At 61.7% G+C, this 50,767-nt stretch carries 40 protein-coding genes and 2 pseudogenes (1 of these 42 only partly in view); 25 read left to right on the top strand and 17 right to left on the bottom strand.

Annotated elements, in window-relative coordinates; translation table 11 throughout:
- Positions 1-104: 104 nt before the first annotated feature.
- Together AB0N24_RS07245 and AB0N24_RS07240 are read right to left on the bottom strand one after the other, a co-directional pair.
- Positions 105-1,118 carry a nucleoside hydrolase gene (locus tag AB0N24_RS07245; protein WP_364122372.1) on the bottom strand — a complete coding sequence of 338 codons (1,014 nt, stop codon included), beginning with the start codon at positions 1,116-1,118 and terminating at the stop codon, positions 105-107.
- A gap of 42 nt (positions 1,119-1,160) precedes the next feature.
- Positions 1,161-2,582, bottom strand: coding sequence for an MFS transporter (locus AB0N24_RS07240; protein WP_364122370.1), 1,422 nt, complete (start codon positions 2,580-2,582; stop codon positions 1,161-1,163).
- Between the two features lie 139 nt (positions 2,583-2,721).
- Here AB0N24_RS07240 and AB0N24_RS07235 point away from each other — a divergent pair, with 139 nt between their 5' ends.
- The 9 genes and pseudogenes from AB0N24_RS07235 to AB0N24_RS07195 all read left to right on the top strand — a co-directional run bounded on the left by AB0N24_RS07235 (position 2,722) and on the right by AB0N24_RS07195 (position 12,269).
- Positions 2,722-3,594: a ribokinase gene (locus AB0N24_RS07235; protein WP_364122368.1), complete on the top strand. Its 873-nt coding sequence runs from the start codon at positions 2,722-2,724 to the stop codon at positions 3,592-3,594.
- 20 nt (positions 3,595-3,614) lie between these two features.
- Entirely contained in the window at positions 3,615-4,085 is a 471-nt protein-coding gene (locus AB0N24_RS07230) for a GNAT family N-acetyltransferase (protein WP_364122366.1), read from the top strand.
- Positions 4,086-4,151: 66 nt separating this feature from the next.
- Positions 4,152-4,791: pseudogene (locus AB0N24_RS07225) on the top strand (DeoR/GlpR family DNA-binding transcription regulator); the annotation flags it as partial.
- A gap of 144 nt (positions 4,792-4,935) precedes the next feature.
- Positions 4,936-5,328, top strand: coding sequence for a transposase (locus AB0N24_RS07220; RefSeq protein ID WP_364122399.1), 393 nt, complete (start codon positions 4,936-4,938; stop codon positions 5,326-5,328).
- A gap of 901 nt (positions 5,329-6,229) precedes the next feature.
- Entirely contained in the window at positions 6,230-7,201 is a 972-nt protein-coding gene (locus AB0N24_RS07215; RefSeq protein ID WP_364122364.1) for a hypothetical protein, read from the top strand.
- Complete coding sequence (locus AB0N24_RS07210) at positions 7,194-9,128, top strand: hypothetical protein (protein ID WP_364122362.1); 1,935 nt, start codon at positions 7,194-7,196, stop codon at positions 9,126-9,128. Before AB0N24_RS07215 ends, AB0N24_RS07210 begins: the two co-directional genes overlap by 8 nt.
- Positions 9,128-9,895 carry a hypothetical protein gene (locus tag AB0N24_RS07205; protein WP_364122360.1) on the top strand — a complete coding sequence of 256 codons (768 nt, stop codon included), beginning with the start codon at positions 9,128-9,130 and terminating at the stop codon, positions 9,893-9,895. The genes AB0N24_RS07210 and AB0N24_RS07205 overlap by 1 nt, the downstream gene beginning before the upstream one ends.
- Positions 9,895-10,623, top strand: a complete 729-nt coding sequence (locus AB0N24_RS07200; RefSeq protein WP_364122358.1) for a hypothetical protein — start codon at positions 9,895-9,897, stop codon at positions 10,621-10,623. Before AB0N24_RS07205 ends, AB0N24_RS07200 begins: the two co-directional genes overlap by 1 nt.
- A 191-nt stretch (positions 10,624-10,814) precedes the next feature.
- Entirely contained in the window at positions 10,815-12,269 is a 1,455-nt protein-coding gene (locus tag AB0N24_RS07195) for a DNA cytosine methyltransferase (protein WP_364122356.1), read from the top strand.
- Here the strand turns inward: AB0N24_RS07195 and AB0N24_RS07190 are convergent.
- Genes AB0N24_RS07190 through AB0N24_RS07175 form a run of 4 tightly spaced genes read right to left on the bottom strand, consistent with a single transcriptional unit; the run spans position 12,259 to position 19,662 of the window.
- Positions 12,259-14,289 (bottom strand): AIPR family protein, encoded by a 2,031-nt coding sequence (locus AB0N24_RS07190; protein WP_364122354.1) that lies wholly within the window; start codon positions 14,287-14,289, stop codon positions 12,259-12,261. The two genes, AB0N24_RS07195 and AB0N24_RS07190, sit on opposite strands and share 11 nt — an antisense overlap.
- 44 nt (positions 14,290-14,333) lie before the next feature.
- Positions 14,334-15,320 (bottom strand): PD-(D/E)XK motif protein, encoded by a 987-nt coding sequence (locus AB0N24_RS07185; protein WP_364122352.1) that lies wholly within the window; start codon positions 15,318-15,320, stop codon positions 14,334-14,336.
- Positions 15,317-18,205: a Z1 domain-containing protein gene (locus AB0N24_RS07180; RefSeq protein ID WP_364122350.1), complete on the bottom strand. Its 2,889-nt coding sequence runs from the start codon at positions 18,203-18,205 to the stop codon at positions 15,317-15,319. Before AB0N24_RS07180 ends, AB0N24_RS07185 begins: the two co-directional genes overlap by 4 nt.
- A complete protein-coding gene (locus tag AB0N24_RS07175) occupies positions 18,202-19,662 on the bottom strand; it encodes an ATP-binding protein (RefSeq protein ID WP_364122348.1) in 1,461 nt (486 codons plus the stop codon). Before AB0N24_RS07175 ends, AB0N24_RS07180 begins: the two co-directional genes overlap by 4 nt.
- Positions 19,663-20,097: 435 nt before the next feature.
- Here AB0N24_RS07175 and AB0N24_RS07170 point away from each other — a divergent pair, with 435 nt between their 5' ends.
- Positions 20,098-20,733 (top strand): hypothetical protein, encoded by a 636-nt coding sequence (locus AB0N24_RS07170; RefSeq protein ID WP_364122346.1) that lies wholly within the window; start codon positions 20,098-20,100, stop codon positions 20,731-20,733.
- Positions 20,734-20,958: 225 nt separating this feature from the next.
- Here AB0N24_RS07170 and AB0N24_RS07165 read toward each other — a convergent pair.
- The 4 genes and pseudogenes from AB0N24_RS07165 to AB0N24_RS07150 form a co-directional block, all read right to left on the bottom strand.
- Positions 20,959-21,078 (bottom strand): annotated as a pseudogene (locus tag AB0N24_RS07165) (IS5/IS1182 family transposase); the annotation flags it as partial.
- Positions 21,079-21,160: 82 nt separating this feature from the next.
- Entirely contained in the window at positions 21,161-22,717 is a 1,557-nt protein-coding gene (locus AB0N24_RS07160) for a PD-(D/E)XK nuclease family protein (protein ID WP_364122344.1), read from the bottom strand.
- 36 nt (positions 22,718-22,753) lie between these two features.
- A complete protein-coding gene (locus AB0N24_RS07155; RefSeq protein WP_364122342.1) occupies positions 22,754-23,407 on the bottom strand; it encodes a hypothetical protein in 654 nt (217 codons plus the stop codon).
- 100 nt (positions 23,408-23,507) lie between these two features.
- Positions 23,508-24,179 carry an NUDIX domain-containing protein gene (locus tag AB0N24_RS07150; RefSeq protein ID WP_364122340.1) on the bottom strand — a complete coding sequence of 224 codons (672 nt, stop codon included), beginning with the start codon at positions 24,177-24,179 and terminating at the stop codon, positions 23,508-23,510.
- Between the two features lie 92 nt (positions 24,180-24,271).
- On the opposite strand from AB0N24_RS07150, the gene AB0N24_RS07145 reads away from it, so the two are divergent.
- From AB0N24_RS07145 to AB0N24_RS07105, 9 genes are all read left to right on the top strand, one after another.
- Entirely contained in the window at positions 24,272-25,237 is a 966-nt protein-coding gene (locus AB0N24_RS07145; protein ID WP_364122338.1) for a DUF6569 family protein, read from the top strand.
- 11 nt (positions 25,238-25,248) lie between these two features.
- Positions 25,249-26,739 (top strand): ADP-ribosylglycohydrolase family protein, encoded by a 1,491-nt coding sequence (locus tag AB0N24_RS07140; protein WP_364122336.1) that lies wholly within the window; start codon positions 25,249-25,251, stop codon positions 26,737-26,739.
- A 173-nt stretch (positions 26,740-26,912) separates the two neighbouring features.
- The gene (locus AB0N24_RS07135; RefSeq protein WP_364122334.1) at positions 26,913-28,340 is read left to right on the top strand and encodes a hypothetical protein; all 1,428 of its coding nucleotides are present in this window, start codon (positions 26,913-26,915) and stop codon (positions 28,338-28,340) included.
- Between the two features lie 119 nt (positions 28,341-28,459).
- Positions 28,460-30,145 (top strand): NERD domain-containing protein, encoded by a 1,686-nt coding sequence (locus AB0N24_RS07130; protein WP_364122332.1) that lies wholly within the window; start codon positions 28,460-28,462, stop codon positions 30,143-30,145.
- 80 nt (positions 30,146-30,225) lie between these two features.
- Positions 30,226-32,832 (top strand): sigma-70 family RNA polymerase sigma factor, encoded by a 2,607-nt coding sequence (locus tag AB0N24_RS07125; RefSeq protein ID WP_364122330.1) that lies wholly within the window; start codon positions 30,226-30,228, stop codon positions 32,830-32,832.
- Complete coding sequence (locus AB0N24_RS07120) at positions 32,829-35,462, top strand: PD-(D/E)XK nuclease family protein (RefSeq protein WP_364122328.1); 2,634 nt, start codon at positions 32,829-32,831, stop codon at positions 35,460-35,462. Before AB0N24_RS07125 ends, AB0N24_RS07120 begins: the two co-directional genes overlap by 4 nt.
- A gap of 2 nt (positions 35,463-35,464) precedes the next feature.
- A complete protein-coding gene (locus AB0N24_RS07115) occupies positions 35,465-38,635 on the top strand; it encodes a UvrD-helicase domain-containing protein (RefSeq protein WP_364122397.1) in 3,171 nt (1,056 codons plus the stop codon).
- A 238-nt stretch (positions 38,636-38,873) separates the two neighbouring features.
- On the top strand, positions 38,874-39,440 hold the full coding sequence (locus tag AB0N24_RS07110) for a hypothetical protein (protein ID WP_364122326.1): 567 nt from the start codon (positions 38,874-38,876) through the stop codon (positions 39,438-39,440).
- 2 nt (positions 39,441-39,442) lie between these two features.
- Entirely contained in the window at positions 39,443-40,015 is a 573-nt protein-coding gene (locus AB0N24_RS07105) for a hypothetical protein (RefSeq protein ID WP_364122324.1), read from the top strand.
- A gap of 333 nt (positions 40,016-40,348) precedes the next feature.
- Here AB0N24_RS07105 and AB0N24_RS07100 read toward each other — a convergent pair whose 3' ends face one another.
- The 4 genes from AB0N24_RS07100 to AB0N24_RS07085 form a co-directional block, all read right to left on the bottom strand.
- Complete coding sequence (locus AB0N24_RS07100) at positions 40,349-40,597, bottom strand: hypothetical protein (protein WP_364122322.1); 249 nt, start codon at positions 40,595-40,597, stop codon at positions 40,349-40,351.
- A gap of 179 nt (positions 40,598-40,776) precedes the next feature.
- A complete protein-coding gene (locus tag AB0N24_RS07095; protein ID WP_364122320.1) occupies positions 40,777-41,556 on the bottom strand; it encodes a carbon-nitrogen hydrolase family protein in 780 nt (259 codons plus the stop codon).
- A 59-nt stretch (positions 41,557-41,615) separates the two neighbouring features.
- Positions 41,616-42,971: an APC family permease gene (locus AB0N24_RS07090; protein ID WP_364122318.1), complete on the bottom strand. Its 1,356-nt coding sequence runs from the start codon at positions 42,969-42,971 to the stop codon at positions 41,616-41,618.
- Between the two features lie 10 nt (positions 42,972-42,981).
- Positions 42,982-43,860: a carbon-nitrogen hydrolase family protein gene (locus AB0N24_RS07085; protein WP_364122316.1), complete on the bottom strand. Its 879-nt coding sequence runs from the start codon at positions 43,858-43,860 to the stop codon at positions 42,982-42,984.
- A 94-nt stretch (positions 43,861-43,954) separates the two neighbouring features.
- Here AB0N24_RS07085 and AB0N24_RS07080 point away from each other — a divergent pair, with 94 nt between their 5' ends.
- The 4 genes from AB0N24_RS07080 to AB0N24_RS07065 all read left to right on the top strand — a co-directional run bounded on the left by AB0N24_RS07080 (position 43,955) and on the right by AB0N24_RS07065 (position 46,698).
- Positions 43,955-44,695 (top strand): FCD domain-containing protein, encoded by a 741-nt coding sequence (locus AB0N24_RS07080; protein ID WP_364122314.1) that lies wholly within the window; start codon positions 43,955-43,957, stop codon positions 44,693-44,695.
- A 140-nt stretch (positions 44,696-44,835) separates the two neighbouring features.
- Entirely contained in the window at positions 44,836-45,174 is a 339-nt protein-coding gene (locus AB0N24_RS07075; RefSeq protein WP_364122312.1) for a hypothetical protein, read from the top strand.
- 17 nt (positions 45,175-45,191) lie between these two features.
- Positions 45,192-45,695, top strand: coding sequence for a hypothetical protein (locus AB0N24_RS07070; protein WP_364122310.1), 504 nt, complete (start codon positions 45,192-45,194; stop codon positions 45,693-45,695).
- Between the two features lie 331 nt (positions 45,696-46,026).
- Positions 46,027-46,698: a hypothetical protein gene (locus AB0N24_RS07065; protein WP_364122308.1), complete on the top strand. Its 672-nt coding sequence runs from the start codon at positions 46,027-46,029 to the stop codon at positions 46,696-46,698.
- Between the two features lie 130 nt (positions 46,699-46,828).
- Here AB0N24_RS07065 and AB0N24_RS07060 read toward each other — a convergent pair whose 3' ends face one another.
- Complete coding sequence (locus tag AB0N24_RS07060; RefSeq protein ID WP_137321459.1) at positions 46,829-47,038, bottom strand: DUF4177 domain-containing protein; 210 nt, start codon at positions 47,036-47,038, stop codon at positions 46,829-46,831.
- Between the two features lie 555 nt (positions 47,039-47,593).
- Here AB0N24_RS07060 and AB0N24_RS07055 point away from each other — a divergent pair.
- Together AB0N24_RS07055 and AB0N24_RS07050 are read left to right on the top strand one after the other, a co-directional pair.
- Positions 47,594-48,541, top strand: a complete 948-nt coding sequence (locus AB0N24_RS07055) for an Ltp family lipoprotein (RefSeq protein WP_364122306.1) — start codon at positions 47,594-47,596, stop codon at positions 48,539-48,541.
- A gap of 504 nt (positions 48,542-49,045) precedes the next feature.
- Positions 49,046-49,222, top strand: coding sequence for a hypothetical protein (locus AB0N24_RS07050; RefSeq protein ID WP_364122304.1), 177 nt, complete (start codon positions 49,046-49,048; stop codon positions 49,220-49,222).
- An 86-nt stretch (positions 49,223-49,308) separates the two neighbouring features.
- Here the strand turns inward: AB0N24_RS07050 and AB0N24_RS07045 are convergent, their stop codons facing one another.
- On the bottom strand, positions 49,309-50,721 hold the full coding sequence (locus AB0N24_RS07045; RefSeq protein WP_364122302.1) for an amino acid permease: 1,413 nt from the start codon (positions 50,719-50,721) through the stop codon (positions 49,309-49,311).
- A gap of 43 nt (positions 50,722-50,764) precedes the next feature.
- Positions 50,765-50,767 carry the final stretch of a histidinol-phosphate transaminase gene (gene hisC / locus AB0N24_RS07040; protein ID WP_364122300.1) on the bottom strand. Its footprint extends 1,107 nt past the window's final position, so only the last 3 of its 1,110 coding nucleotides appear in the window; its start codon lies off the right edge, out of view — the gene reads right to left on this strand; its stop codon occupies positions 50,765-50,767.

Here is a 50,767-nt window from a genome sequence, read left to right as displayed (position 1 = left end):
GGCTGCACCACTACAATCACCACAGGCCCCACACCGCAATCGGAGGCCACCCGCCCATCAGCCGATTAACCAACCTGCCTGGGCAGTACAGCTAGTACGCCCGCTTAGGCGACGGCCGGCACCCGGGCCGCTGCCGCCGTCGTACTTTCCGCGCCGACAAACGAAAGCAACACCTCCACCAGGTGCGGCGCGAAGTCGCCGTCGAGCTCCAGCACCACCCGGCAGCGGGCGCCGGGCTGCTGCGGGTAGTCCATGTACCGTCCGCGGAGGTCGCAGATGGTCTGGCCGCGGCCGGGACCGTCGGTGGTGTCGACGTCGACCGTCACCACCGGGGCCACCGCAGCACTGACGCCGCCCACCGCGAGGGCCGCGGCGAGGGGGTCGTGCATCGCCGAGCAGGCCCGGCCGAACTGGCTCTCGTAGAAGCGGAAGTAATAGCCCAGCATGTCGCCGAGGGCCTGCGGGACCGGATGGCCGGCGGCGAGCAGTTCCTGCCGGTGGCTTTCCTCGAGCACATTGGACATCGTGACGTCCAGCGGCACCAGGGTCACGTCCCAATCGGCGGCGAGGACGTCCGCCGCGGCTTCGGGGTCGTTGGCGATGTTGGCCTCGGCCACGGCGGTGATGTTCCCGGGGGCGAACGCGGCGCCGCCCATGATGGTGATGTCCTGCACCAGGCGCGGCAGCTCGGGGTCCAGACGCAGCGCTTCGGCGATGTTGGTGAGCGGTCCGACGGCCAGGATCCGCAGCTGGCCGGGGTGCTCGTGGGCGAGCCGGACCAGCATTTCGGCGGCGGTTCCGGGCATCAGCTCGGCGTCGGCCGGCTCCAGCGAGACTTCGCCGATCCCGTTGGCGCCGTGGACGTGCGGGGCACCACCGTGGAAGGTGCCGGCCTGCGGGTCGTGGGCTCCGAGCGCGACGGGAATGTGGGCGTGCCCGGCGAGCTGGAGCAGGTCCAGGGTGTTCCGGGCGCCGACGGCGGCACTGACGTTGCCGCTCACGGTCCCGATCCCCCGCACATCCGCCTGCGGCGAGGCGAGCAGATAGGCCAGGGCGAGGGCGTCATCGATCCCGGTGTCGCAGTCGAGGTAGAACGGGTGGCTGATGGGCGTGGTCATTGGGTGGTTCTCGTTTCGTTGATGCTGGGTTTGGGTGGGTGGTCAGAGGGATTCGCCCTTGGGGGCGGCGACGAAGAGGCTGACGATGAACGCGGCCGCGGTGATGGCCACGGAGATCCAGAGCGCGGTGGTGTAGCCGGCGGACGTCGCCTGGGCGGCGAACGGTGCCACGAGTACGACGCCGAGGCTCGCGCCGATGCCGAAGGAGGCGCCGTTGATGCCGGGCAGGGCCGCGGGTGCTTCCTTGGGTGAGAGCAGGACGGAGAGCCCGTTGATGGCGGTGAGGAAGAGTCCGTTGTAGAAGATGCCGAGGGCGGCGACGGCGATCAGGACGGCCACTTGGTTGTCGGAGAACGTGGCCGCGGTGATGGCGCAGACGAGGCTCAGCCCGGTTCCGGCCCGGAGGGTTTTGATCCAGCCGCGGCGATCGGCCAGCCAGCCGGCGAGGGGTGCGGCGAAGACGCCGATCAGCGCTGCGGGGGTCAGGAACAGCAGTGCCGAAAGGGAGGCGCTGAGTCCGAAGCCGTGGTGGGTGTCCTGGCCGAGCAGCACCACTGTGAAGTTGATGATGGCGAAGATGCCGGCGAGGGTCAGGACGGTGGTGGCGATGACGGGCCAGACCTGGCGGGAGCGCAGGTGGGGGACGGCGATGAGCGGGTGGCTGCGTTTCTTCTCGATCATCCAGAAGGCGGCGAAGGACGCGACGGTGCCGGCCAGGAGGGCCAGGGTGTTCGGCGCGGTCCAGCCGGCGGCCGAGCCTCCGGAGACGAAGTAGGTGATGAAGACCAGGAACACGGACAGGGATCCTGCGCCCCACCAGTCCATGGCGCCGCGTACTCCCTGGGGACGTCCGCTCGGGACGGTTTTGATGATGCAGGCGGCGGCTATGGCCGTCAGGACGAGGACGACGACGAAGATGGACCGGAAGCCGAGGGTTTCTGCCATGAGGCCGCCGACGTAGCCGTCCACGCCGCCGACGCCTCCGTTGATGGCCGCGATAATGCCCACGGAGGTGCCGAAGAGGCGGGCGTGCAGGTTCTCGCTGAGGACAATGTAAGCGAGGGCGAAGACGGCGCTGGAAACGCCCTGGAGGAACCTGCCGGTGACGAGCAGGGGCAGCGTCGGGGCCGCGATGCAGAGGAGGGTTCCGGCGCCCATAATGCCGAGGACCAGCAGCAGCGCGGCGCGGCGGCCGATGAAGTCGCTCCAGCGTCCGATGACGGGTCCGGCGATGGCGCCGGCGAGGAAGAACATGGACTGGACGGGAGCTGCACTCTCCGCGCCCAGGCCGAAGGAGGCGGCGATCTGCGGCAGTGCTGGGGTGACCATGCTGGCGTTGAGCTGGAAGGACAGCACGCCGAGCAGCAGGGTGGAGATCAGCAGGGCGGCGCGGCGCCCGGCAATCTTTGGCTCCCCCTCGGCGATCTGTGGCGGCGACGTGGTGACTGAAGTTGGGGTATTCACATCAAACTCCTTTGTTCTAAAGGGCTGTCCTGCCCTTGGCATGTGAGTTGTTATACAACCATGTATGACGCACAAGTACAACCATGACGTACACTATTTTCTAATCCACCCGCCTTGGCTTCACCCGATAGGACTTCCCATGAGCATTCGACTTCCTGCCGTCACCGTCGTCGGCAGCATCAACATCGACATCATCGCCACCACGGACAGGCTCCCCACCGCCGGGGAGACCATCGGCGATGGTGTCCTGCACCAGCAGCCGGGCGGCAAGGGAGCCAACCAGGCCGTGGCCGCAGCGCGCCTGGGCGGGAGCGCGAGGATGATCGGAGCCGTGGGCGATGACGCCTCCGGCCGCCTGATGCTGGCGTCCCTTTCTGGCGCGGGAGTGGACGCCACTGATGTGGCAGTGCTCCACGGCGACGCGACGGGTACCGCGCTGATCGTGGTGGACCGCGACGGCGAAAACCAGATCGTGGTCTGCCCCGGGGCAAACTCCAGGTTCTCTTTGGAGGGCGTGGAGTTCGGGCCGGAAGAGACGGTGCTGTGCCAGCTCGAAGTCGGCCTGCCGGTGGTACTGGAAGCGGCAAGGCGCTCCTCCGGTTTCTTCGTCCTGAACGCGGCCCCGGCCATGGACCTACCGGCGGACCTGCTGGAGCGCTGCGACCTGGTGATTGTCAACGAGACCGAGTACGAGCTGATCCCGGCGTTGGCAGAAGCGAAGCTCGTCGCGGTGACGTACGGGAAGGACGGGTCGGCGATGTTCGAGCACGGGCACCGGGTGGCAGAGGCTCCCGCTTCGGCAGTGACAGTGGCGAACACCATCGGCGCGGGCGACGCATTTTGCGCGGCTCTGGTGCTGGCGCTGCGGGTGGGGCTTTCCTATGCCCGGGCGCTGGCCGTGGCTAACGCCGTCGGGGCGGATGCGGTGGGCGACCCCTCTTCCCAGCCCGCGCTTGCTCTGCTGGAGGAGTACGTTGCTCGGACAGCCGGAGCCGGAGTTGCTGGACGGTGAACCTGGTTTTTAGGCCGGCAATGCCCGCCGACTATTCAGCACTCCGGAGAATCACCCGGGAGGCGTACCTCCACGCCGGGCATTTCACCGCCGACCACCCGTACATGCGCGTGCTGGAGAACGTAGAACACCGGGCGGAGCATGCTGAGGTGTGGGTGGCCGAGGCCTCCGGCGCGGTGGTCGCGGCGGTGACATTTACCTTTGCAGGGCAGCTGTACAGCGAGATCGCGATTGAGAATGAGCTCGAGTTCCGGATGCTCGCGGTTGATCCGGCCGTTCAAGGCGGCGGGGTTGGGCGCGCCGTTGTCCGTCGGGTGATCGAGCACGCCCAGTCGCTGCCCGCGATCAGTGCGATCAGCATTACGAGTGCGACGTTTATGGAACGGGCACATTTTCTCTATGAATCCCTGGGCTTCCAGCGGGTTCCGGCCCGTGACTGGTACGTTCCCGGCGAAGATGTGCTTCTTTGGGTATTTCGGCTGGAACTGTAGATCGGTGGTTGAGCTTGTCGAAACCGCGCCCGTCTAGGCCGGTGGTTGAGCCTGCCGAAACCCAAAGGGCAGGGCCGGCCGGCCCGCACCCATGGAGGGGCCATGGCGCTGGGTGCGCACCCGGAGGCGTCCCCGCGGCAGCGCACCGGCGAGGCGTTTGAGCAGAAGCATGCCATCGCCCGCTGGGCGGCGTCCGTGATCCGGTCTGGGGAGGACATCCTGCTCATGCCGGCTCCACGGTAGGTGCGCTGGCCCATGAGCTGCGCGGCTTCGAAAAGCTGTCCGTGACGACGCCGGGCATCCACACCATGCAGGAGCTGTCCGATTCCGAGAGCATCGAGGCGGACTGCCTGGGCGGCCGGCTGCGAAGCCTGAGTCAGAGCTTCGTGGGGCCGCTGGCCGAGGCGGCCCTGGATCGGATGAGCTTTGACCGCGTGTTCCTCGGTGCCGACGCCGTCACGGCCAAGGACGGCATCTGCGAGGCCGGCCACGCCCAGACCCGGCTCAAGGAACTCATGGCCCGGCGCGTCAACAATGTCTACACCCTGGCGGACTCCTCCAAGCTAGGCCTATGCCTTTCCACGCCTGGGCGCGCCTCGCGCTCGCCTGGACTCTGGTAACGGACGACGGCGCCGACTTGGCCCAAGTGCAGAAGTTCCGGAATGCGGGGGTAGAGGTTTGGCGGAGGTCGGCTGATATGAGTTGAGTTAGTCCTTCACAAACGCCTCCGGAGCTGTCAGGACGGGATGTATCAGATTCTTTTGGGGATCAGGCATTATTCCGCGGGATCCCCCGATCCTTTCGACGGGGTTATGTCTTTTGAGTCAGCCACGGTTATGAATTGCCTGTTGTGGTGGCTGTCGATGTCGGCAAGACAGTGGTCGCGTTGTCGGTTACTGATGCCGGCCGGCACCGTCTGTTGGGTCCGGTGGACTTCGAGATGACAAGGCGCGGCCTGGAGGGGATTCTCGGTCTGATCAGGAGCAGGCTTGCCGGGGTCGATGTCCCTGTGAAAGTCGGCATCGAGTCCGCCGGGCACTTCCACCGCCCGCTGCTGATGCCGCCGTCCGCATGGCCTGCAGGCTGGCAGGTGCTAGGGGTGAATCCGGCGCACGTGGCCGAGCAGTGCAGGGTCCAGGGACGCCGGCGCGTCAAAACCACGCCTTGGATCTGGAGGCGATCACCGGCTGGTGTTGAGCGGCCGTGGCATCCCGGTCACAGCACCAGAGGCCGTGATCGGTGAGCTTGGCGCGTGAGCGGCGCACCGGACCCGCAGGGTCTCCTGGCGCGAAACCGCGACGAAGAATCAGCTGCTGGGCCAGCTCGACCGGGCCTTCCCCGGGCTGACGCTGGTCCTGCCGGATGTGCTGGGCACTAAGGTCGGCCGGCTGGTGGTGGCCGAATTTGCCGACCCGAAACGGCTGGCTGCGCTGGGCGCTGGCCGGTTCATCCGGTTGGCGGCCGCGCGTGGGTTGGCGGCGCAACGGACCCTGGTCGAGCGGCTTGTCGACGATACCCGCGACGCGCTGACCTCTACGACGCCATGCTCAGAGATGGATCCTTCTACGAACCACGAACACCCTCAGCAGTTTGACCAAAACCATAGAGGCACCCCCGTCGACAAAGTCTTGCAGCTGACTACAACCAAGGACTCGTCTGCGGGCCCTCGGTGGTCCTGATGGATTTGGGGGCACGTGGAGTCAGACTCCCCGAGACATCGCCGGAAGGCAGCAGCCGAGGTGGTTTCCTAGGAATCCTGCGTTTCAGCCAGCGCAGTATTCGGCACTCCTCTGGCTGACCGGACTCTTCTGGATTTCGGACCCGACGCACGACCGGCAGCTGCACCTCGAACTTTCCGCCGCCCATTCAACCCCTTTCTATGCTGCCGCGACTTCGGCGAATTGCGGCACATAGCAAAATGCCCCGTCCCTTCACGTGTCCACGTCGACAACCGAACATTTTTCTCGCATACAGCCCGCTTGTTATGTGTTACATAGGATGTAACACAACAAGATCACGATTACACTTGACCTTTCACAAGATAGGGCCGATATTGGATGTGGGAGTACCGTTTGAAGAGGAGTGTCGTGGACCGCAGCTATAGACCTGTCCGACTCCTCTTGAGCGCTCAGATGATCCGGACCATGGACAGCGTCATCGCTTCAGGCATTGGCGATTTCCAGTCCAGGGACGAGTTGGCAGAAGAAGCTTTGGCTTCCTACATCCTGGAGCTGAAGGACTTGGAATCAATCGCCCTTCCGGCACGCACGCCGGAGCCCGGTCCGAAGATTTCCTCATTTCGGGAAGAAGCACGCAGAGGCTCGTCGCGGGGACTGGCTCCGGCATTGTCTTCAATTGAGACTCCGACAGAGGGTTATGTAGGGCACAGCGAGCCGGTCCATCTTGACGACAGTCCCCTGCTGGGCTTGCATAATCGTGATTGGCCGTCCTTTTGGGCTCTCGGACGACTCGCTTTGCGGGCCCATGAAGGGTCCGTGGACTTCCGAACCTTTTTACAAGAAACCACAGAAGACGCTCGGCGCCTGGCAGAAGAACTTAGGCTGGCTTTGGGTGACGCGAGCAAGGCAGCCACCCAGATGCTGCCGACCAACTCTGAGAAGAAGCAATCCTCTGACGCCGGCTTCCAGAACTTCGCAATCGGTTCCGTGTCTAATAAGCCGACCCCGCACGGGCTCCACAAAGTTGGCGGCCCCCTCCCCCTTTGGAAAGCAGTGTCGTTTTCCAAAATAGGGGTCAACACACATATTGCGGTTACAGCAGCCGGGTGGGAGCTTCTAAGAATCGTGCAGAAGCTCCCACCAGAGCCACCGCACCACCCCGAGGTCGCTAGGAGCTTCTTGAAGTATCTCCAAGCCAATGCCCCCGTCGACTGGTGGGGATTCAGCATGACGGTCCAAGAGGTCTCCAAGACACCCACCCGCGACGCGCTGCTCGCGCGCATGGAATCAGCCAGGGACTGGAGTCAGTCAATAGCCGCTTCAGCGACCCAGGGTTACATTGCGCGGTGCCGTGAATGGGGGCTCGTGGAGCGGAAACTCATCGACGGAACTTACAAATTGACCACATTCGGAGAGGAACTACTCAACAATGTCTAAGAATGCCGCCTTCCCGAAATGGAAATTTGTCGAGCACCATCCCGAGGCAAAATCCCGGAATCCGCTTCAATCTGAACTACTCAACCAGGAATCTTTCCAGCCAGCGGACGCGCTAGTCCGGGAGAGCATTCAAAACTCGCTCGATGCAAAGCGACCCGACTCCGATAAAGTGACGGTGCGAATCTACGTCTCCGGAGATTTCGGTGCGCTTTCTAGCGACGACGTCGGTACATATTTCCAAGACTTTTGGACACATATAGAACAGTGTGAGAACGGTGGACAAGTGGCCTCTTCGCTGGTGTCAGGCCCATGCCGCTTCGTCGTCATCGAGGATTTTGGCACCGTCGGGCTCACGGGAGATGTCGGGGTCGCTCGTGTTCCGGACGGAGTACCCAACAACTATTACTACTTTCTGCGAGCGGAGGGAATGTCGCAAAAAGGGTCATCAAACTTGGGCCGCTGGGGCGTCGGGAAGTATGTTTTCCCGAAGTCCAGCGGAGTGAACGCGTTCTTCGCTTACACGAAGCGCTTCGACGACAGCGGTCCTGCCTTGCTGGTGGGCCAATCGGTCCTCATGAATCACAGTCTGGACGGCAAGGATTTTGACCCGGATGGATGGTGGGCAAAGCCTGGGAACGGCATCCAGATGCCGTTCACCGATCCCGGATTCATTCAGGAAGTCTCTACAACGTGGAATGTCTCTAGGATCGACGAAACCGGTCTCAGTATTGTCATCCCCTACGTCGATGAATACCTTACTGGAAGAGACTTCGTTAAGGCAGTCATCCGTGCATACTTCGGGGCGATCCTAACCGGCCACTTGGACGTCAACGTAGAAGACCCAAGTGATTCCAGCGTCATCAACCTCACGAACAGCAACGTACTTGAGCTTGCAGAGGAATATTTTGAAGGCGAAGAACGCGAAAGGATCGTAAGCGACATCCAGCTCGTCGCAACCAAGGATTCCATTCCAGAGGATTGCAGGTTCACTACCAATCTCGTCGCCGCGCGCCCGGACAGGGGCTGGTCTTCCAGCACGATCGACGGCGAAATGGCCGCTCAGATCAAACAGAAACTGGAATCCGGGCGGGCTATTAGGGTCACTGTGCCTGTCGAGCTAAGGCTCAAGCCTTCTAGTACGGGGACCGAAGACGTCTCTATAGAGTCAGCTTTTGATGTTCTCCTACAAGAGAATGAGGCGCTACGCCAGAAGCCCCTTTACATGCGAGCCGGAATCATAATCCCCGAAGCGTCACGCTCCGCAATTTCCGGGATCCGTGCTATTTGCACTGTCGAGGAAGCTGCGTTGGTAAAGATGCTTGGCGATGCCGAGAACCCTGCCCACACTACTTGGACCGCGAACGACCGGATCAGGGCGCGATACGTTCGTGGAGGCGACGTTCTCACAATAGTAAAGACAGCGCCACACGAGATTTACCGTCTCGTCTTGGATGCCGCAATGGAGGAACAGCGTGTCATCTTCGCCGACATCTTCTCGGTCCCCCTCGCCGAGGAGGAGAACCCGAGGACGGTGCCATTGCCATCCGGCCGCAAAAAACCGGGCGGAAAACCCACTCCGGGCGGCGAGGGATCACCGTCCGGGATCGTCGCATTGACAAGAATCGAGCGTGAGGACGGTGGCGGTTTCTCCGTCCTTCCGAATGAACGGGGGCGCACGGCGGATCTGAAGCGCGTGGACGTTTCCGTAGGCTACGAGACTCGCCGCGGCGATGCGCTCGCCAAGTGGCGAAAAGAAGACTTTGATCTCGCAAATCTCAATCTCACGATCTTGGGCGGAAAAGTTGAGAAACAAAGCGGCAATTTCCTGACCGCCAGCGTTAACGACGTAGCGACGTTCAGACTCACTATTCTAGGTTTTGACGTCAACCGAGATCTGCACATCCGCGCTAGGGGGCACTCAAAGTAATGGTCACGCTCAACTACACTGGCAGGCGCGAAATAGATCGATCGAAGGTTCAGATTCGTGTCCGCCAGGACAATGACAAGGTTCTCCTCGACGTTCTTTCGCTCGGCTTGGAAGATCTCGATGTCCCCGCCACGGCGGAAGTAACCGTAGAAGCCTACCGTCAAACATCAAAGGAACGGGTCAGCTGCGGGACAGTTGGAGAGCCCCAACGTCCACAGGACGTCCATCTTGCGGCCTTCGACGTGACCGACAACCTGCAACTGCGCGTCCGGGTCGTCGGCATGGAAGGCAACTCACACGGCAAGGTATTAGCCGTCGCGGATCGTCTGAGAAGCACTACTGAACAAGACAGTAGTTCCGAACCTCTACTCCGGCTACAACGTACGGAGCTGGGGGACCTGATATGGAAATTCGACCTAGATACAGGACCTATTCTTTGCGTAAACAAGAGGCTGCAAAAGCATGACGAAATCGTCCATTCGCCATTGTTCAAGACACTCGTTCTCCCGGAATTTTTTCGACGAGTGGCGATCTGGGTCGCGAATAACATTGATGATTCGGCAGATCCCAACTCAACGCTCAGCCATTGGCTCATCTACTTCACCAGAATTGGTGTGGACCTGGATCTTCTCCACGAGATGGACAGAGACGATAGCTTCGACGACACGGTAGGTACGTGGGCGGCAGACGCGGCGTCGATATTTGCCTCCAAGATCGACGCTCTCGACTTACTAAACAGCTCCAAACCGTTCGGAAGTGATGATTAATGAGCGAAATCCGACGATTCAATGCTGCCGGCTTGAGTGCTGCACGCGACCTGCTGCAGCAAATGCAGGGAGGAGCGACAACGGACATCGACGCACTTCTTTCAAGCCCCCACTACACCCACCTCATCTCGAAGAATATCGACTATGAAGTGCGCCCGTTTTCCGATCGCCAGGAAGCTGCGGAGTTTTTCCATCTGCTCCTGGAACCGCTGACGGAGGATCACCCAGCTCTGGAATACGACGACGGGTTGTGGACTTGGCTCTCCCTAAAATGGATCGACATCTTGGCACCGGTCGACCCAAAGAGCGGTGTGCGAATGATCCGTCGTGCCGACCGTTACATACTCAGGCCCAACGACTATCAAACCTACTACAGGCACTACCTCTCCGGACCATACCGAATTTACAAAGCGCACCTTGACGATATCGCGAGCGTGCGTGCAGTCTTAGCAAACCCTGTCAACCAACCGGGCGAGGTCGTAGAGCAACTCGCATCAAAACAGGACATCATTAGCAACCGAACGCTGATGGGAGTTGCCACGCGCCTCTATGTGGACCCGAATACGAACAACTTGAAAACAGGTTCAAGAAGTAAAGGTGGTGGGTCGCCGCGTCGACTAGCAGACGTCTTGTACCAGCTCGATCAAACTTGGGACACAGGGGCCATGTCAGCTGACGAGGTTATCAGTCTCCTCCCGAAGGAGTTTGACCGCTTCAAAGCGAGCTGAAAGCCCTCCCGTTCCGTGCATGAATCTCGCCACCATTCGATGTACTTTGTGAAACGGCAAGTATTCGTTGTACGAGTTGAAATGGCGACCTGTGGGCGCCACTCGAGTACTTACGCGCGTCCCTCGCGGCGAGAGATCTATTTTGTCTGCCCAACCTGGTATCCTGGAGTGTCGGATATCAAGGGGTGCATGTGTTTCCAGTTATTGATCTCTTCGCCGGGCCCGGAGGTCTGAATGAAGGATTCTCAAGTGTCAGGGACGAGCGGGGCGACTTCGTCTTCAAAACGTTGGCGTCGTTTGAGATGGATAGCCTTGCCTGCCAGACGCTGAGGTTGCGAGCAACGTACCGGGAGCTCGTTCGGTCCGGGGGCGATCTGCAACCCTACTTCGACTACATCCAAGGCAAGAAGACGTGGCAGTCCGTTCTCACAGGTGACTTCAAAGAGGCCTACCTGGCGGCGAAAGCCCACGTCTATCAAGTGGAACTCGGAGAGAACAACCGCCCCGACGTGGACAGCTTTATTGAACAACAGCTCGGGCCGGAGAGTGAGCGTGGACATTGGGCGCTCATCGGCGGCCCACCGTGCCAGGCGTATTCCCTTGCGGGGCGGTCGCGCAGGACTGGAGATGAATCCTTCGCGTCAGACCACAAGCATTTCCTTTACCGTGAGTATCTCCACATCTTGGGCAAGTTCAAGCCCACGATTTTTGTCATGGAGAATGTCAAAGGGCTTCTCTCGTCGAAAAACGGCGACAGCAGCATGTTCCAAACGATATTGGGTGACCTCAAACGTCTCCCCGGTGGTGCGAGCTATGAAATCCGTTCTTTAGTAGTGGACGCCGATCCGCAGGACTTGGACCCGTCTGACTTCATCATCCGCTCCGAAGAATACGGTGTGCCGCAGAAGCGGCACCGCGTCATTCTGCTCGGAGTTCGAAGTGATGTCGCAGCCGGTATTCCTCGACGGATTATCGACAAGGCTGACGGGGCAGTCACGGTCCGAGCAGCCGTCCAGACGATGCCCAGCGTTCGAGCACAGACCTCCGGCCGGAAGCCGAAGATCGATCAAGACTGGCTCGCGGTCCAGGCTGAGGGGCTAAGCCATATACGTGGAATAGACGTAACCTCGAAGCTGGAGCCCGTAAAGGCAGGAGTGCTAGCCGTCGACGCCTACGAATCATGGGTCCTAGATGACAGGCTAACGGTACCGGTGCAACACGAACCCCGCGCACACATGGTTTCGGATCTGGCGCGGTATCGCGTGATGGCAGAGCTAGCAGAGCGCCTAGGAAAGAGCCCGAAGTACACCGACCTGCCGGCAACGCTCCATCCTGAGCACCGAAACGTCGGCAAAGTGGGAACGCCCTTTACAGACCGCTTTAGGGTGCAGGTTTGGGACGCACCCGCCACGACGGTGGTTTCACACATTTCCAAAGACGGGCACTACTACATTCACCCGGATCCAGAGCAGACGCGCAGCTTCACGGTACGCGAAGCCGCGCGGCTCCAATCCTTTCCCGACAACTACTTCTTCGAAGGGCCCAGGACGCAGCAATTTCACCAAGTGGGGAATGCCGTGCCCCCGCTGCTTTCTAAGCAGATAGGTGATGTCGTTGCCGACATGCTGGAGTCTCTTAAGGAGTAAAGGTCCGGAATCCCTTCGCATTCGCGGATGCGGCAAGACTAAGCAGTCTGGCGGACTGACGCTCGGTCGGGAACCCTGACTTCCGGCCCGTCACCAGGTCGAGAATGCTCAGGTCGGTTGGGCTGCCGACGCCGTTTCCCAAAGAGAACTCGCGCAGCTCCAGCCAGTGCTCCTTAGGTATCTCAAAGACGCGCTTCTGTTGGTTAATTCCGTTGTCGATCTTCTGCGTTTCCTTGCCAGTTCGTCCCCTTTGCGCCACAGCCGCGGGATCAGCGAGCCCCGCGAGGAAAGCCTCAGGAAGCCGCATTGGTATCGCGCGGACCAAGTCCCAACAGGCTACTTTCTTGGCCCACTCGGTAACGTTTTGTGTTGGCCGATGTTCACTCGTCAGCGCTGCCTGCACGGACTGACCAATTTCTATCGCCAGGTCCAAGACGTTCTGGGGCGCGGCTTGAGAGCGCCAAATCAAGTCGAAGTCCATCAAACGGCCACGACCCTGCGTCTCAACAAGACTAGCCATTTTCGCCACTGTGTAAGTGACGATATTGGCAAGGTAGGCCCGGTCCCGCTGATACCAGTCAGTATTCCTCACTGCCGAATGGATAGCCGAAAACAGAATTGCCTTGGCAATCGCGTCTTTGAAATAGATCTCATTGATGGAGGATTCGTCTTTGTCCCATGCCTTCGCGACCAATTCCGCAAAAGCGATGAAGTTCTTCTGGGCACCTGCGCTGACTATGTGAGGACGCTGCTCCCACGACATTACGAATTTGGCCAAAGCTGGCTTGTCGAACTTCTGGTGCTTTGGATAAAGCTTGTCGAAGCGTGGAGCCTCGGCCCTAGGCAGCTTATTCTTCTCATTTTCGTACTGACCGCGTGTTCGCTCGTAGTACCACTTAGTGTTGTAGGTGGCGCCCGCCATGGTCGGGGCCAGCACCCGTCGTGACAGCTCTTCGATGCGGACATGGTATGGGCTGTTCGAAAAGAAGTCGGCTGCGCTAACAGCGTTTTGGCTGTTGGCAAACCTTGAGATGCTGGGCACGAGTTCGCTGGCCACGGCGGGCGCAACCACAACCAGCTTCATGGGGACGAAGACATTCTGCAGAACAGCCTTGTCCTTGGCTTCCTTGTCAACGAAGAACAACGACGCCGTCGTCTGTCCGCCGTTGACGATCTGGAGGTCCTCGATAGTTAGAATTGTCGACTTATCACCGTCCGTTTGTACCGAGGTGGCAGTCGCCGTGACGCCATTGTTGAACGCCATGAAATTTTGAGGTGCAGAGTAGATAGTCTCGCGAATGCCCTTATTGACCTTCCCCCTGTTGGTCAAGTAGGAGCGCACGTTGCTCTCCAGCAGCCTGCTGCCGTACCGGCCGTAGAGTCCTGCAAGGACGCTTCCAGGCACCGACGCAAGGTAGGTCGCAAACTCCGGAGTTGACTCAACCTTCAGCGCGGGGAGGCCTGCCTCCTGCCACTCTCGTAGGTCAATCTGCAGCGGTTCCCGGCCGCTCTGTGATTCATGCAGTTGATGTAGTCGGTCAACGTCCCAGAGCTGGTAGTCGACGGGGATGCCGTTCAATGTTTCGCTTGGAAGCTCACGCAGCCTGTTGCTCAGCTGCCCGTCCGTCAGCAGATAGAGGCGGTACCGGGAGACATTGCCACCCCGATTGCGTAGGTCGTAAGCGAGCTGATAAGCCGGCGAGCTCTCCTCTCGGCCTTCCAAGAAACTTCCGTCGAGTGACTCGGTCAGAAAGTACTGAAGCGCCTTCAGAGCACCTTTCGCATCCGTGGAGGAAATCACTTGAATTTCAGGCGAGCCGACGTAGATCGTCGCGACTAGCGCAACGCTGTTGTCGGCGTTGTCGAGGTCGTAACCGTTTACCTTCAACCTGCGCCGGCGTGTCCCCGTTCCGTCGAAGTCTAACGTGACGACATCGTCAAACTCGCCGGCTTCTGTGAGCAACTCCGCGCAATGTCGCGCGAACGCCGTCGCGGTGAACTCGCCGTCAGCATCGGCCAAGGACCCGACGGAAGCGAGCAGGTTCTCGTGGTAACTATGAACGTTCAATTTAGATCCCTGTAGTTTTGCATCCGGCTAAGCGCCGTTTCTGCATCGATTGCGAATTCGTCGAGTGCTGTTAGCTCCAGTCGATATTTCACGCCCGTCACTCCTGGAGCCAAGTCTCGCGGCGTGATCCGGGGGAACCCGTCGGACACGACGTAATAGTCCAGGCTGCGGCTACTAAAGTACGTCCCGGCATAGAACTCTTCGCTCGGGTCAAACCCCAGTTCATCGAGTGCGCTGTCAAACGCATCAAGATCTCCGTCGTCAAGAGCTACGGAGTCCCTCGCGAGGACGACCTTATCGGCAAGCGACGTGAACCCAGGAAGGGACTTCGCGCTATCGGCAACTTCAACGGAGACCAGGACGATATTGTCGCCGTCGAGCTGATATTCGGAAGCAATCCTCAACGCGTGAGTGCTTGCATGCCGGCTCTTTACTTCGTAATGAACCTCGACGAACTGGAAGTCCTGGTCAGATCCATAGGGTCCCTGCCAGCCTTCAATGATCAATGAGGATCCAACTCGCTGTCCAAGGACGTTGAACCCGAAGTCCAATTCCGCAAACAGGCCCCTGCACTCCTCCATACTGAGCACTCTTCTCTTCGAGGCTTGAAAGAGTTGGCGCCACTCGGCAAAGCACTCCATTGCGGTGAAGAGCCCTCCACTCTCGGTCATGGATTCGGAAACCTTTTCGTGCACATGACCGCACAGCTGCATGAAGACCTCGCTGAACTTGGCGTCCTCCAACGTGAGCAGAAGAATCCAGGTCCCGTCATGCTCCCGCTCCGCCCGAACGATGGTCACTGCGTCTGAAAGTTGTGGGAGGCCAGGCGGTTGGCGAGTGATCAAGCCGAAGCTCAATCGTCCGACTTCGTCCGCGCCGTAGACCATGCGAGTGGCCAGCATTGGGTCCAGCTCCCGCAGAGTCGCAAGTCCCCCGCGGACTTCGGTCTGCCAGCGCTCGGGAGTCCAAGATTCAACCGTCATGACAGCTCCTCGTAGTCAGCCATCCAGTACCTCTGAGCCACCTTGTTCAGAACGTACTTAACCCGGCCGTTCTTACTGTTGTAGTCGGAATCAGACGTCGGCAGGGCAATCTTAAGGGCGGTAAAGGCAGCTTTGGGATCCCTCGCAGCCACCGTGAGTTCACTCATTAGTTCGGAGATCTCCCGTGTGACGGTCAAGTTCTCATCCGGTTGGACACCATCATCATGGCTGGGTTCGACCGCATAAACCATGAGCTGGGGACAGCGTAGATATCTGTAAAGTGCGCGCTCGGGAAGAAACCCACCCTGTGCAGAAGCAGTCGGTTCGGAAGTTTCGACGGTTGGTTGGTCTAGATAGGCGGCAATTGCTTCCGCTTCCACTTCCGGGTCCAAGACTTTACGCAAATCGTCGCTTCCGGCGAGCCGCGTCTTCTTTCCGCTCACCCAGAGCGATGACCCCGTGAGCGTGCCGTCCTTGGCCGTCAGATGTCGAAGCATCAAAGCGCGGCCAACCTTGAACACCGACTTTCCAGGAACAAGCTCAGCCAAACTTGGCAGCTCCGAGTCCCCCTTCTTCTTGGGCCCATTCATGAAGGTCACGTCCCATGTTTGGAACTGCTCCCCCGGGCTGGCCCTGACCATCCTTTCCAGCCCACTTCCCGTGAAGAAGATGTCATCGTCAGCTGCCTTGTAGCTGTGCAACAGGTCTGCGACGAGCCCCTTCGGGACGTTTCTAAACCGCGTATATCCTCGGGCGGATTCGTCGGTTGTGCAGCCCGAAGCGAGTGCAGCTGCTGCCAACTCCTGTGCGGCAGCAAAATTGTCGGCTTGGACGGCCGGGTTCGCTGACAGCTTCCGGGTCTCCAAGTTTCGGCCAAGGAGGTTGACTTCCTTCTCGTACTGCACAGTGTGCTTCATTTTGTTCCGCGCCGTGATGAGCAATGATTCCGGATGCTGCTGAACCGCCAAGCCAAAATCGCGCGGGGTCATGTTGTTCCGGTGCATGTGGGCGAGATCGTCCCGTAGTTCCTGGATGGCCGCACCCACGAACCGATAATCCGCTGCGGTCTTTTCGCTGATCCACAACCGGCAAACATCTTGGAAACCGTCACGGTAGCCAAACCATCGCGCCATCTGCATCATTGTGTCGGCAGCGCCGACGCTACGGTGGAAGTAGCTGACCACCAGGCCATCCAGCGTAAGTCCTCGACTGAGCAGGTCACCGCCGACGGCGATCTGCCTTGTCGGAACCTCCTCGCGATAGTCCTCGTCCTCCGCCTTGTCCACACTTGAGTTGTAGACCTTGACTCGGACATCTGCTACAGACTTGTGAAGCTCGGCAAGAATCGAGGCCCAAGACGGACCCGTTGAACCGAACTGCTTTTCGAACGTCGACTTCAGCTCGTCGAGAACGGCGTTACTTTTCCCTGCCGAGTAGGTGAGGGCGTGGAGCTCGATGGCCGATTTGTAACGGTACAGTTCTTCAGTCAAGAGGTCGCCGACAGTATCCTGAACGTTCGTAAAGCGAGATACATTGACCAACATTGAACGCTTGGTTGGCGACTTGACCCGACCATCCAAGATTGCATTGGCGAGGAGAAAGCTCCTGGCCGCCTCCTTGAGGCTCTCCGGGAGGGGACCAACAACTTGCGATTTCCGGTGCTTCACCGGGATCCATTGCTGAGCATCGGTCAGGTACTGCACCGAATGCGGACGGTCCTCTTCGTCAGTACCAAAAGTTGCCCGAATTCCAACATAGTTACTGGGGGCCTCGAGCGGGTAGATGTAGTCCTCGGGGAAGAGATCGTCCACGGCTTCACCATCGTCTTGGACGATTCCGGACGCTTCGTAATCAATGAAGATGTTGGCGAAAGGCGTCGCCGTAATTGCCACGTAGGATGACCGCGTAAAGCTAGACAAAATCTTTCGGATTGAACCGTTGATAGCGGTTGGGTCCTCCGCCTCGTTCGTGTTAACCGACGCGTAGTCCGATTCATCGTCAAGAAGCAGCACAGGAAGGTCTATACTTCCGTGGCTGTCGGCCTTGCCTCGAGCCCAACCATTGACAGCGTCCAAGACAAACTTGTTCTTCTTCAGGACAAAGACGAGGGGTCCTGAAGAGCTAGAGGGAAGTGGAACATCAATCCCGTTCTTTGTGGCTTGCAAATAGTCCATGAGGACGGTGGTCAGGCTGGTGGCGTTCGCGACCTCTTGGTCTATCTTGCCAACACCGATGTGTAGGTCTTTGAGAACTGCCCCCTTCGGCATACCGACTCGGCGGGTATCCCGGCCAATAAAGCCCTCGTCCACCCTCTCGTGCGTTTGACGCCTGAGGTATTCGGTATTGCCTGAGAGAATGATGATCAAGCGGTACCCAGCGTCGGCCGCTTTATTGATCAGTGCCAGGTAATTCTGCGTCTTGCCGGATTGCACGTCACCAATGATCAGTCCGCGCCGGTTCCAACGGCCTGGCTTCTGCGGGTTGCCGGCGAGGTCCAAAACGTCGTCGGTGAACTTGTCGAGCCGATCGAGGACGCGTCCGGACCGCCCCTGTTTGGACAGCATCTTCCGGTAGGCACGCCACCTGCGCCAGTTAATCTCGGATTTGAGGTCTTTGAGCCAAGGCTCGTGGTCCTTTTTTGTGACGGGGCCAGGCCCGGGTCCCGGGATATCTGCACTCACCGCCGCCAGCACGTGCCGGATGAGCTGCTCAAGTTCGTCATCGCTGGCATCGGTTCGCATAATTGGTGTGAATGCGGTGAAAGCGGCCCTTACGTCCTGTTCTTTGAGCCCCGTACGCGTTTCGCCCGTGGCAGGGTCCGTAAGGTACCCAAAAACGGCGCCCTCGAGCGCGGACAATGGAAACACCATGGTGGGAATAGTCATCGGTTCTTTACCGCATTCTCAAGAATTCCGCGCGCGCGGGGATGGACATTAAAGGGTTCGGAATTGAGCATTGAGTCTATGAACAGCTCCGGGCCAAGTGTCCCGTTTAGCGATTCCCAAAGGGATACGGCCAACATGTTCAGCTCGGCATCGTCCGCCGTATGTGGCGAATGAACTGCATCCTGTCCGAGTCTGTTGTAAACGTCTTCCACTGGAAACGATTGCTCCAACATCGTGATTAGCGCCCCCAACAGCCCTGAGTCATCGGATGCCATGCTCCCCGCCAACGCAACGACTGCCGGGTGATTTCGATTTATTTCATAGCGGAATGATGTTCGGTCATCGACGACGTCCCACAAGTGGCTGACAGGTCCGATGTCCGCTCGCCGTCCCCTGTATTCGTGAACGCGGCGACTAGGTCCGACAATGTTGTCCGCAACTTGGCGCAGCCGGTTTCTTATGGCTGGCGGAGGAACAGCTTGGGCCTTCTTGATGTCCAAAGCCCACAAATGATCCAGGGTGTTGGGGATGTCCACCTTCACGCGCGCCAGTTTTCCGAGCTCCTGTTTGGGAGCTATCCGGAACCACGTGCCCCAGATGACGAGTCGCTTTTCCCGGTAAATGTAAAACCCTTGGCTGTCCCTAAGCGATCCATCGACTTGAGCCTTCTGCCTGTCCGCGCTGCTGAGTTTGTTTAGATGCGGAAGGGTGAAGGGACGAAGCTCGATGACTTCTCCCTCGACATTTATTTTTTCGACTGGACCAGGTTGAGTTGCTTTGTGACTTTGAAGCAGTGGGTCGGCGCCTTCGATCTTTCGATAGTTGATTGCGATGTCAAACTTGCCCCCGTGCTCGCCCGCCAAGTACCGGTGGAACACAAGGCCCAGGTGCTTACGCACTCGCACCATGCTCTCGTCGAGCCCACTCCCCAGGTTTCCGGTCATGGCTTCAAGCTGGTCAAGCTTCCGCCACAGCACCAAAGTCCCCGTCGGATGCTTTTCAAGTTCCGAGAACTCTGGAAGATCACGGCATTCGTCTTCGGACAGCTGGAGCAGGCTCCAGGTACCAGTTTGTATCAGGTAGTCCAGATCCCACTGGTAACCGTGGAGCTCGCCGTCCTTTTTTGAGACGACGGTCAAATCGCGGCATTGCGATATGGAAGCTGTCTTCAAGCCAAGCCCAAATCGTCCCAGGTCATTTGCCGCTCTGCCTGACAGCGAGCTCTTCCCAGCCAGCCGCATGGCATTCTGCGCCTCGGAGGAGGACATGCCCGCACCATCGTCAATGACGGCAACGTATTGCTGACCTTCCCCGGAGAACAGAAGGTCGACACGGGAAGCCCCCGCTGTAATCGAGTTATCAATCAAATCCGCGATAGCCGTTTCGAGGGTGTAACCCACGGCGCGCATCGATTCCATGAGGTGCGGATCGGGCACCATGGTTATCGCTTCAGTCAAACTTTCCCCCACACATATCATCCACCGGCCAAGAACGCTCGATGGTGAGACAACAATAACCGCAGGGACTGACATATCTCGATGACACGATGTCTGGTGTCGCCAAGGCGCTGCCCTTGCTGATGGAACGGGCGATTCGGTGGCACGTCACCCCTCCGTACACTTTCTCCTCCTCTGGTGAGCGTCTGAGGAAGAGGTGGATCTGATAAACGCCCTCACCTCAAAGAATTAGGAGACACGCCCTAGTCGGCATCTATAGATCATGTTCACAACGGAGATCACCGAATGGAAGGGGCACGGCTGAATCCTTGGCTAACCCTGTACAAGAAGGGCAAAAGTCGCACAATCCTGCGTAAATGCTGTACGTCTGCAGGAAGTTTTTCCTGGCCCCGGGAAGTAGCATCACGATGTGCGCACCGTTCGATGGGGGAAACAATGACCGAGCCAACCGTCACGCCCTTCGAATTGCTCTCAGAAAGGCTGCGCCGCAACGTAGCTGACCGGGATGAGGCCCTGAAAGCCATCGCCAATCATATGGGCGCCTCAACGTCGGCGCTCGAAGCGGCGAAGCTCGTACGCTCCGTGGCGATAGTGTGGATGGCCCGGACCGGTTACCTGACGGCCACCCACGTGACGATTGCAAGCAAGCGCCATCCCATGAACATCACCGCGGCCGCGAAAAAGTTGGGGATGGCGTACGGCACGCTTAGCCCCTACGTGCTCGCCGGTCAGGCCTTGGCGAATAAGGGGCGGGTCAAGCTGATGGACGATCCGGAGCAGGTCGACATCGACATCGTCGAGAAGTCTTTCGACGACGGGGCACGCGCCGACCGGAAAGCGATCCGGGCGAAGGCTAAAGCCGAGAAAGCTGCGAAGGAACTCGCTGGAAGTGCGGGCGCCACGGCGGAAGTCATTGCGGAAGCTACGCTGACCGGAGCGTCCGTGCTCGAAGCCTCGGTTCGGTTGTTGAACACGTTGGGTGTTTTCCTTCAGAGGGGCGGCAAGCTGTCGGACGCGGAGCGGGCGAAGCTCGAAGGGAAGCTCGGGGAAGCCGCGGCGCTGATCGCCTAGTGGTGAGCAGGCCCCCGGGGCTTCGGTCCCTGGGTTCCTTCCCATGTCCGCTTTTTCTCTCTCGTCCCTTTGTCCCCTTGCCCGTGATGAGCGTGCGCCGCTGTTTCGCCGGTCCCGGGTTTTGCCAAAGGCCCCGTTTGGCCAGTTTTCGACGCTGACTCCGTCGCAAACTCCGATCGCAGCGGAGACACTGCCGTCGCATCATTTCCAGCGGCTGAACCAGTGTGCACTCTGGCCGGGACCGAGAAGAATGACCAGCGGGCGCATCCTGGCATCGCAGAGGTGGTGGATCTTCGTCGTCAGCCCGCCGCGGGACCTTCCGATCGCATGGTCACCAGGCTCGTCCAGCAGTTTCATACATTACTGGCGTACCGCTCTTCCATCTGACCCTCCCGAAACGATCCGCCCGCCACTCGACGAGCCAACCTCAGGTCACCACACTGAGGTTGGCCACATTGGAAAGACGGTCGAGGTACTTGGCATGGGCAACTGTTAGGTCGATCAGTTGCTGTACCGACAAACCGTGAGCCTTCTTGTACCGGTAGACAAAGTTGGGGTCGAAGTGCCCGAATGGGCCCTCCAGCTCGGAACTTGGCGAAACAGCCGCGCTCATGGTTCCCAGGATCTCGTCCAGATGATCAAACAAGAAGAGTTCAGGGTATTGTCGAGCAAACTCTGCTCTCTTCATCTTCGCCAATTTTCCTTTGCCACGGAGATGGTCGAGTATCATCGCTAGGCGCAGAACTCCCTCTTGATACTGCCATCCAGTGAGGATTTCCTCTTCACCGGCCGTCGTCCGCATGAACCACGAAACCCAGGGTTGCGAGTGACTCATCCCGCTTTCAGCGCCGCCTGCATGGACTCCCGCTTCCGCCACCTCGTCGATGAGCAAGGCAGCAACGTGGGCTGCCCGCGCTTTCACCAACCCCGTCACGGCCTGCTTGGGCAGCGTCTGGGCGAGGGACAGGGCATCGAGGAAAGCCTCCTCCTCGATGCTGCCAATCAGTGCCCTGGCCATGAGCGCTGACAATGCGCGAAGCACCGTGCAGTAACGGCGCACCGTCTCAACCTCGTACGAATCTCGGATTCCGTCGAATGCCAGTTCCAGGGACTCAGCCAGCGTCTCGAAGCTCAGGTGATGCCAGGTGATCGGGGAGCCGTTCTTGAGTTGGAACGCTGAGGAGTATCCACGCTCCAAGAAGGAGTGCCTTGTCGGGCTCAGCAGAAAGGCACCGCCCACTGGCAACTTCCACTTGGACATCTTGCCGGCGTACTTATCAAGTTGATCGGGGTTGGGGACTGAAAACACCTTGTTCTCGATCACCAGCGATCCCCGGTCTGGCCAATGCATGACTAGGTCGAGGTTCTCCCGCTCACGTTCCACCCTTCTGGTGCCAGCCCCCGTCGCTAGGCCAGGTACTAGCGAGCCGAAAACTTCATCCGCTTGGTCGGGAAACGTCTCGAATATCCACGCGAGCATGTTGCTGTGAAATAGCTCGCTGTTGCCGAACATGATTCTGCCAAGCGCCTCGGTTTGCAGCATTCCGGAGATGTCTTCAGCGCTTTCATCAGCCGGACCGGGAACTCCCTCCAAAAAAAGGCGGACAGGGTTCGCAGCCCCCTTCGCCGGTGCCAGATGACGAACGGATGAGTCAAGCCAGGATCGCGTCTCGTCGGTCTCGTGTCCTTCGAAGTACGAACGGTTCGGCGCGCCTCCCGCCTCCTTCGGCGCCGTTTCTTCGTCGGCTGTTCCCCACCTGTCAATCGCATAGGCGGTTCGAACTACACCGTCAGCAATACCAAGGGCGATTTCAGCTTGGTTCCTGCTTCCCTCGCCGATTCGCCAATTGCCACGAGTAGCGTTGTAGAGTGCCTGTTGCGAAACATCCTCGTTGTAGGTCCTACTGATCACGAACATCACGACCGGACGATCGATTGCCGGCAACGGCTCGTGTTCAACGCTGTCTTCTATTGATGGCTTCATTGGTCCCTCAAATGGATGTCACTTATTCAATCCGCATCACGGCAGGACGTGTCCAAAAGTCTCCGTCACAAGCGGATATAGCCGACCGTCAAGTCCCCTGTACCTTGAATGAAGATCGACCAGCCGTCCACCAATTTCTAGCCATCCAAAGTTATCAATCGTCGCCAGCGGTTCATTGTCACGCGCCAAGACCCAGCTGGTATCTTCCCAAGGCTGCAGACGGTCGCGGGTGACCAGCGACTCTGAGTCCAGCGGACCGCCGCGGGCCGCTCCGGTGAGCCACTGCCGTCGATCCCCCAACGTCATTTCCAGGACTGATGCCATGACGCGATAGCCGAGAGCTCTGGGGGACGTCTGCGGGGATTTGGACGGGCGATGGACCCCCAGAGACTCTTCCAGCGAGACGGCAATGGCGTTGGCGGAGGGCATGCCAAATGCCTTGTCCCATGGCAGCTCGAACACGATATTGTCTGCAGAACCGGCCGTGAAACCCAGTCCGGAACGACGGGCGGAGTAACGCAGACCACTTGCACTCGTCGCCACGAGGGCGTCTGCATGTGCATCCGAACCGCCGTCGTACGTAATTCCGATGTAGAGACCCGGGTCCCGCCGACTCAGTTCACTCGCCACCCTCCACGACAGCGCATTGAGTTGGCGATATCGAACTGTCCCGTGTTCTGCAAAGATCATTGCGTTCCTCCCGGACACTGCGTGCCCTAGATCAGTCGCTGTTGACACCATTCTTCATGCCGAGCGCCGCCCTTTGAGCGAGCGCCGCGCGGGGCCGTCGCTAAGACTTGCCCCGCACCCACAACCGCGACGGCCTCCCCCTCGTCCCGTCCGATATCTGCCCCGTCCCAGCCAGCTTCGGCTCCATGAACCGCCGGAACGTGTCCCGCATCAGCGTCTGCCCAGCGACAGCCTCATGCAGCTCCCGCAGGTCCTTCAACGTGAACGGCTCATCCAGCAGCGCCCCAGGATCCGGCGCCTCGACATAAACGGCCCGCAGCCACTCCGCTGCCTTCGCCACGATGTCCGAATGCCCGTAGGGCAGACCGGCGATCAGCTCCGGTTCCCCGGTCACGGAAGCCAGCCTGACGCCGTCGGACTTCAACGCCTCCTCCAGAGCCGCCAAAGGCACCACGTCCACGTGCGCCACTGACAAAACCCAGCCGCGGTCATCGCGCCCCGGCTCATCAAACACCTGCAGCTGGCGCGGCACTCGCCCGGAAATCCCAACCTTCTCCCGCAAGCACCGCAGCACCGCATCCGCCAGGGTCTCGCGCTCGCGCAGGAACGTCCCCGCCAGGGCCCACCTTCCGTGCTGATGCTCCTCCGCACGGCGCACCAGCAGCACGCACACGCTCCCCTCCGCGACGGTCAGCACCGCCGTGTCCACCGCCACCGACGGCCGCGGGTAGTCAAGCAGGGACGGGGCATCACTGTTCTTGGAATCCTTCACATCACCATTTATCGCAGTATTGCGCTAAAGACGCAAGCCGTGCATACTTAGATGAATTAGCGCAGAAGTGCATTAATCAACCGGAGGTCACCATGAAAGTCCCACAGCTTCACGTCGGCGCCGGCAGCAGGCTCGGCCCCCTGAGCATCTTCCCCGTCTGGACCTCCGGCTCCGGCAGCCTCGGCATCAGCACCGGCACGCGCGCCGACGTCGCCGTCACCGAACTCGCCAGCGGCGCCCAGGTGGCCCGCCTCACCGTCACCAACAACGGACCGCACTCCGCGCTGCTCCTGGAAGGCGAGCTCCTCGAAGGCGGACAGCAGCACCGGACCTGCGCCCGCGACGTCGTCCTCGGCCCGGGCGAAACCCGCGACATCGACACCTTCTGCGTCGAAGCAGGCCGCTGGGAAGCCGGCGAAACCAGCCACCGCCGGCAGGCTCGGCGCGCCCCGCTCAACGTCTGGTCCGAGCTGGCCAACGGCCCCGGCGGGCAGCGCGGCGGCAACCGCCAGGGCCGCATCTGGGAACGGGTCAGCCGCTTCGACAACGCCCGAGGCGTCTCCGCGACCAGCTCCCTGCTCGACCACATGGACCTGTTCAAGGACGACAAGGAGGAACGGAACCGCTTCAGCGCCGCGGACGCACCGAAGCCGCTGGAAGGCCAGCGCGGCATCGTTATCGGGCTCGGCCAGCAGCCGCTGCTCCTGGAGGTCTTCGGCACCAACACGCTCTTCCTCCGCCACTACCGCCAGCTGATCGAGGCGGCGCTGCTGGACCTCGAGCTCCTGCCACCCCAGGCACTGGCATCCGGACCGATGCCCGGCCAGCGCGCCCGCGACTTCGCCGCCCACGTCCAGGCGATGGACTTCGGGGCGTTCGACGACGGCACTGCGGCCGTGGAGATCCGCGACCACGGCGCACTCCGCAGCCGCAACGTCTCCCGCGCCGCCGGAGCGGTCACCGCCGCAGGCATCGCCGTCGCGCTCCCCCAGCGCCGCCCCCAGCTGGCCCACCTGACCGGCTGGAACACCAAACACCCCCTGATGGAGATGGCATGAAACTGAACCCCTTGCAAAATGACCGCGCGGCCGGCGTCCTCGTCGCCCTGGCCGCGGGCGACGCCCTCGGAGCCGGCTACGAGTTCGGCGCGCCGCTGCCGGACGGCGCCGAAGTAACCATGAAGGGCGGCGGCCCGTTCGGGTTCGCGCCGGCCGAGTGGACCGACGACACGTCCATGGCCATCCCGATCGCCCAGGCGCTGCTGGAATCCGCCTCCGGCGCCGGCTCCTCCTCCCCCGCAGCGCTGACCATGGTGGTCCGGGCCTGGACTTCCTGGGCGGCGGAGGCGAAGGACGTGGGCGCCCAGACGAGCGCCGTCATCGCGGCGGCCCGCCGGCTCGCTTCCGCTGCCGGGCGGAGCAAAGTCCACGCGGCCGACTTCACCGGCGCCGCCGCCGCGGACTTCCACGCCCGCACCGGCCGCAGCGCCGGCAACGGCTCGCTGATGCGGACGGCACCGCTTGCCCTCGCCTCTCTGGACCGGGAGCCGGGCGAACTCATGGCTGCCGCCGGCGTGATGAGCGCGCTGACCCACGCCGACCCCGACGCGCAGGAGGCCTGCGGCCTCTGGTGCGTTGCGATCCGCAACGCGGTGCTCACCGGGCGGCTCGACGTCCGATCGGGTCTGACGCTGCTGCCCGCCGAGCGTGCTTCGGTGTGGCTGGAGCGGATCGAGACGGCTGAGCGTTCCCGTCCCCGCGACTTCACCCGCAACGGCTGGGTGGTCGAGGCGTTCCAGGGCGCGTGGAGCGCCATCCACTATGCGGGCCTGTCGGCGTCCGGCCCCGCCCGACTGCGGGCGGCCTTGGAGGAGGCCGTGCGCGGCGGCCGGGACACCGACACGGTGGCCGCGATCGCCGGCGGACTGGTTGGCGCCGCCTACGGCTACACCGCGGTGCCGTTCGAATGGCGGCGGCGCCTGCACGGCTGGCCGGGTCTGCGTGCCCGCGATCTGATGATTCTGGGCATGGAACTGGGCCGCGGCGAAGGCCGCCGACCTGTGTCCTGGCCACGCGCCGAGCGCCACGACTACAGCATGTGGAGCCGCACCGACGCGCTGGTCCAGCACCCGCACGACGACGGCGTGTGGCTGGGCGGCGTCGGTTCACTCGGGCGGGTGGCGGAGTTGGGCATCGACGCCGTGGTGTCGCTGTGCCGGCTGGGGACGTTGGATGTTCCTGCTGTGGCGGCGGAGAACCACGCCACGTTCTGGGTTGTTGATTCTCCTTTTGAGGAGGAGAACGCGCATGCCGGTTTCGTGCTGCGGGAGGCGGCGGCCGCTGTCGAACGTTTCCGGTCGGAAGGCAAGACCGTGCTGCTGCACTGCGTGCGGGCGGAGTCGCGGACGCCGACCGTGGCCGCGCTGTATGGGGCTTCGGTTGCCGGGGTGTCTCCGATGGAGGCGATGGAGGATGTGCGGCGGGTGCTGCCTGGGGCTCGGCCGAATCCGCTGTTTATGGGGGTGCTAGGAGGCGACAAGGCCCCCGCCGTCGAGTCATAAGGACGACCGCGCGGAGCAGTTGCCGAACAAAGTCCGCGGGTGCTGATAAGAATGACTTGGCATCAGAGGGGATGCTTGTTTGGCACTCAGAATGGGGAGAGTTGCACTTGGGGGAACAAGAGTCCACGTCGCCGGGACGTCAGCGTGATCGGCACCAGATTGCCAGTCGGGCAGTGAAGGCCTACCAGGCAGGTGACCCGCTGCAGCGCATTGCGGCGGATGCCGGTATGAGAGCTTACGACATGCTGCGTCTGCTCAGTACCCGGGTAGCTGATCAGAGCGAGCACCAGCGGTCCGAAGCTCTTCGCGGGCGGTGCTCTGAGACTGCCAAGGTTCTGCGTGAAAATGCCCACCGGATTATTCAGCTTTTGGACGCTGGAATTGACAGCCCTGACATTCCTAGAATTCTGGCCGCTCTCGGCGCCATGATCGACATCGACATTGCTGCAGAGCTGTTGAAGGGCCCTGAAATCTCGAAGCACCTAGAACGTACAGCACCCCGCGCTTTTGTCACTGACAAAATGGGCCTGCTATTCGTGACGGGGTATCAGCGCGGCGTGGAACCCGACTACCGACTGGTACTGGGCAAGGACCCGCTGCCAAGTATGCAGGAGTATCGGGTCCTCTTGGCCCAGCATCTGTCGCGACCGCAGATCGGCCGAGTCATCGCTGTTATAGAAACAACTGCTGAAGCAATTAGTAGGGGCGACAATGCTGGTATTTCTTACTCCGAGTACGGAGTAGCCCGGGACGCTGTTGCCCTTCAAATGGGTATCAACCCGAGTTCATCGTTCCCACCTTCTGGCGAACTGATTCGCGATCGAACGGAGGGAAGGTCTTGGCACTTGGCGCTCGAATCCGTGGGCTTGAAATTTCCCGCTGTGCGGGGCGGATTTTCCGCGGCCGACTTTGAAGATGCCTCCCATTCATACCGCGCCACAGGAGGTCTCTTCGGATCCCCGAAAGATGTCTCCAGTTACGACAGTTGGATGATCGCTGAAGTAGCCGCGGGTCGGGATCGTCCCTCAGTAGTGGCAATCAGACGGCACTTCGGTACATGGGAATCCGTGATCGGCGCGGTGATGCCACCGGAAGTCGAGGATGAGTTCGACGGGATCGTCAATCACTACAGGATTCAGAACAGCCTGGAAGAACGTTGGGCACGTGCGGGCGAACTAGTCGGTGATGTTCTGGCGACCATGCCATGGAATTCGTTCCTGAGCATTGACTACGGTGACGAGACCGACGGACCGCGCAGGCCCTACGCTCAGGCCAGCCCGAGCGCAGACGGGGTCTGGTGCGAAATCGTGTCCGGGGAGTTTCTGCCGGCAGACCAATGGCCCATCAGTGCAGAGTACCTCGAAGGGAATGGCTGGTCCGCACCCGACGATGAAGTGCCAAACTGGCACAAGCAAGGCATCCCGCCCGTCGAAGCGGGGCACCAGATACTCGAGGGCCTGAGATACGGCCGACGTTGCGAGGATGCCACGAAGGTTCGCTGGCACAGCGCAGATTTCCCCGGCGGCCCTGGTCCTGATGGCGGCGTCATCCTAGATGATTCACCAAGTGGAGTGGTCCAAAACCTGCGGAACGCGAGCTAACCGCAACCTGTCGTCCACGCGCGAACAGCGTTCGTGTCGCGGCGGCGAAGAAGCCGCCCGCTGACTAACGTTTGGAACAGCGAGAACCGGACAAGCGGTTCATCAGTTTGGGGGCCACAATGAGGTGCATTCCGGAAGAGCCGGAATTCGGCGAGGGACAGCTGGCGGAGAAGGCCGTCTGGGACGCACTGAGGAGAAGCCTTCCGGACGACGTTGTCCTGGCTCATTCCGTGCACATCCGCGACGGCCGCAACGAATACGAAATTGATCTCCTCGTCCTCTGGCCCGGAGTGGGCATGGCGGCCATCGAAGTTAAAGGGGGCCAGATCACCATCGCCGACGGGCAGTGGTATCAATCGGACCGGAGCAACAGGCGCAAGCTAAAGAGCCCAGTGGCACAGTCGCAGAGCTCGCTACATGCTCTCAAGAACTGGCTGGAGGACCAGCTCGGTTCGCGCCTGAGCAGCCGCTGCGTCTACATGGTCAGCCTGCCTTACACAGAGGTGCCCAACGAATGGGCCATGGCCGGCTGCCCCCGCTCACTCATCCTTGACCAGAGCGATAGCCAGTCCCCTGCCGAGCTTGTCCGCCGGGCGATAGAAAACGAAGGCGGCGGGGCCTCCCCGCTGGCCCCGGCCTTCTTGGAGCGCATCGTCCGCAAGCTGAGCGGAAACCTGGACACCGCCGTCGGGCCGTCCGGCAATCCGCAGGAGGATGAAGATGCCCAGGACCACCTCACGGAGCGTCAATCAGTCCTTCTTCAAGCAACCCGGTCCCTCCCTCGGATCCGGTTCACCGGCGGTGCCGGCAGCGGGAAGACTTGGCTGGCCGTGGAGAAGGCGCGCCTGCTCAGCAGGCAGGGCAAACGCGTCGGCCTCTTCTGCTACAACAAGGGGCTCGGGCAGTATCTGCAGGACCGTGTTGCCACTTGGCGCCAGGCCAAGCCCGTATTCACCGGCGAGTTCCACGAATACGTGCGCGGGCTGGGGGTTCCGGACGGATCAGGGCAGGATTATTTCGATGTGGAGATGCCCCGCCTGCTCAAGGAACTGGCAGCAACCATGGAGCCGCACCAGCGGCTGGATGCCGTCGTCGTCGACGAAGCCCAGGACTTCGCCCCGCTGTGGTGGGATGCGCTGCTCGCCTGCACGAAGGAACCCGACGGCGGCGAGGTGTACGCCTTCATGGACGACCGCCAGGACGTCTACCGCCGGTGGGGAGGCGCGACGGCGGATCTCACCTCCGGCCCCATGGCCACCTTCGTGCCCATCCACATTGATGAGAACCTCCGCAACACCCGCAAAATTGCCGAAACGTTCAGACCCTTTGCCGGCGAGCACTTCACCCCCCGCGGCAGCACGGGATTGCCGGTCCGGGTGGTGGATTGCCCCACCGACGAGGCCCTCAGCCTCGCGGACGACTGCATAGAGGCCCTCATCGCCGAAGGCTGGGCCAACAACCAGATTGCCCTCCTGACCACCAAGGAGCGACACCCGGTGCACTTGGACTTCTACGAGCGCGGCGCCACCGAAGACTACTGGCGCGAATTCCACGCGGGCGAAGCAGAATTCTACGGTCACGTCCTAGGCTTCAAGGGGCTGGAACGGTCCGTGGTGGTCCTGTGCGTCAACGGCTTCAAAGACATGGAACGGGCGGCCGAGCAGCTCTACGTCGGGTTGTCCCGCGCACGGAGCCTTCTGGTCGTTGTTGGTGATTCGGGGTTGCTGGAGGAAGCCGGCGGCCGGGAGCTGAAGGTGGCGTTGTCACGTGCGCAGGCGTGGAATCCGGTGCTGCAGGATCACTAGGTGATGGCGCTCACGTTAATTGTCGGAGCCACCGCATAGTCTCCAGTCACTAGATTCAGAACCGTCCAATGGGGGATGAAATGCCAGAACTGGTCGACGCCGAACCTCACCCGATCGCGACACTTCCGCAGGTGCCGGCTCAGGCTGCTCCCGCGTCAGTGCCTGCTTCTTATGACTACGCCTTTCTGTACGCGTGGCAGCAGGAAGCTTTGAAAGCGTGGCACGCGAACGCCCGCCGCGGCGTGGTGGAAGCCGTCACCGGTTCCGGCAAGACACGCGTCGGCATTGCAGCCGCCTTCGAGGCAGTACGGCAAGGCATCAAGGTGCTCATCCTCGTGCCAACGGCCGAGCTCCAGCGCCAGTGGCTGGCGTCGCTGCAGCGCGACCTGCCGAAAGCACGGCGCGGAGCACTCGGCGACGGCCGCCTTGACTCCCTCGACCACGTCGACATCCTCGTGGCGATTGTCCATTCGGCGTCCAGCCGCCATACGCTTCGCAGCCACAAGGCCGGCCTGATCATCGCTGACGAGTGCCACCGCTACGCCGCACCCATGTTCACCGGCGCACTGCAGGAAGGGTACGCCTGGCGTCTCGGGCTGACGGCTACTTACGAAAGGTCCGACGGCGAGCACGAAAACCTCCTGACACCCTACTTCGGCGGCGTCATCTACTCGCTCTGGTACGACCGTGCCTTGAAGGACGAAGTCATCGCGCCGTTCGACATCGCCCTGGTCGGGGTTGACCTGACGCCGTCGGAACAGGTCAACTATGAGGAATTTTCCAACACGATGTCCGAAGCGGCCCGAAACCTGGAGTCCTACGCCGGAATCCCCCGGCGGCCGTTCCACCAGTTCATCGCCTCGGTGGCCACCCTCGCAGGATCGGATTCACCGAGCAGGGAAGCGACGATCGCCCGCAAGTACATGCGGGCCATGGCGTCCCGGCTCACCCTACTGGCCGAGGCAAAGACCAAGTATCACGCACTCGCAGCACTGAAGGAAACGGTCGATGGGTCTCACGGCACCCTCGTCTTCACTCAGACCCAGGAATCCGCCCGCCGGGCACAGGAGCTGTACACCGCCATGGGATCCAAGGCCTCGGCGCTGTTCAGCGGGATGGCTAAGGACGACCGCAAGCAGGGCATGGAGGATTTCCGCAGCGGCGCCTCCCAGATCCTAGCGGCGCCCCGGCTCCTCGATGAAGGCATCGACGTTCCGGAAGCCGACCTCGGGATCATCGTGGCGGCCAACCGGAGCCAGCGCCAGATGGTGCAGCGGCTGGGCCGTGTGATCCGCAAGAAGGCAGATGGTCGCGTCGGGCGGCTCGTGGTCCTCTACTCCACCGGCACCGTTGAGGATCCGAACGTCCAGGGCGAGGAATTCCTGGGCAAGGTGCTGCCGTTCGCGCGCAACGTGGAATTCTTCGACATCAAGACCGATCTGGATCGGCTGCAAGTGTTCCTTGTCAGCGAGGCTGTGGTTGAGACGGAGTCGGGTGGCGAGACGGATCAGGCTGCCGGTGAAGCGCTTGGTGACCCGGAAGTTGTGGTTCCCGAGCCCGGCGGCGACGAAGTCCACGAAAGCGAGCTAAGCGACGACAGCGCGCCGACGCACTTCGATTTGGAAGATCCTGACTGGCCTGAGGAACTTGCCGGTCTGGAAGGCTTCACCGACGACGCCGTTCAGGACTACTTGCGTCGAGCAGGACGCGCAGAGCTTCTGACGGCTGAGCAGGAAGTGGAGCTCGCCGAGGAGATTGAAGCCGGCCTCTATGCGTCGCACCTCTTGGCGGACGGTGTTCCCCGCGGCCGTAAGGAATCTCGGGAGCTACGAGAAATTGCACTCCTGGGTGACCGCGCCGCCGACGCACTCCTTGAGGCCAACCTTCGGCTCGTAGTGTCCATCGCCAAGCGCTACATGAACCAGGGCATGGATTTTCTGGACCTCATCCAGGAGGGCAACATCGGCCTTCACCGAGCGGTGTGCAAGTTCGATTACACCCTCGGCTACAAGTTTTCGACGTACGCGACCTGGTGGATTCGCCAAGCCGTGACACGGGGTCTGGCCGACCAAGGGCGCATGATCCGACTGCCTGTTCACATGGTGGAGCAGGTGCAAAAAGTCTTGGCCGCTCAGCGCGGAGCGGCTGTGCAGGGAATTACGCCGACGTATGCGGAGCTCGGACAGCTCACTAGCCAGTCAGCAGACAAGGTGGAGTATCTCCTGAGTCTTGACCGGCCGGCTCATTCTCTGGACTATTTGGTGCCCGATGGCAAGGGCGGCTTGGAGCCGCTGGCTGACCAGCTGGTAGACCCGTCGGACATGGACATCGTGGACCGCATCGTTGGGGAACAGATGAAGGCGGAGGTGCACGCGGTGCTGGACACTTTGTCAGAGCGGGAAGCCGGAGTCATCGCCATGCGCTTTGGACTTGGCGACGGCGAGGAGAAGACGCTGGATGCGATTGGAAGGGTCTACGGCGTCACGCGCGAACGTATCCGCCAGATCGAATCCAAGACGATGCAGAAGCTGCGTCATCCCTCGAGGTCTCAGGTACTGAGGGAATACCTGTTCAGCTGCCAGAACCGTCCCTCGGCCGCAGTCTGTACAGCCGGTGAGACACAGTTGTCAGACCCTGCCAATACCGTGATAGAAACGACCACCAGTCAAAGCATGGGGGACAAATGAAGATCGAGTTCGGGTGGCATCTCGACCGGGCGCCGTGGGCTTATACCCAACCGGGGCTCAACAGCATCCGTGTGGGCCGGAAGAACTTCACAGCCCTGTTGCAGACACGGCTAGGCATCACCCGCCCGGACACCGGCCATGCAGAACGTGTCAGCCAGTACCTGCAACGGCTCCAGTCCATCGACTCTCCCGGTGCATGGTTCCACGAGTCCTTCCAAGTTGACCCATGGTCCACCGCCCAGGAGCTGCTCGCCGCTCGAGATGACGCCGTCGCAAATGGCTGGAACGGTTGGCTCCCAGCCCCGCGGACTGGCTCAGAAGCACCGTCCCCGCTGCTCCGAACGCTTGAGGCGGCTGAAAAGGCGCCCGGACGTCTGGCATCATCGTTGGCCGATGACATTGCGGAGTTGGTAACAGCGCTCGACTCGCCGTTGCCGCTTGGCATCGACGAGCTAGTCCTTCAGCACCCTGAGCCCAGCTTCCCGCAGGTCTGGCAGGTCATCATCGGAAAGCTCCGCAGTCGCGGCATCAAGGTCAGTGAGGCCGTCTCAGCCGCCAAGCCCCCCAAACTCACGATCCTGACAGCCGAAACGGAATGGGACGCTGCGGAGGCAGCCGCGAGGTGGCTCGCTTCGGGCGACAACGCCAACACCGCTGTCGTCTGTTCCGACAGCAGCGCAGTTCTAGACAGCTTTCTCTCCGGTCATGCGTTGCCCGCTGTCGGCGTCGGCGCCCCTTCTGCATGGCGGCCGCAGGACCAGCTAATTCCGCTGTTTTTCGAGGTCATCTGGGCACCGGTCAACGCACAGCTCCTCGCCGAACTGCTCAGCCTCCCCGGTTCACCGGTCCACCGGGGCGCCGCGCGGCACCTTCTGGCCGCTCTCAGAGCGGAGCCCGGAATCGGAGGCGACGCCTGGACCGCAGCGATTGCGGAAATCGAAGGCGACGAACAGCTCGGCCCGGACGTTGCAGCTGTGCTGGACGACGTCTTCAACACGGGTCTGCTCGTTGAAGACCGGATTGTCAGCGGCATCCAGCTGGCCGAAAGGGCGGAATGGCTGGCAGCCCGGCTGCATGCTCGCATAGCTGCCGATGAAACCGCCAAGGGCACGGCAGCCCTGCTGCAACGAATCCTTGCACTGCTCAAGCCGCTTCCCCGTGTGTCCCGCAGGGACCTGCGGCGGATCATCGCCGCCGTGATCACTCCGTCGTCCGGGTCGCTGGTCACAGCCGGAGCCTCACCCTGGCTACGGCTTGGCCACCTGGCGGAGCTGACCGATAGGGTCGACCAGGTCCTCTGGTGGGGATTTCAGGGCGCCAGTGCGCCGGCCCACCGTCGTTGGGACGCCCACGACGTCACGGCGCTCGCACAGGTGGGTGTGCAGCTTCCGGCCCCCGAAGAACTGAGCGCTCTGGAAGTGACCCAGACGCTTGCCGGTTCCACCCGGACCAGCAACCTGGTCCTCGTCCAGATCCGGCAGCGAGACGGCGAACGGGTGGCAGGCAACCCGCTATTGGAGGCTCTTGCGGCCGCTCAGCCGAGCGGGCAGGCGGCATCCGTGGCAGACCGGCTGTCCGCCATCACCGTTGATTCCCAAAAGCTGACCGACGCATCAGGCCGCTGGTCACTGGCGGGCCGCCAAGCACAGCTCGCCCCCGTTCCCCAGCAACGGCCCACGGCACCACGTCCCGTCCACGAGGTGACTCCAAACCCGGTGCTGGTCCCAAAACGCATCTCTTACACCCAGCTGTCGACGCTGCTCGGCTGTTCATTCGCCTGGGCGCTCAAACACGAGGCACATCTCAGGGTGCCCGACGCCGCCGGTGTGCCAGCCGGAAACCAGATGCTTGGCATCTTTGCCCACAAGGTCGTCGAGGTCCTCCACCGAGAACTCCGGCCGTTTCACCGCTCCGTTCCGGAAGCAGCCGAGGTGAGCGCCGTCGTCGGCCGTCTCCTGCCCCAGCTGGCATCGGAGCTGCTCCTGCCCGGCCAGCTGCACCGGCTGGCCGGGGTTCGAGCCACCATCGAAGCCACTGTCATGACGTTCTTCCAGCAGCTCGAGCGCGGCGGGGTGGTGCTCCAGGAGATGGAGAAGGAGTTCAGTAAGGACCTGACCCTCACAGTGGCCGGATCCGATCTCACCGTTTCCGTAGAGGGCCGCGCCGACGCCGTGGGCGTCGATGCGCGCGGCCGGACAACCGTCGTCGACCTCAAGTGGAGCAACACCGAAAAGTATCTCCGCCAGGACGTTCAGCGTGGTGAAGCACTCCAGCTTGCGCTGTACCAATGGGCTCTCAACGACGGGGAAGAGCCGCCGGATTTTCCGGCCGCATATTTCCTGCTGAAACAGGGAGCGTTCGCGTCCGCCCACCCTGAGTTCGGCGCCGCCGTGCAACCCGCGCAGGACACGCCGGAGCTGTGGCGCCGTGCGGTACGTGCCGTGGAATTCACGGTCGAGGAAGTCCTCGCAGGCCGCATCACTGCCGCACAGCCGGCCGAGAACGCGCTGGCCGAAGGTGAGCCCACCGCTGCCACTCTGGCGGCTGAGGATGAGCGGCTGCACCGGGAGCCGAAGTGCCGGTACTGCGATTTTGGAACTCTGTGTGGACTCAAAGGGGACTACTCGTGAACATGCTGGACAACGTCACCATGGTCTCGGCCAGCGCCGGCACGGGGAAGACGTACACGCTGACGGGCAAGATCGTGGACCAGATCGCGGCGGGGCTGCCTGCCGGGGCTATCATGGCCACCACGTTCACCAAGAAGGCGGCGGGTGAGCTGCGCGAGCGCATCGCCGCCCGTCTCCTGGAACAGGCTGAGGTGACGGACGACGCCGATGCTGCCGCCGCCCTTCGGCTCGCCTCCCAGCAGCTCCCTGCGAGCCTCATCGGCACGGTGAACAGCGTCTGCGGGCAGCTGCTCCAGGATCACGCCATTGACGCTGGTCTGTCCCCCGCCCTTGAGGTCATCGGGGAGGAGCAGCTTGCCGGTATCTTCAACCTCGCTACCGACGAAATCCTGGCCGAGCATGCTCCGGCGATTCTCCCCATCGCACACCGCATGGGCACGGACGACGCGGGTGCTCGGGATGCAAAAACCTGGCAGGAGATGGTCCGGTCTGTTGTGGACGCCGCCCGCACCAACCTCCTGGGAGCCGACGAGCTGGCAGCCTGCGCGGAACGGTCCTGGATCGGATTCCGTGAGCTCCTCGATCCGCCTGGCAATGACGACCGGGCGAACTGGCTGCGGGACCTGCGCGCCAGTGTGCCCGACCTCGAAGCCACCGCGCGGGACGGCAAGACGCCGGCCGGGAAGTCGGTGACCGTCACTTCCGCATCGTTTACGGAACATGTGCCAAAGATCCTGCACAAGGTTGCGAAAATGGGCGACATCGAAAGCATCACCTGGGAGGACTGGCGCGGCGTCGTTGGATCCGGGGCTCCCGCCGCAGTCAAGGCACTCTTCGCACCAGCGACGGATGCCATCAAGGAAGGTCTCCTCTCCAGCCCTGCTTTCCATCACGACCTTGAGCAGTACATCCGGCGGATCTTCGCATGCGCCGCTGATTGCCTCAACGCCTACTCCGAGTTCAAACGGCTCCATGGCCTCATGGACTTTGTTGACCAGGAGACCCTTGTCCTGAAGCTGGCGCGTAACAACGAAGCGTTCCGGCGTTCGTTTCCCGGGCGCGTCCGGTTCCTTGTGGTCGACGAGTTCCAGGACACAAGCCCCCTCCAGCTGGAGCTCTTTCTGCAGCTCAGCAATCTTGTAAAAGAGGCCGTCTGGGTGGGCGACCCCAAACAGGCCATCTATGAGTTCCGTGGCACTGACCCAGAACTTATGGAAGCGGTGGTCGCCAAGGTCAGCCGCAGGGAGCAACTGTCCAAGACTTGGCGCTCCCACCAGGCCGTGGTGGACCTGAGCAACGCCGTGTTCGAGCCGGTATTCGAAAAGCATGGCATGCCGCCCGAAACTGTCCACTTGGAGCTCCCCGACGCACACGCGGAGTGGTCCCCGGGCACGCTCGAAGCCTGGACCCGCCGCCAGACCAACGACGGCGAACGGCTCAAGGCAACCGCCGCAGGCGTAGCGTCCCTGCTGGGACGGCGGCCGGAGCTTCGGGCCGGCGACCTCGCCATTCTGGCCAGGTCCAACGCGGATGTGGAATCCCTGTCCACGGCACTCGACGCTTTGGGCATCCGTGCCAGCCGCAACCCCCGCAAGCTGTCCGACGCCCGGGAGGTGCAGCTCGCCCGGGCCGGCATGGCGTACATCGCTGACGGATATGACACCGTGGCTCTGTGCGAACTCGTGGCACTGCATCCCGGCCACTCTGCCCACGCAACATGGCAGCAGCAGCTCCTCGAAACCCCGGATGCCGCCGTCGTGCTCGAGTCGTGGAATGCCGACCCGTTGGTGGCCGCACTTGACAGCCTGCGTGAACGCGCGGCCGTGGCTACGCCTACCGAGGTCTTCGAGGCCGTGACCGGTGTTCTCGGACTGCCCCGGCTCATCGCCAGCTGGTCATCCCCGGCCACCCGGTTCAGGAATCTCGACGCCGCCCGCGGTGCCATCCACACCTACTACGAGCGGTGTCTCGCGCTCCGCTGCCCCGCGACGCTGCGCGGCTTCCTCGTCTTCTTCGGCAGCGAGGAGCAGCAGTCGGCCGAGAACACGGGCGACGACGTCGTCAATGTCCTCACGTACCACAAGGCCAAAGGGCTCGAATGGCCCGTAGTAGTCATGGAAGGGCTGGACAAGGACCTGCGGCTCGCAGCGTTCGGGGCCGCAGTGGAGCAGGAGGGCAGCTTCGATTTGGAACAACCGCTGGCTGGCCGCTGGATCCGGTTCTGGCCGAGTCCCTTCCCGTATGGCGGATCCCCGCTGGACACGAAGGGCAAGAACAGTGAAGTAGCGGAGCGGGCGCAGGAACGCGACCGCCGCAACATGTCGCGGCTCATGTATGTGGGCATGACGAGAGCGGTTGAGACCACTGTGCTGACCGCAAAGAGCAGCAGGCCGGAACTGTTGAACAACTTGGGCGTAACAGCATTGGTGTCTTGGTCGACAGAAGACGAGGGCAGCACCGAAGCAGTAATCCAGGTAGCCGACGGCGAAGGCTTTCCCTCAATCGTTCAAGAACTCGAGCCCCTGGAAGTTGTACCGACAGCTCCAGTGTGGACTCCGAGGTTTACCGACGCGCTATCGGCCCCTTCGGGCGCTGTAGGGTTGCCGGCCCGCTTCGCCGCCTCCTCCCTGGACTCTTCCGGGCACGATGCCGCGGTAACCCCTGTGGCTGAGCTCGGTTCACGGCTCGCACACCATGGTTCCGATGACTGGGGTGCGGTGGGCAGCGCCGTCCATGCCTATCTGGGGACGCAGTTCTCAGCGCTCACCCCAGCCGAGCAGCGGGATTTGGCCGAACGGATCGTTGAGCGGTGGCAGGTCGAGGGAACTGTTGATCCGTCGTTGCTGATCACGTCCGGGGACAGGTTCGAGGCCTATCTGGACACGGAGTTCCCGCAATGGGCCCGGCACCGGGAAGCGGCTATTGGCTGGCGGCCAGACCATCAGGTCATGGAAGGCTGGATCGATCTGTTGCTGGAGGGTCCCGACGGATTTGTCCTGGTGGATCACAAGACCTACCCCGGAAATGATCCGGAAAGTCACGTACGCGAGAAGTACCTAGGCCAGATGGCAGCGTACCGCAATGCGGTTCTCGCCGCGACGGGCAAGCCGGTTCTGCGGACGCTCATCCATTTCCCGGCTCTTGGCCGGGTCTACGAGATCAGCGACGTCTAAGGGGCACATCCAGCGGTGAATTTGGTCCGAACCTCGGAACTGGCATCGACTAACCGGCTCCCACCACCACAGGTGACGGCACTCCGGGCTTTGGCATGACCACTAGGGCACCCCGACATTTTGTCTGTGGGGTGCGTCATACTACAAACACCAGATCGTAACCCCGGAGTGAAAGAGGGACGCAGTGCACTTTGACTTGACACGCTCTGCCGGCAAGGTTCCGGGGAATTGATTTCCTGTGAAAAGCGGACCCGCGCCGAAAACGCCCGATGACAACTACGCACAATTCATCGCACAGCTCGACTCTGCAGCGAAGAATCTCACCCTGCGCCAGGAATCGCTGAGTAAGTCACTGGACCTAGTCGGGTTGCTCTACAAGCAGAACGAAGTCGGTCTCCGGCTGTGGGAAGAACGGCGCGGTAAAGCCGGAAAGCTTGTGCCAAGGGAAACGAAGTCGCCAGCGAAACAAAAGGCGTTGGGTGAGCTACTCGAGGTAGCCGTCAGGATGGAATCAATGTTCCTGAATCGCACCCAACGCATCGCCGAGAAACAGGCAACTATCCAGAGCCGCTGCGACGAGATCAAAAAGTCGCTCCTTGATCTGGACCGGAGCAAGCTGAAACTTGAGTCGTCCCGAATGCTGTCACGCGAGCGGGAGAACCTTAACCGTGCCATCGCCGCGCTGGCAGGGACATCCCAGGCCGCTACTGTGTCCACGGCGGACTTTGGTTTACGTAACGACCTCAACGACGCGCGCCGGGCGATAGCCATGGCCGAGGCCCTCCTCGAAGTGAAGGAGAACTGACAATGACTCGACCTGGCAGCGAAGAGAGGGTCATCAGAAGATTCACCTCTGCAGAGTGGGACACGCAACAAGGCCCCGGATCCATCGACTTCTTGGCTAAATTACGCGCCAGATGGGTCCTGCTCGGCTTCATGGTCTTCGGCATCCTTACCAACCTCGGAGCCTTCGGCGCCACCGTCATCGTGGTTGGGGCGATCATGCTGTTCTTGTACGCAAACAAGTCCTCGCCCCGGAAGGCGTTCGTGAAGGGGTTATTGGCGGATGTCAACGAAACCATCATCGAGCTGACGGGCGACGCCAACGCCAGTCTTACTGTCAAGGACTTCCGAGCTCTTGCCGAGAAGGGCCGGCCACTCTCCTTGCCAGTCAACGGTGTACACGGACTCAACCTCCAAGTCATCAACGAGGGCCCGGTCCAGAACCGAATCGCTGTTGTTGCTCTGGCGGACGACACATTGCGTTCAACACGCGTCGTCGTCACCGCAACAGCCCCGGACTACGCCACCGCCAGCTTCGATCGGCTGCTTCAGGCCACCCTCGACGCCGAGCCCGATAACCCACCCAAGACGATCTAGGACGGAATAGGAGTCATATGAAAGACAACCTCAGTGCAGACGACGCGGCCGACATAGTAAGCAGATCAGGACGGACTTTGCGAGCACGCCTTCGGGAACTTAGGGATAGCGGCGCCTTAGACGCGAAGGGTGCTTGGCAGGATCCTCCGCAGAAAAACGGAACCTGGACCATCAAACGAAGTTTCCTTCGAAGGCTGGCGCAAGAAAACAATTGGCCATTCAACGACCACTAGGGCTGCGTCCCTTCATTCGTTAAGCGGCACGCGGGCTAGCTTCGATGTCGGCACCAGACCCGAGCAGAAGAGCCGTCAGGTCGATCGCTTTGCATGGCAGTCACCACCAACGGTAACGGCACTCGACATTCTGGCATGCCCATTCCGGCACACCGTATTCCAGCTGACCAGTTGTAGGGTTCAGACGTTCTTCATGCATGAAGCAGCAGCCTGCGAATTCCGTCCTCGGGTGTTGTGCCATGTCATCCGGCATCATCATGCCGTAAGCAATCGGCCAGGACTCGTGCCCGCACACCGGGCAGCTGCGGACGGCCGTGCGTTTCTTTGCCGAATTCGCTTCATCGATCATGGCTGCAACCTATCCCGCAGCCCCGACATCTAAGGCAGCTACAAAAGATTCCTTATCCGTAAGAAATTCTTGTAACTTTCCCGCGTGCCGAGATGCGTCAACCAGCTCTAAGACCAGCCGCAAACGAACGGCTCCCACTTCAGTTGGCATGACCGAACGCGGTGTCAGCCACTCCTTACCTATAATCGCCGTTGCCGGAACATCGGGAAAAGCTCGCGCACCCGGTCCACCGTCTCCAGCGAAACGTCCACCGCCCGCACCCCAGGCTCAAGGCCAAGATCCGCTTCAACAACCCCCATAGGATCAACCATCACGCTCCGGCCCACCGATACCGGCGGCGCCTGGCACACCCCTGCCACGTACACGCTGTTCTCGATGGCTCGCGCGGCGTTGAGTGCCAACCACTGCTCTGTCTTGTGGGTGCCCGGCACCCAGGACGAGCAGACCAACAGGACCTTGGCGCCGGCGTCGGCCAGTGATCTGGCCAGCTCCGGGAACCGCAGGTCGTAGCAGGCCATCAGGCCGAAGCGCGCTCCCCCGTGCTCGAACACCACCGGGCTGGTCGACGGACCCGGCTTGATGAACGTCGACTCCCCGAAGCCCTGCGCGTCGAAGAGGTGGATCTTCCGGTGGACGGCCAGCCGGTCGCCGTCGGGCCCGAATGCCACCAACGTGTTGTAGGCCTTGCCCGACTCCTCCGAGGTTTCCACCACGCCCGCCACCAGCGCGATGCCGTGGCGGCGGGCGATACCGGCGAGTTCCTGGCAGACGGGACCGTCCAACGGCTCGGCCATCTCCGGGAATGTGGCGTCCACCTTCTTCTTCTCATAGGTGGCGTACTCCGGGAAGGCGACCAGCGTGGCGCCGTCGAGCGCGGCCTCGGCGGCGAACCGGTCGATCGCGGCGAGGTTGGCCTGGATGTCGGTGCCCGACTCCAGCTGCCCGAGCGCTATCCTCACAGTTGTTCCTTCCCTTCCGTCAGCCCTGCCCGGGTCAGGCCCCGGCCCGAGACTCCGGCTCAGACGGCCGCCTCAACCGTCGCCTTTTCCGTCGCCGTCATTTCGGGCGGTGCCGCCTTGAATCCCCGCGTGATCAGTGCCAGGACCACCACGCCCAGCACCAGCCAGGACACTCCCAGAGTAATCGCGTTGCTGTCCAGCTGGGAGAGCAGGTACGCACAGATGATCGCACCGACCACGGGGACCACCACGTAGGACACGGGGTTTAGCTGGAGCCCGGCCCGGCGCTGGCGCACGTAGTGGAACACTACCGAGGCGTTGACCAGGGTGAAGGCGGTGAAGGCGCCGAAGTTGATGAACGACGTGGACGTGGCCACGTCCAGGAAGATCGCGATCAGGCCGATGATTCCGGTGACGATCAGGTTGACCACCGGGGTGTGGAACTTGGCGCTGAGCCGGCCAAAGACGGCCTTGGGCAGGACCGAGTCCCGGCCCATCGCGTACAGCAGGCGGGAGGCGCTGGCCTGGGCGGCGAGGCCGGAGGCGAACTGGGCCACTACCAGGCCGGCGAGGAATACTGCGCCGAACAGCTGCCCGCCGATCTGCAGGGCGATGGAGCTGGCTGCGGAGGCGGAGTCCTCGAACACCCCGCCGGGGTGGACCAGCTGGGTCACGTAGGACACGGTCACGAAGATGCCGCCGCCGATCAGGGCGATGAGCATGATGGCGCGGGGCATGTTCTTGCGCGGTTCGATGGTCTCCTCGGTGAGGGTGGTGACGGCGTCGAACCCGAGGAACGAGTATGCGGCGATGGCCGCACCGGCGGAGATGGCGGCGATGCTGGAGGTGTCGTTGAAGAACGGCAGGGTGCTGGCCAGGCCGCCGGCGCCGGAGGTGGACACCACGTTGCCGATGGACAGTGCCACGAAGAACACGATGACCAGCAGCTGGAACGCCATCAGCACGTAGTTGGCCTTGTCCGCCACCTTGATGCCCAGGATGTTCAGCAGTGTGGTGATGAGGATGAAGCCCACGATCCAGACTGCGATGGAGATTCCGGGGAACTGCGCGCTCAGGTAGGAGCCGCCGATGAGCCAGATGACCATGGGCAGGAAGAGGTAGTCGAGCAGGATTGCCCAGCCGACCAGGAACCCGACGCGGGGATCGATGGACCGGCGGACGTAGGTGTAGGCGGAGCCGGCCACGGGGTACGCGATGGCCATCCGGCCGTAGCTGTGGGCCGTGAACAGCATTGCGACCATGGCCACCAGGTAGGCGGCCGGCGATGCGCCGCCGGTGGTTTCGGCGATGATGCCGAAGATCCCCAGGGCGATTAGTGGGGTCAGGTACGCCAGGCCGAACAGGACCAGGGAGGGCAGTTTCAGCGTGCGGGTGAGCGTGGGTGAAGTTGTCACGGGTGGTTCCTTAGGCGTTGAAGGACTGGGGAGCCCAGGTGGCCGGGCTGATCCGGCCCTGGTAGACGGGCAGTTCGACGGCGTCTTCGCCGTCGCGGAACTGGGACCAGGGGCGGTTGAGGTTTTCGGTGCCGTGGGTTCTGACGTGCTCGACGGCGGCAAGGTCCAGTTCCGCGGTGAGCAGCACCGGCGCGTCGTCGGGGGCCTCGGCCAGGGTGTTGCCCTCGGGGTCGACGATGATGCTCAGGCCCTTGCCGGTGGGGCCGGCGCAGTTGACGCTGACCAGGAAGACCTGGTTGACGATGGCGTTAGCCTTGGCGAGCACCAGCTCCTGGCGGCGGTCCGGCGTCGTGGTTTTGACGACGTTGAGGATCACTTCGGCGCCCATCCAGGCGAGCTGGCGGGACACTTCGGGGAACCATGCGTCGTAGCAGATGTTCAGGCCCACCCTGCCGATGCCGGCCAGGTCCACGGTGGTGAACCGGTCGCCGGGGTCGTAGGGCTCGAACGGGCGCCAGGGGAAGACTTTCCGGTAGTAGCCGGCAAGCTCCCCATCCGGGGACAGGACCAGCTGGGTGTTGAACAGCTGGCCTCCGGGTCCGCGTTCGCACACGCTGCCCGGGACGAGCCAGATGCCCAGGTCCGCGGCAAGCTGCCGGAGCTCTTCGACTCGGGGTCCGTCCAGGGGTTCGGCGGAAGCCTGGAGCACTTCGGTGCGCTGCTGGTCGGGGTCCTGATCTCCGAAGAGGTGCAGTTCGGGGAAGACGATGAGCTTGCTGTGCGGCTGGGCGGCGAGGGCGGCGGTGACATCGTCCGCGAAGGCCGAGAAGGGTTCACCGATGAGCCGGGGCCGGGCCTGGGCTGCGATGAGGGGAAGAGTGCGTTGCATGGTGTTCTCCGCGTTGGGGATGTGATCTGCACTATATTAGATCAGAATGATCCAATTATGAGAAGAGGGACAGATGGGCCGTAAAGTAGCGGATATGACCCGTCAGTTGGACGACACCGCCGACTCCTCACCCATCGGCGCCGGCAGGCCGGCCGGCATCGACCGGCGCAGCGCCATCGACGCCGTCCGGCTGCGGATCGGCATGGCCATTTCGCTGGGACTGCTGAAGCCCGGCGAGCGTCTCCCGGATCAGGAGGAGGTGGCCCTTGGTCTGTCAGTCAGCCCGATCACGGCGCGACGCGCGCTGGCAAGCCTGGCGGAGCAGGGCGTGGTGGTCCGCCGCCGGGGCCGGGCCGGCGGAACCTTCGTGGCGGACGAGCCGCCGCAGAGCGTGCTGGCCGAACTCTCGGCTTCCCCGGCCGAGTCCCAGGCCGTGAACCGGTTGGTGGACCGGAGGCTGCTGTTCGAGTGCGCGGTGACCCACTACGCGACGCTCAACGCCACGGCGGAACAGCTGGATGAGCTCGAGCGGCTGACCCGCGACATGGCCGAGTCCTCGGACTGGTCCGACTACCACCAGGCCGACGAGCAGTTCCACCAACTGGTGGGCACTGCGTCAGGGCTGGGGACCGCTGTCGAGGCTTACCACGAGGCCCTGGCCGAGCTCTACGAGTACTTCATCCCGTACCCCATCGAACTGCTGCACAAATCGAACTGCGACCACGTCGCGCTGGTGGCGGCGTTACGTGCCGGCGAGGTTGAGGAAGCGGTGGAGGTTTCCCGGAAGCACGTGGACGTGCTGCACCGGACGATGTTTATGGGGCTGACTCGATAGCTGTGTCGATACGCACCGGGTTGTTCATTCAGGTACCAGGCTCCCGATCCGCAAAGTGGTGAAGAAAGCACCGAAGGTAGGGCATGGCCCTAAACGTCAGGCGGGCGACGATCCACGTGTGGGCCGATAAGGTTCTAGACATGTCAGACAGCCCTAGAACGCCGCCGGCGAAGAGCCACTTTTCTAACCTTCAGCAGTGGATGATTGGTCTGTCAGTTCCGGTTGTGATTGCCCTGCTCACCGTTTTGTTGCTTCCATTCGTGGAACAGGCAGACGAGGAAGTGGAGTTGACCTACGGCGTGGAGATCACCGAGACGACCGGATCGCTCATCAATAAAAACATCATCTTTACTGATGATGACGGGAACCGCCTCAAATGCCCGGTGCCGAGCAAGAGCGATCTCAAGAATAAAGCCCCTATGCAATGCAAGGACCGCAATGGAGCCGTCCATGCGATCGAAGCAATCAAGCCCGTATAGCCACCGAAAGGGACATATTGAAAAGCGGCCTGATTGCTGCACTCTGCGCATTGGTCTTGGCACCGGCTTTGATCTCCTGCGTGCCACGTACCGACCAGAGCGAAACGCTGAGGGAGGTCAAGCCGATGATCAGCTCCGCCGTGGATGAAATCCAGTCAATGTTTCCAGAAGCATCCGTCCAGACCTCGGATAGCCCTGATGAGCTATCCAGCTGTTCGCGTCCCAAGGACAACAGCCATGACGGGGAGTGGAAGTCCAGTGATATGAGGTGGATTGAGCTCAGCGGCGAGGTGGACCAGACTCAACTTCTGGATGACATCCTCAAGCACATGACAGCCAAGGGATGGAAGCCTGGCGATAACCACTTCACCAACGGTGTTGATCGGCTCGAAGTGGCGCATCCCGACGGCGGGTATATCTTCCTGTCCTTTGACGTGAGGTCATCAAACACCCTGGAATTGCACTCCATGTCTGACTGCTATTACCTCCCCGATTACAGTTACAAATCGGAGTTTCAGTAATGGCTTGACCTTATTCATCCCCAGTGTCCGGCGCATCGAATCATGTCGTGAATTGTGTTGCCGGGCATACCTGGCGGAGGGCGCGCCCGGCCAAGGCCGGACGCGCCCTCCGCGTGCACCGAACCCATGAAGTGGCTAACGGCGCCGGACTCAGTCCATAAGCACCGGCTGCTAGGCCCCTAATGTCTCCCGCAATCCGGTTGTAAAGCGCGTGTGGACTCTGCACGCCCAACGGTGCGAACGGTGTCGCTTTGGGGCCGACTTGGAGACACCGTCGCGCCACTCTAAGCTCTCGAATAGGGCTTGATGCCCGCAGCCAAGGGGGAACAGCATGACGACAGCAACGGGCATGAAGTACGAGACGAGGTCCGTGAAGACAGTTCGCGGCATGGAGGCTAGAACTAGAGCCAAGGTAGAGAAAGAGGGCTGGGAGTTCGTCTCTCAGACCCAAGGGACAGTGCGGGCGGAGCTGAACTTCCGGCGCCCGAAACCAGAGACCCCGTGGAAACTGATCGGGATCGGCGGCGGCCTGCTCGCAGTCCTTATCATCGTGCTGCTCATCGTCAATGCGATCGGGGGCGGGGATAATTCAAGCAACGACGCGGCAACCCTTCCGTCCCAAACTGCGCCAACTGAAGCAAGCACGCCGTCAGTCGAGCCCGCGCCTGCCAAGCCTGTCGTCACAGCTATCAGCGTGGATGAGTTGCTAGACAAGCTCAACTCCGGCCAAATGGGTGGAATCAAGGTTGGAGACCAGTTTCAATTGACTGGCGAACTGTTCATGTCCGAACTATGGATGACCGGGGCGACCGGGGAGTTCACCGTCATGCTAAAGGCCCAGGGGGGAGGCCAGGACCTGTCCGTGTTCGTTGACAAGTCAGATGCAGCCGGGTGGCAGGACGGCACAAAGGTCCAGATGATTGTGGAAATGGGTGAGGCTACGATCAACGGTGAGACCACGGACGGCTGGCTCAGGGCCCTGTCCGTGGAGACGATCCCGTAGCCGAAACAACCGCATCCGCGGTGCGATCAGCACGAACACCGCTGCCGGAAAACCATCCTTTAGCGAGCACCTAGCTCGCCGTAAGTGCGTCTGACTAGGCAGACGCCATAGCTCGTTTCGCGACGTGCGATCATCCGAGACTCTCGAACACCAGCGTCGCTTGAATGCGGTCGCCGCCGCCGATCAATCCCTTGCTCCCGCTGCTGGCGGTGGTTATGGTGTGGAGTCGATAGCCCTTGGCGGCCTGATCGTTGATGGCTTTCTCGAGGGAGGTCAGGTTGCCTGAACCGGTTCCCCAAAGTTTCTCTTTCAGAATCACCTGCAGGACGACATACTGCATGACACGAATTCCTTCCGTTGCTAGCCAATTGGAGCCATGCTAATCGATGCGGCGGGCGCCCCTCGGGATGTGAGCAACGGCGCGGTGGACCGCCACACCACGTCGCGCTGGTGGCGGCGCTACGTGCCGGGGACGGCCAGGCCGTGGAGGTCTCGCGAAAGCACGTGGACGTGCTGCACCGGACGATGTTCATGGGGCTGACTCAGGGCGAAGCCTAAACCCCACATCTGACTGATAGCGAACTGCGATTGCCGCCATCGGAAAAAGATTCCTAATGCGAATTTCACCGGCGGCTTGGCTGGCGGGAGCCACGAAGCATCAACTGAAAAGCAAGATTTGCGCAGTTTTGTCCTAGAAACCAAAATGCCGATGTTTTCTCGGATCTAATTGAATAACTTTGACGCTATTGGGGGAAGCGAAGATGCTTGTATTTGTCGGCTTGTGCGGTGTACCGCCTCTGCGCCGTGCTCCATCTCCTCCATGCGCGTCCATCACTGCACCCACCCCGCACGCTTTGCATCGCACGTCGGTCAGGTGTCCTATGAAAGGACTCTCGTGAGCCAGCAACCATACAATGCTCCCTATCCTCCAACCTACGGCTATGGTCAACCGCCGGTAAGCAACAAGTCGTTCCTGACGACCTGGCTGCTATCACTTCTCCTTGGCGTCTTCGGCGTTGACCGTTTCTACCTTGGCAAGACGGGGACCGGCATCCTGAAGTTGGTCACGCTTGGCGGTTTCGGTATCTGGGCCCTCGTGGACCTCATTCTGATTCTCGCTAACAAGATGAAGGACAAACAGGGGCTTCCGCTTGAGGGTTACGACAGGCACAAGAAGATCGCGTTGATCGTCACCGGTGTTGTCATTCTCCTGAGCATCGTCTTCAACTCAGCCCGGGCAGGCTCTGCCCCTTCGTCTGGGTCCGCTGGTTCCACTTCCAAGGTCGCCACTGCGGCTCAGACCGCATCTGCCACACCGACGCCCACCAAAGATCCGGCCGTCGTTGCTGCTGAAGCTGAAGCCTCTGCAAAAGCCAAGGCTGAGGCTGATGCGGCGGCTAAGGCAAAAGCCGAGGCCGACGCCGCTGCCAAGGCTGAGGCCGAAGCGGCGGCTAAGGCAAAAGCTGAAGCAGATGCAACTGCCAAAGCCAAAGCTGAGGCTGACGCCGCAGCTGCTAAGGCTGCCGCAGAGGCTGAAGCTGCTGCCAAGAAGGGGACGATCAGCCAGCAGAACGCTCTTCGCAAAGCTGACAGTTACCTCGATTTCACGGCTTTCTCCCGTACGGGCCTGATCCATCAACTGGAGTTCGAGAAGTTTTCAACAGGTGACGCGACGTGGGCTGCGGACCGCGTGACCGTCGACTGGAACGAGCAGGCAGCCAAGAAAGCCAAGAGCTACCTCGAATTCACCTCCTTCTCGCACAGTGGGCTGGTCGAGCAACTGCTCTTCGAAGGCTTCACCCCGGAGCAGGCAGAGTACGGAGCGAGCACGACCGGCCTCTAGTGATCTGGCTCGGTTTCAGCGGTCATGGCGTCAGCGTCGATGACGCCATGACCGCTAGAACCTGAGCGACCGAAATACCCGCCGTAATTCGAGGCCGACTCCCCCGGACGTGATCCAGGGACATTAACCGACCCGCGAGTTCCATCTCAGACAGTAATTCATCGTCCGATCAAGGCGTGGCACCGAGGCTTGCAGGAGTGCCTGCATTCGAAAACGCGCGGCACGAGGGCAATCAAATTTGCCGACATATCTCAAAGGGGAATTAGTTTGAAACTCACCACAACTTTGGCCAGTGGCGCGCTCCTGTGCATGGCTCTTTCGAGTTGCGCCGGCTCACCGCAGGCAGTTCCCACCGTCACGCATACCGTCACTCAGACGGCCACGGCAACAGTGACGACGACGGCCACGGTAGCAGCTGAACCTGTTGCTCCTGCCGTTGTGACGGCTCCAGCGCCAGCTCCTGTTGCTCCAGCGACGGCCGTAATCCCCGCCAACGCTGCCGGAATGAATGCAGAGGCACTTGACGATGAGCTGTCCGCCTTGGGCTTCAAGAAGATCGTCTACAACTCCGACACCGGCAAGACAGTGCTATTGCTCAGCAACTGGACGGTTACTGGAATCGACAACGCCGGAGCGGAACAAGCCGTCGAGAAGGCAGTAGTCGTTCACGTAACCAAGTAGTTTCTGCATTTTGAAGGGCGCGCCCGGCCAAAGCCGGACGCGCCCTTCATGTGCCGTGAACCCGAGGAGGGTTCGCTACGCCTGGTTCAGTCGATGAGCACCGGGGCCTTGGCGCGCTCTGAAGATTCGACAACCGGCGAAACCTTCCCCGAACGGTGGTGAAGCCAATTGGCCACCGCCAGAAGCCCTACGAGCGCGAACGTGCTCAGGAGCTGGGGACGGGAATCCTCGCCGATGAAGCCCACCGTGAAGATCGCGGCGAGGATGACCAGACCAAACACCGTGAGCCACGGGAAGCCCGGCATCCGCAGGGGAAGCTCCGTTCCCTCGCGGTCGGCGCGGAGGCGCAGCGCGAGCTGGGCGAGGAGCGCGGAGGTCCACACCAGCAGGCACGTCGAGCCCACGATGTTGAGCAGGACCGGAAGGACCTTCTCGGGGAAGGCCAGTTCCAGCACAACAGTGACAACGCCGAAGGCGACGCTGGCCAGGACCGCGACCACCGGAACCCGGGCCTTGGACACGGAGGCAAGCAGGCGTGGTGCTTCACCCCGCTCCGCGAGGGAGTACGCCATCCGGGAGGCACCGTAGAGGTTGGCGTTGAGGGCGGACAGCAGTGCCGCCACAGCCACCAGGGTGATCGCCGTGGCTGCGCCGGGCATGCCGGCCGCATCCAACACCGCGGCGAACGGGCTCTTCAGCCCCGCCGAACCCACGGGAACCACCGCCGCGATCACGAAGATTGCACCGATGTAGAAGACCAGGATGCGCCACAGCACCGTCCGGACTGCCTTCTTCACGCTGCGGGCAGGCTCCGCGGTCTCGGCTGCTGCCACGGACACGATCTCAGTGCCGCCGAACGCGAATGCCACCACGAAGAGTGCCGTGGCAATACCGGCAAAACCGCTGGGTGCGAATCCGGCACCCGTGAAGTTGGACAGGCCCGGCGACTGCACACCCGGCAGCCAGCCGAAGAGCAGCGCAGCGCCCACCAGGAGGAACCCGACGATTGCCGCCACCTTGAGCAGCGCAAACCAGAACTCGAACTCGCCGAAGTTCTTCACGCTCGTGAGGTTCACGGCGGTCAGCACCACGATGAACACGAAGGCCATCAGCCACACCGGCAGCGCGGGGAAGATTGTGGCCAGCAGGCCTGCCGCACCGAGCGCTTCGGCCGCGATGACCACCACCAGCTGCAACCACCAGAGCCAGCCCACCGTGGCGCCGGCCACCGGCCCGTAGGCCTTGGCGGTATAGACGGAGAAGGCACCACTGTCCGGATTGGCGGCGGCCATCTCGCCGAGGGCCCACATCACCAGAATGATGAGGGTGCCGGCCACGAGGTAGGAGATCAGCACCGCCGGGCCGGCAGCCTGGATGCCGGCACCGGAGCCGATGAACAGGCCCGCGCCGATGGCGCTTCCGAGCCCCATCATGGTGAGCTGGCGGGGTTTGAGTGCCGCGCCCAGTGCGCGGCCAGACGTCTTTGTCTGTTGTTCCATGGGGAGTCCTCTGGTTGTAGGTGGAACGGGTTGGGGTTTCAGATCA

Source organism: Arthrobacter sp. NPDC093128 (assembly GCF_040683875.1).
Classification (GTDB): Bacteria; Actinomycetota; Actinomycetes; order Actinomycetales; family Micrococcaceae; genus Arthrobacter.
Note: the sequence above shows the minus strand (reverse complement) of the source record. Positions and strands in the feature narration are given on the sequence as shown.

Coding starts and splice junctions, on each gene's coding strand:
- AB0N24_RS07100 (WP_364122322.1), bottom strand. CDS start 40,597: ATGATCGATGAAGCGAATTCGGCAAAGAAACGCACGGCCGTCCGCAGC.
- AB0N24_RS07105 (WP_364122324.1), top strand. CDS start 39,443: ATGACTCGACCTGGCAGCGAAGAGAGGGTCATCAGAAGATTCACCTCT.
- AB0N24_RS07145 (WP_364122338.1), top strand. CDS start 24,272: ATGAAAGTCCCACAGCTTCACGTCGGCGCCGGCAGCAGGCTCGGCCCC.
- AB0N24_RS07230 (WP_364122366.1), top strand. CDS start 3,615: ATGCCCGCCGACTATTCAGCACTCCGGAGAATCACCCGGGAGGCGTAC.
- AB0N24_RS07235 (WP_364122368.1), top strand. CDS start 2,722: ATGAGCATTCGACTTCCTGCCGTCACCGTCGTCGGCAGCATCAACATC.
- AB0N24_RS07125 (WP_364122330.1), top strand. CDS start 30,226: ATGCCAGAACTGGTCGACGCCGAACCTCACCCGATCGCGACACTTCCG.
- AB0N24_RS07205 (WP_364122360.1), top strand. CDS start 9,128: ATGGTCACGCTCAACTACACTGGCAGGCGCGAAATAGATCGATCGAAG.
- AB0N24_RS07060 (WP_137321459.1), bottom strand. CDS start 47,038: ATGCAGTATGTCGTCCTGCAGGTGATTCTGAAAGAGAAACTTTGGGGA.
- AB0N24_RS07210 (WP_364122362.1), top strand. CDS start 7,194: ATGTCTAAGAATGCCGCCTTCCCGAAATGGAAATTTGTCGAGCACCAT.
- AB0N24_RS07075 (WP_364122312.1), top strand. CDS start 44,836: ATGTCAGACAGCCCTAGAACGCCGCCGGCGAAGAGCCACTTTTCTAAC.
- AB0N24_RS07065 (WP_364122308.1), top strand. CDS start 46,027: ATGACGACAGCAACGGGCATGAAGTACGAGACGAGGTCCGTGAAGACA.
- AB0N24_RS07080 (WP_364122314.1), top strand. CDS start 43,955: ATGACCCGTCAGTTGGACGACACCGCCGACTCCTCACCCATCGGCGCC.
- AB0N24_RS07200 (WP_364122358.1), top strand. CDS start 9,895: ATGAGCGAAATCCGACGATTCAATGCTGCCGGCTTGAGTGCTGCACGC.
- AB0N24_RS07215 (WP_364122364.1), top strand. CDS start 6,230: ATGGACAGCGTCATCGCTTCAGGCATTGGCGATTTCCAGTCCAGGGAC.
- AB0N24_RS07120 (WP_364122328.1), top strand. CDS start 32,829: ATGAAGATCGAGTTCGGGTGGCATCTCGACCGGGCGCCGTGGGCTTAT.
- AB0N24_RS07180 (WP_364122350.1), bottom strand. CDS start 18,205: ATGACTATTCCCACCATGGTGTTTCCATTGTCCGCGCTCGAGGGCGCC.
- AB0N24_RS07130 (WP_364122332.1), top strand. CDS start 28,460: ATGAGGTGCATTCCGGAAGAGCCGGAATTCGGCGAGGGACAGCTGGCG.
- AB0N24_RS07045 (WP_364122302.1), bottom strand. CDS start 50,721: ATGGAACAACAGACAAAGACGTCTGGCCGCGCACTGGGCGCGGCACTC.
- AB0N24_RS07245 (WP_364122372.1), bottom strand. CDS start 1,118: ATGACCACGCCCATCAGCCACCCGTTCTACCTCGACTGCGACACCGGG.
- AB0N24_RS07160 (WP_364122344.1), bottom strand. CDS start 22,717: ATGAAGCCATCAATAGAAGACAGCGTTGAACACGAGCCGTTGCCGGCA.
- AB0N24_RS07170 (WP_364122346.1), top strand. CDS start 20,098: ATGACCGAGCCAACCGTCACGCCCTTCGAATTGCTCTCAGAAAGGCTG.
- AB0N24_RS07185 (WP_364122352.1), bottom strand. CDS start 15,320: ATGACGGTTGAATCTTGGACTCCCGAGCGCTGGCAGACCGAAGTCCGC.
- AB0N24_RS07155 (WP_364122342.1), bottom strand. CDS start 23,407: ATGATCTTTGCAGAACACGGGACAGTTCGATATCGCCAACTCAATGCG.
- AB0N24_RS07115 (WP_364122397.1), top strand. CDS start 35,465: ATGCTGGACAACGTCACCATGGTCTCGGCCAGCGCCGGCACGGGGAAG.
- AB0N24_RS07085 (WP_364122316.1), bottom strand. CDS start 43,860: ATGCAACGCACTCTTCCCCTCATCGCAGCCCAGGCCCGGCCCCGGCTC.
- AB0N24_RS07050 (WP_364122304.1), top strand. CDS start 49,046: ATGAATGCAGAGGCACTTGACGATGAGCTGTCCGCCTTGGGCTTCAAG.